52 protein-coding genes are annotated in these 55,550 nt (G+C 72.9%); 17 read left to right on the top strand and 35 right to left on the bottom strand.

Annotation, left to right across the window (positions count from 1 at the left end; translation table 11 throughout):
* On the bottom strand, positions 1–407 hold a 407-nt coding region (locus JT362_RS34175), incomplete at its 3' end, for an ATP-grasp domain-containing protein (protein WP_260196067.1).
* Between the two features lie 102 nt (positions 408–509).
* Positions 510–2,312: a hypothetical protein gene (locus JT362_RS34180; RefSeq protein WP_260196068.1), complete on the bottom strand. Its 1,803-nt coding sequence runs from the start codon at positions 2,310–2,312 to the stop codon at positions 510–512.
* A gap of 1,251 nt (positions 2,313–3,563) precedes the next feature.
* Here JT362_RS34180 and JT362_RS34185 point away from each other — a divergent pair.
* Entirely contained in the window at positions 3,564–4,298 is a 735-nt protein-coding gene (locus JT362_RS34185) for a M23 family metallopeptidase (protein WP_260196069.1), read from the top strand.
* On the opposite strand, the gene JT362_RS34190 is transcribed toward JT362_RS34185, so the two are convergent.
* Positions 4,273–4,521: a hypothetical protein gene (locus tag JT362_RS34190; RefSeq protein WP_260196070.1), complete on the bottom strand. Its 249-nt coding sequence runs from the start codon at positions 4,519–4,521 to the stop codon at positions 4,273–4,275. The genes JT362_RS34185 and JT362_RS34190 overlap by 26 nt on opposite strands.
* Positions 4,522–4,596: 75 nt before the next feature.
* Positions 4,597–6,990 carry a DNA helicase PcrA gene (gene pcrA / locus JT362_RS34195; RefSeq protein WP_260196071.1) on the bottom strand — a complete coding sequence of 798 codons (2,394 nt, stop codon included), beginning with the start codon at positions 6,988–6,990 and terminating at the stop codon, positions 4,597–4,599.
* Between the two features lie 243 nt (positions 6,991–7,233).
* Here pcrA and JT362_RS34200 point away from each other — a divergent pair, with 243 nt between their 5' ends.
* The 7 genes from JT362_RS34200 (at position 7,234) to JT362_RS34230 (ending at position 14,791) form a co-directional block, all read left to right on the top strand.
* Complete coding sequence (locus JT362_RS34200) at positions 7,234–7,521, top strand: chorismate mutase (protein ID WP_260196072.1); 288 nt, start codon at positions 7,234–7,236, stop codon at positions 7,519–7,521.
* 63 nt (positions 7,522–7,584) lie between these two features.
* The gene (locus tag JT362_RS34205) at positions 7,585–7,893 is read left to right on the top strand and encodes a hypothetical protein (protein ID WP_260196073.1); all 309 of its coding nucleotides are present in this window, start codon (positions 7,585–7,587) and stop codon (positions 7,891–7,893) included.
* Between the two features lie 67 nt (positions 7,894–7,960).
* Positions 7,961–8,692, top strand: coding sequence for a PIG-L deacetylase family protein (locus JT362_RS34210; RefSeq protein ID WP_260196074.1), 732 nt, complete (start codon positions 7,961–7,963; stop codon positions 8,690–8,692).
* Between the two features lie 812 nt (positions 8,693–9,504).
* On the top strand, positions 9,505–10,371 hold the full coding sequence (locus JT362_RS34215) for a hypothetical protein (RefSeq protein ID WP_260196075.1): 867 nt from the start codon (positions 9,505–9,507) through the stop codon (positions 10,369–10,371).
* A 139-nt stretch (positions 10,372–10,510) separates the two neighbouring features.
* Positions 10,511–11,371 (top strand): hypothetical protein, encoded by an 861-nt coding sequence (locus tag JT362_RS34220; protein WP_260196076.1) that lies wholly within the window; start codon positions 10,511–10,513, stop codon positions 11,369–11,371.
* A gap of 195 nt (positions 11,372–11,566) precedes the next feature.
* Positions 11,567–12,997, top strand: coding sequence for a serine/threonine-protein kinase (locus JT362_RS34225; RefSeq protein ID WP_260196077.1), 1,431 nt, complete (start codon positions 11,567–11,569; stop codon positions 12,995–12,997).
* A 33-nt stretch (positions 12,998–13,030) separates the two neighbouring features.
* Positions 13,031–14,791, top strand: a complete 1,761-nt coding sequence (locus tag JT362_RS34230; protein ID WP_260196078.1) for a serine/threonine-protein kinase — start codon at positions 13,031–13,033, stop codon at positions 14,789–14,791.
* 1 nt (position 14,792) lies between these two features.
* On the opposite strand, the gene JT362_RS34235 is transcribed toward JT362_RS34230, so the two are convergent.
* Both JT362_RS34235 and JT362_RS34240 read right to left on the bottom strand, forming a co-directional pair.
* Positions 14,793–15,458 (bottom strand): response regulator, encoded by a 666-nt coding sequence (locus JT362_RS34235; RefSeq protein WP_260196079.1) that lies wholly within the window; start codon positions 15,456–15,458, stop codon positions 14,793–14,795.
* A 12-nt stretch (positions 15,459–15,470) separates the two neighbouring features.
* The gene (locus JT362_RS34240) at positions 15,471–16,721 is read right to left on the bottom strand and encodes an ATP-binding protein (RefSeq protein WP_260196124.1); all 1,251 of its coding nucleotides are present in this window, start codon (positions 16,719–16,721) and stop codon (positions 15,471–15,473) included.
* Between the two features lie 151 nt (positions 16,722–16,872).
* On the opposite strand from JT362_RS34240, the gene JT362_RS34245 reads away from it, so the two are divergent.
* Both JT362_RS34245 and JT362_RS34250 read left to right on the top strand, forming a co-directional pair.
* Entirely contained in the window at positions 16,873–18,234 is a 1,362-nt protein-coding gene (locus JT362_RS34245) for a PspC domain-containing protein (protein ID WP_260196081.1), read from the top strand.
* Positions 18,224–18,451 (top strand): hypothetical protein, encoded by a 228-nt coding sequence (locus tag JT362_RS34250; protein ID WP_260196082.1) that lies wholly within the window; start codon positions 18,224–18,226, stop codon positions 18,449–18,451. The genes JT362_RS34245 and JT362_RS34250 overlap by 11 nt, the downstream gene beginning before the upstream one ends.
* A 55-nt stretch (positions 18,452–18,506) precedes the next feature.
* Here the strand turns inward: JT362_RS34250 and guaA are convergent, their stop codons facing one another.
* Positions 18,507–20,060 carry a glutamine-hydrolyzing GMP synthase gene (guaA, locus tag JT362_RS34255; RefSeq protein ID WP_260196083.1) on the bottom strand — a complete coding sequence of 518 codons (1,554 nt, stop codon included), beginning with the start codon at positions 20,058–20,060 and terminating at the stop codon, positions 18,507–18,509.
* A 42-nt stretch (positions 20,061–20,102) separates the two neighbouring features.
* Between guaA and JT362_RS34260 the strand changes: the two genes are divergently transcribed.
* Positions 20,103–21,557, top strand: coding sequence for an aldehyde dehydrogenase family protein (locus JT362_RS34260; RefSeq protein ID WP_260196084.1), 1,455 nt, complete (start codon positions 20,103–20,105; stop codon positions 21,555–21,557).
* 9 nt (positions 21,558–21,566) lie between these two features.
* Here the strand turns inward: JT362_RS34260 and JT362_RS34265 are convergent, their stop codons facing one another.
* Genes JT362_RS34265 through guaB form a run of 6 tightly spaced genes read right to left on the bottom strand, consistent with a single transcriptional unit; the run spans position 21,567 to position 29,467 of the window.
* On the bottom strand, positions 21,567–23,135 hold the full coding sequence (locus JT362_RS34265; RefSeq protein WP_260196085.1) for an FAD-dependent monooxygenase: 1,569 nt from the start codon (positions 23,133–23,135) through the stop codon (positions 21,567–21,569).
* Positions 23,132–24,088 (bottom strand): MBL fold metallo-hydrolase, encoded by a 957-nt coding sequence (locus tag JT362_RS34270; RefSeq protein WP_260196086.1) that lies wholly within the window; start codon positions 24,086–24,088, stop codon positions 23,132–23,134. Before JT362_RS34270 ends, JT362_RS34265 begins: the two co-directional genes overlap by 4 nt.
* Positions 24,089–24,108: 20 nt before the next feature.
* Positions 24,109–25,782, bottom strand: coding sequence for a GMC family oxidoreductase (locus JT362_RS34275; protein WP_260196087.1), 1,674 nt, complete (start codon positions 25,780–25,782; stop codon positions 24,109–24,111).
* Positions 25,783–25,791: 9 nt separating this feature from the next.
* Positions 25,792–26,820, bottom strand: coding sequence for a GNAT family N-acetyltransferase (locus JT362_RS34280; protein ID WP_260196088.1), 1,029 nt, complete (start codon positions 26,818–26,820; stop codon positions 25,792–25,794).
* Positions 26,817–27,950 (bottom strand): GuaB3 family IMP dehydrogenase-related protein, encoded by a 1,134-nt coding sequence (locus JT362_RS34285; RefSeq protein ID WP_260196089.1) that lies wholly within the window; start codon positions 27,948–27,950, stop codon positions 26,817–26,819. The genes JT362_RS34280 and JT362_RS34285 overlap by 4 nt, the downstream gene beginning before the upstream one ends.
* 11 nt (positions 27,951–27,961) lie before the next feature.
* Positions 27,962–29,467, bottom strand: a complete 1,506-nt coding sequence (gene guaB, locus JT362_RS34290) for an IMP dehydrogenase (protein ID WP_375546598.1) — start codon at positions 29,465–29,467, stop codon at positions 27,962–27,964.
* An 86-nt stretch (positions 29,468–29,553) separates the two neighbouring features.
* Between guaB and JT362_RS34295 the strand changes: the two genes are divergently transcribed.
* Positions 29,554–29,961 carry a DUF5319 domain-containing protein gene (locus JT362_RS34295; RefSeq protein WP_375546599.1) on the top strand — a complete coding sequence of 136 codons (408 nt, stop codon included), beginning with the start codon at positions 29,554–29,556 and terminating at the stop codon, positions 29,959–29,961.
* Positions 29,962–30,068: 107 nt separating this feature from the next.
* On the opposite strand, the gene JT362_RS34300 is transcribed toward JT362_RS34295, so the two are convergent.
* The 6 genes from JT362_RS34300 to JT362_RS34325 form a co-directional block, all read right to left on the bottom strand.
* Positions 30,069–30,248: a hypothetical protein gene (locus JT362_RS34300; protein WP_260196091.1), complete on the bottom strand. Its 180-nt coding sequence runs from the start codon at positions 30,246–30,248 to the stop codon at positions 30,069–30,071.
* Between the two features lie 22 nt (positions 30,249–30,270).
* Positions 30,271–31,230 (bottom strand): hypothetical protein, encoded by a 960-nt coding sequence (locus JT362_RS34305; protein ID WP_260196092.1) that lies wholly within the window; start codon positions 31,228–31,230, stop codon positions 30,271–30,273.
* Positions 31,231–31,803, bottom strand: a complete 573-nt coding sequence (locus JT362_RS34310) for a sigma-70 family RNA polymerase sigma factor (protein ID WP_260196093.1) — start codon at positions 31,801–31,803, stop codon at positions 31,231–31,233.
* 325 nt (positions 31,804–32,128) lie between these two features.
* Entirely contained in the window at positions 32,129–32,725 is a 597-nt protein-coding gene (locus JT362_RS34315) for a response regulator transcription factor (RefSeq protein WP_075129007.1), read from the bottom strand.
* A gap of 122 nt (positions 32,726–32,847) precedes the next feature.
* On the bottom strand, positions 32,848–33,738 hold the full coding sequence (locus JT362_RS34320; protein ID WP_260196095.1) for a hypothetical protein: 891 nt from the start codon (positions 33,736–33,738) through the stop codon (positions 32,848–32,850).
* The gene (locus JT362_RS34325) at positions 33,735–34,739 is read right to left on the bottom strand and encodes a MerR family transcriptional regulator (RefSeq protein WP_260196096.1); all 1,005 of its coding nucleotides are present in this window, start codon (positions 34,737–34,739) and stop codon (positions 33,735–33,737) included. Before JT362_RS34325 ends, JT362_RS34320 begins: the two co-directional genes overlap by 4 nt.
* 221 nt (positions 34,740–34,960) lie before the next feature.
* On the opposite strand from JT362_RS34325, the gene JT362_RS34330 reads away from it, so the two are divergent.
* Entirely contained in the window at positions 34,961–35,260 is a 300-nt protein-coding gene (locus JT362_RS34330; protein WP_260196097.1) for a WhiB family transcriptional regulator, read from the top strand.
* 67 nt (positions 35,261–35,327) lie between these two features.
* Here the strand turns inward: JT362_RS34330 and groL are convergent, their stop codons facing one another.
* Together groL and groES are read right to left on the bottom strand one after the other, a co-directional pair.
* A complete protein-coding gene (gene groL, locus JT362_RS34335; RefSeq protein ID WP_260196098.1) occupies positions 35,328–36,965 on the bottom strand; it encodes a chaperonin GroEL in 1,638 nt (545 codons plus the stop codon).
* 79 nt (positions 36,966–37,044) lie between these two features.
* Positions 37,045–37,338 (bottom strand): co-chaperone GroES, encoded by a 294-nt coding sequence (gene groES / locus JT362_RS34340; RefSeq protein ID WP_157529493.1) that lies wholly within the window; start codon positions 37,336–37,338, stop codon positions 37,045–37,047.
* Between the two features lie 259 nt (positions 37,339–37,597).
* On the opposite strand from groES, the gene JT362_RS34345 reads away from it, so the two are divergent.
* A complete protein-coding gene (locus JT362_RS34345) occupies positions 37,598–39,508 on the top strand; it encodes an N-acetylmuramoyl-L-alanine amidase (protein WP_260196127.1) in 1,911 nt (636 codons plus the stop codon).
* Positions 39,509–39,566: 58 nt separating this feature from the next.
* On the opposite strand, the gene JT362_RS34350 is transcribed toward JT362_RS34345, so the two are convergent.
* The 8 genes from JT362_RS34350 to JT362_RS34385 are packed head-to-tail and all read right to left on the bottom strand — an operon-like array spanning position 39,567 to position 45,650.
* A complete protein-coding gene (locus JT362_RS34350) occupies positions 39,567–39,884 on the bottom strand; it encodes a DUF4873 domain-containing protein (protein ID WP_260196100.1) in 318 nt (105 codons plus the stop codon).
* A gap of 10 nt (positions 39,885–39,894) precedes the next feature.
* The gene (locus JT362_RS34355) at positions 39,895–40,794 is read right to left on the bottom strand and encodes a TIGR01777 family oxidoreductase (RefSeq protein WP_260196101.1); all 900 of its coding nucleotides are present in this window, start codon (positions 40,792–40,794) and stop codon (positions 39,895–39,897) included.
* Between the two features lie 33 nt (positions 40,795–40,827).
* The gene (tsaD, locus tag JT362_RS34360; protein ID WP_260196102.1) at positions 40,828–41,871 is read right to left on the bottom strand and encodes a tRNA (adenosine(37)-N6)-threonylcarbamoyltransferase complex transferase subunit TsaD; all 1,044 of its coding nucleotides are present in this window, start codon (positions 41,869–41,871) and stop codon (positions 40,828–40,830) included.
* Positions 41,872–42,345 (bottom strand): ribosomal protein S18-alanine N-acetyltransferase, encoded by a 474-nt coding sequence (gene rimI / locus JT362_RS34365; protein ID WP_260196103.1) that lies wholly within the window; start codon positions 42,343–42,345, stop codon positions 41,872–41,874.
* Positions 42,342–42,977 carry a tRNA (adenosine(37)-N6)-threonylcarbamoyltransferase complex dimerization subunit type 1 TsaB gene (gene tsaB, locus JT362_RS34370; RefSeq protein WP_260196104.1) on the bottom strand — a complete coding sequence of 212 codons (636 nt, stop codon included), beginning with the start codon at positions 42,975–42,977 and terminating at the stop codon, positions 42,342–42,344. Before tsaB ends, rimI begins: the two co-directional genes overlap by 4 nt.
* Positions 42,978–43,009: 32 nt before the next feature.
* Positions 43,010–43,708, bottom strand: a complete 699-nt coding sequence (locus tag JT362_RS34375; RefSeq protein WP_260196105.1) for an HAD family hydrolase — start codon at positions 43,706–43,708, stop codon at positions 43,010–43,012.
* A 10-nt stretch (positions 43,709–43,718) separates the two neighbouring features.
* Entirely contained in the window at positions 43,719–44,606 is an 888-nt protein-coding gene (locus JT362_RS34380; RefSeq protein WP_260196107.1) for a P1 family peptidase, read from the bottom strand.
* A 9-nt stretch (positions 44,607–44,615) separates the two neighbouring features.
* A complete protein-coding gene (locus JT362_RS34385) occupies positions 44,616–45,650 on the bottom strand; it encodes an aldo/keto reductase (protein WP_260196108.1) in 1,035 nt (344 codons plus the stop codon).
* Positions 45,651–45,725: 75 nt separating this feature from the next.
* Here JT362_RS34385 and JT362_RS34390 point away from each other — a divergent pair, with 75 nt between their 5' ends.
* Complete coding sequence (locus JT362_RS34390; protein WP_260196109.1) at positions 45,726–46,325, top strand: TetR/AcrR family transcriptional regulator; 600 nt, start codon at positions 45,726–45,728, stop codon at positions 46,323–46,325.
* Positions 46,322–46,975 (top strand): HAD family hydrolase, encoded by a 654-nt coding sequence (locus JT362_RS34395; protein ID WP_260196111.1) that lies wholly within the window; start codon positions 46,322–46,324, stop codon positions 46,973–46,975. The genes JT362_RS34390 and JT362_RS34395 overlap by 4 nt, the downstream gene beginning before the upstream one ends.
* Positions 46,976–46,996: 21 nt before the next feature.
* Here JT362_RS34395 and tsaE read toward each other — a convergent pair whose 3' ends face one another.
* The 5 genes from tsaE to glmS all read right to left on the bottom strand — a co-directional run bounded on the left by tsaE (position 46,997) and on the right by glmS (position 53,265).
* Positions 46,997–47,473, bottom strand: a complete 477-nt coding sequence (tsaE, locus tag JT362_RS34400; protein WP_260196112.1) for a tRNA (adenosine(37)-N6)-threonylcarbamoyltransferase complex ATPase subunit type 1 TsaE — start codon at positions 47,471–47,473, stop codon at positions 46,997–46,999.
* Complete coding sequence (locus JT362_RS34405; RefSeq protein ID WP_260196113.1) at positions 47,458–48,519, bottom strand: alpha/beta fold hydrolase; 1,062 nt, start codon at positions 48,517–48,519, stop codon at positions 47,458–47,460. Before JT362_RS34405 ends, tsaE begins: the two co-directional genes overlap by 16 nt.
* The gene (gene alr / locus JT362_RS34410) at positions 48,516–49,628 is read right to left on the bottom strand and encodes an alanine racemase (protein WP_260196114.1); all 1,113 of its coding nucleotides are present in this window, start codon (positions 49,626–49,628) and stop codon (positions 48,516–48,518) included. The genes JT362_RS34405 and alr overlap by 4 nt, the downstream gene beginning before the upstream one ends.
* Positions 49,629–49,973: 345 nt before the next feature.
* On the bottom strand, positions 49,974–51,401 hold the full coding sequence (locus tag JT362_RS34415; RefSeq protein ID WP_260196116.1) for an NAD(P)H-hydrate dehydratase: 1,428 nt from the start codon (positions 51,399–51,401) through the stop codon (positions 49,974–49,976).
* A gap of 4 nt (positions 51,402–51,405) precedes the next feature.
* Entirely contained in the window at positions 51,406–53,265 is a 1,860-nt protein-coding gene (gene glmS / locus JT362_RS34420; protein WP_260196118.1) for a glutamine--fructose-6-phosphate transaminase (isomerizing), read from the bottom strand.
* A gap of 64 nt (positions 53,266–53,329) precedes the next feature.
* Here glmS and JT362_RS34425 point away from each other — a divergent pair, with 64 nt between their 5' ends.
* Positions 53,330–54,142 (top strand): dienelactone hydrolase family protein, encoded by an 813-nt coding sequence (locus tag JT362_RS34425; protein WP_260196120.1) that lies wholly within the window; start codon positions 53,330–53,332, stop codon positions 54,140–54,142.
* A gap of 4 nt (positions 54,143–54,146) precedes the next feature.
* Here JT362_RS34425 and JT362_RS34430 read toward each other — a convergent pair whose 3' ends face one another.
* The gene (locus JT362_RS34430; protein ID WP_260196122.1) at positions 54,147–55,178 is read right to left on the bottom strand and encodes a hypothetical protein; all 1,032 of its coding nucleotides are present in this window, start codon (positions 55,176–55,178) and stop codon (positions 54,147–54,149) included.
* Between the last annotated feature and the right edge of the window lie 372 nt (positions 55,179–55,550).

Consider the following 55,550-nt stretch of genomic DNA (forward strand, 5'->3'; position numbering starts at 1 on the left):
AACGCCTCCGGGCGCTCCACCGCGAGCTGCTCGATCTCCACACCACCCTCGGCGGAAGCCATCGCCAGGAACGTCCGATTGGTGCGATCCAACAGGAACGAGAAGTAGTACTCCTCGGCGATGTCCGAGGCCGGGGTCACCAGGACCCGACGCACGGTGTGACCCTTGATGTCCAGGCCCAGGATGTCCTCCGCGCGGGCCTGCGCCTCGGCCGGGTCGGCGGCCAGCTTCACACCGCCCGCCTTGCCCCGGCCGCCGGTCTTGACCTGGGCCTTGACCACGACGGTCTGGCCGAGTTCCTCGGCGATCGCGCGGGCTTGGTCCGGGGTGTCGGCCACGGAGCCCGGCAGCACCGGAACCCCATGAGCCCCAAAGAGGTCCTTCGCCTGGTACTCGTACAGATCCACTACGACGCTCTCCTGATCTACCGCTCGACGACCCGGTTCGGCACGACTGCAGACCCTAGCGACCAGCGTGGACCGCCGGTGCAGGGCGTCCGGTGAGGTCGGTCACCGAGCGCGGTCCTGGTCGGGGGCCGGCCCGGCCGCCGCGATGGCGGCTCCGACGAGGAGAGCGAGGCAGCAGGCGAGCGAGAGCCAGGTGCCGGAGCCGGCCGTGGCGTCCGCGACCCGGCCGGAGGTGAGCGGGAGTTCGAGGGCGTGCACGCCGACGACCGCGGCGGCGCCGAGCAGGAGCGCGGCCGCGCGGGCGGGCCGGGCGAGGGCCGCGACGACCCCGGCGACGACCACCACGACCACGCCGAGCACGAGACCCCAGGAGGCGAACCGGAAGTCGGTCCAGATGCCGGGGGCGACGAAGTTCGGCGCGGTGATCATGGGGAAGCCGAAGGCGCCGACGCTGAACAGGATGGCCGCGGCGACGGGCGCGACGACCGGGAGGTGCGTGGAGCGCTCGGTGAGGTCGACGTCGTCGCGCTCGGCGCTCCCGGCGATCGTGGCGGTGATGGCCGCGGCGGCCGCGAGCACGACCGAGGCGCCCGCGAACCAGGCGCCCGCCCCGGTGCGAATGGTGTCGATCTGGTCGATGCCGGGGTAGGCGGCGAGGCTGCCGGACCCGGTGAACGCGGCGTCGAGCGCGGCGGCGGCGACGACCACGACCGACGCGAGCGAGACGACGAACGCTGGCCGGACGGTGGCGGCCCAGCGGTGGTGCAGGAGCGCGGCGCCGAGAACGCCGACGAGGATGCCGGCGGGCACGAGCTGCCGGTTGGCGTAGGCGGCGGGGTCGTCCGCCCCCTCGACGACGAGCAGCGGCGCGACGGCCCCGACCAGCGCGGCGATACCGGTGAGCACGCCGAGCAGCCCGGTGGCCAGGTGCACCCGGCCGGGCTCGATGGCGAGTTCGCCTCCCGGTTCCTGGTCGGCGGAGACCCGTCCGCGCAGCCCCGCGGCGAGGAGCGCCAGGGCCGCGAGTGCCAGGTAGGGCCCCGCCGTCGGCTCGACCCGCTCGACGACCAGCCCGGCGACGATCTGCGGCACCGTGATCCCGGCGGTGGCGGCGAGGAGCCCGATCACGACGCCGCGCCGCACGGTGGTGGCCGCGTACACGCTCCCGCCGAGCACCGCGGCGACGACGAGGAGCCCGCCGATGCTGGGGAACGTGGAGGCGTCGATGAGGCCCTGGTCGAGCAGGAAGGCGTTGGTGGAGTGGAAGGGCGGCAGCGCGAGCCCGACCACCGCGAGCGGCCCGGCGGCGACCGCCCACCCGAGCGCGCGGCGGCGGGCGCGCACGTCACCGGTGCCGGCGTCGACCTCCAGCCCGTAGGCGGAGTCCGGGGCGGCCCCGGCACGTCCCGCCGCGAGCAGCCCGGCGAGCGCGGCGGCGAGGTGCCCCGCGACCAGTAGCCAGACCCCGTTGGCGTACTCGAGCTCGGTGAGGTCGGCCGGCACGAAGAACTCGGGCCGCGCGGCCCGGAGCGCGTCCCCGACGAACACGAGGTCGGCGACGGCGCGACCCGGTGCGAGGAGGCCGGCGCCGACCAGAACCCCGGCACCGGCGAGCGCCCGCCCGGCGAGAACGAGCCCACCCGCGACGACCGGAACGAGAAAGGCGAGAAGGACGAGCAGAACCGTCGCGTCGTACCCGGCCGGCGGCGAGTCCTGGACGACGCCGACCAGCGCACCGGCGGTGAGGAGGGCGGCAGCGAGCACGGCCACGCCGAGCGCCGCTCGGAGGCGAGCGGGGGCGTCGCCCCAGCCGAGTCGCTCGGCCTCCTCGGCTGCGCGGACGTCGTCGAAGGTGTCACGCCGCCCACCCGAAGGGCCCTGCGGCGATCGAGTCCGCGAAGTCATCGCGGAGAACGCTAGCAAGGCGGAGCGTTTCCTACCCGTTACCCGTCGACGCCACGCCGAGCGGTGCGCCGGACGGTCGGGAATGGGGTTCGTCGGGCGGGGACGCCGGAGCCGGAAAGACGCCGGTTCGGAGGCGTGCGCTGTGCTGTCGCGCTACGCGTCCGCTGCTGGTCCGCTGCGCCCGGCGGGTCCGGCGAGCACGTCCGGCTTCGACCGCTGTCGAGGCCGAGCCACTGGTGACCCGCGCACCGGGCACTATGCGGGTCGCGTCTCGCTGGTCCGCCGTTCGCCGATTTCGCCAGCGGAGACTCGCGCGGGTGGCCACGGAAGGATCTGTGGGTCGGAAACGGGTACTCGCCGATCGCCAGCCGATCGCCAACGGGGGAACTCCCTGGTCCCGAACGTGGGACTCGCACAACGGGAGCGGGGGACTCGCGGGCCCGGACCGACGGACTCCCGCAACGGGAGCGGGAAGCTCGCGGGTCCGGACGGGGGAACTCCCGCGACGAGAGTGGGAACTCGCAGGTCCGGACAGGGGAACTCCCGCGACGAGAGTGGGAACTCGCAGGTCCGGACAGGGGAACTCCCGCGACGAGAGTGGGAACTCGCAGGTCCGGACAGGGGAACTCCCGCGACGAGAGTGGGAACTCGCAGGTCCGGACAGGGGAACTCGCGCAACGGGAGTGGGGGGACTCGCGGGTCCGGGCTGCGGCGTGGATCGGGAGCGGGGCGCTCGCCGGTCGTTGTAGGGCTCGTTGGTTGTGGACGTGGGAGGCGCTGGGGTTCGCGTTCGGAGGCGGTGGCTGGGGGGTGAGGACGGTGGTCCGGAGGGTGTCGAGGCGCTGAGGTTGCGTGCTTGAACAGTTACTTGGGTCACAGTTTGGGGTGGATTGAGCTTCACTTTGGGTCATTTTGGCTGGCTGGAGGGCTGGAGGGTGCCACCCGTTCGGCCCAGCTGGTTCGCGGAAGTTGCCCTGAGCGCTTCCCCTTCGTTACTGTCCCCCGGTCCGTTGTCACGGTCCGGTCACGAATTGGACAGGGTCGGCAACTGCTGACCCAGCCGGGATCCCCCGCCCGGTGTCCACGGACGGCTCGCCCCCAACGAGCCGGACGTTCTGGTCGGACTCCCCGAAGGCGGAAGGGCAGGCCTTGTCTCGACATCGCTCCCCCGGCGATACCTGGGAGTGCGCAGCGCTCGACGAAGCTATGGCCGAGCGCGCATCCAGCAACCGAGTTCGCGGATCACATCGAGTGGCACCACCCTCCTCCGCGCTTCGGGGTCGAGTCGTCGTCGCCGCGGTCGCGCTCGGTGCGATCGCCGCGGCCAGCGCCGGGCAGACGTTGCAGAGTGACGAGTCCTCCGCGGACATCTCGCCCCTCGCCGGCAGCCAGGGCACCCAGAACGCCTCCGCGGCCATGGGTATGGGCGGCAGCGGGAACAGCGCCAACACCGCCTCCCTCGCCGCGCCGGAGATCCTCACGGTCGCCGCCAAGAGCACGGCCGCCGCCCCGCTCGAGGCGCAGAAGATCGCCGCCACCGACACCATCGTGCGCAAGCGCGCCGAGCGGCTCGCCGCCATCGAGCGGGAGCGGAACCGGCCCAAGTTCGTCAAGCCCGCGCTCGGGCGGCTGTCCTCGGGCTACGGCGCCCGGTGGGGCGGGACCCACGAGGGCCTGGACATCGCCAACCACATGGGCACCCCACTGGTGTCCGCCGCCGACGGCGTGGTCATCGAGGCCGGCCCGGCCAGCGGATTCGGGCTCTGGGTGCGGATCGAGCACGCGGACGGCACCGTCACCGTCTACGGGCACATGGACACCATCACGGTCAACGTCGGCGAGTCGGTCAAGGCCGGCGACCAGATCGCCACCATGGGCAGCCGCGGCTACTCCACCGGCCCGCACCTGCACTTCGAGGTCTGGGACCCGAACGGCTACAAGATCAACCCGCTGACCTGGCTCAACGAGCACGGCGTCTACTACTGATCCGCCGCACGAAGTAGGCTTCGGCCACCCGCCAGACCGAGCACGCTCCGCGTCGGCGACAGCCGTGACAGCCGTTGTGCAGTGCCAGCACGGCTCGCCAGGCGGCGACAAGCCGACGGGTCTCGACGGCGATCTTGCTCCGCTCCGGCTCGGCGAGCCGGTCGACCGCGTCGAGGTATCGGCCGACGCCCTCGGCGATGAGCCGGAACAGCAGCTCGTCCACATCTGAATCCCCCTGCCTGGTGGTGACAGGGATCATTTTCGCACAGGTGTTCGATGGCTGCCAGTCGGGTTCGAACTACAGTTTGACCAGCGGAACGCTGCCGATCAGCATCAGTCGGATCGTGCCCGCGGTGCCGAAGTCGATCGTGGCGGTGGCGCGCGGGCCGGCGCCGTCGGTGGCGACGACCGTGCCCAGGCCGTACTTGTCGTGGTTCACCCGGTCGCCGACGTCCAACGACAACGCCGGGGTGTCCTTCCACGCCCGCGCGGGGCCGAAGCCGGTCTGCGGACCGCCGCCGCCCCTGGCCCGGATCGCGTCCGAACGCCGCGAACCCCAGGTCGGCGCGCTGGGTGCGGAACGCTCCGGTTGCACCCGCCGCCAGTCGACCAGCTCCGCCGGGATCTCGTCGAGGAACCGGGACGGCGGGTTGGTCATCGGCTGCCCCCACGCGGACCGCACGATCGCGCGCGACAGGTACAGCCGCCGCTGCGCCCGCGTGATGCCCACGTACGCCAGCCTGCGCTCCTCGGCCAGCTCCACCGGGTCGCCGAGCGCCCGCATGTGCGGGAACACGCCGTCCTCCCAGCCGGTGCAGAACACCACCGGGTACTCCAGGCCCTTCGCGGTGTGCAGGGTCATCAGCGTGACCACCCCAGAGCCGGCCTCCTCGCCGTCCTCGGCTCCCGCGTCACCGTCCGGGATCTGGTCGGCGTCGGCCACCAGCGACACCCGTTCCAGGAACGCGGCCAGCGAACCCGGTTCGATCGCTGGCGGCTCCTCCGGGGCCTCGACGACCTCCTCCACACCGTCGAGGGCGTGCGCGAACTCCCTGGCGACGGTGACCAGCTCGGTCAGGTTCTCCAGCCGGGTGGCGTCCTGCGGGTCGTCGCTGTCCTCCAGTTCGGCGCGGTAGCCGGTGCGCTCCAGCACCGCCTCCAGCACCTCGGCCACCTCGTGGCCCTCGTCGACCATCGTGCGCAGGCCGTCGACCAGCTCGACGAAGCCGGCGATGGCGTTGCGGGAACGCGGGTTGAGCAGCGACACCTTGCCGTCGACGGCGTCGCGCAGGGCCGCGTTGAACGAGATCCGCTCGCGGTCGGCGTGCGCGGACACGCAGGCCTCCGCGCGGTCGCCGATCCCCCGTTTGGGGACGTTGAGCACGCGGCGCAGGCTCACCGTGTCCTCCGGGTTGGCGAGTACCCGCAGGTAGGCGAGGGCGTCGCGGACCTCGCGCCGCTCGTAGAACCGGACGCCGCCGACCACCCGGTAGGGCAGGCCGAGCCGGACGAAGATCTCCTCGAACACCCGGGACTGGTTGTTCGTGCGGTAGAAGACGGCGACGTCCCCGTAGTGGAGGCCGTCGCCGGAATCCATCAGCTTGTCGATCTCGCCGGCGACGAACGCGGCCTCGTCGTGGTCGTTGTCGCCGACGTAGCCGACGATCTTCTCGCCGTCGCCGAGCGCGGTCCACAGCCGCTTGTCGCGCCGGTTCGGGTTGCGCGAGATGACGGCGTTGGCCGCGGTCAGGATGGTCTGGGTGGAGCGGTAGTTCTGCTCCAGCATGATCGTGGTGGCCTGCGGGTAGTCGCGCTCGAACTCGACGATGTTGCGAATGGTCGCGCCGCGGAAGGCGTAGATGGACTGGTCCGCGTCACCCACGACGCAAAGTTCACCCGGTTCTACACCGTTTTCACCCGTTCCAACGAGTTCGCGGACCAGTGTGTACTGCGCGTGGTTGGTGTCCTGGTACTCGTCTACCAGCACGTGCCGGAACCGGCGGCGGTAGTACTCGGCGACGTCCGGGTGCCGCTGCAGCAGCTCGACCGTGCGCATGATCAGGTCGTCGAAGTCGAACGCGTTGGCCAGCTCCAGCCGGCGCTGGTACTCGACGTAGACCTCGGCGGCGCGCCGCTCGAAGTCGTTGGCCGCGGCCTCCTTGGCGTCGGCGGCGACGACCAGCTCGTTCTTGAGGTTGGAGATGTGCCCGGCGAGCCCGCGCGCGGTGTACCGCTTCGGGTCGATGTCCAGGTCGCGGGAGACGAGCGTGATCAGCCGCCGGGTGTCGTCGGCGTCGTAGACCGAGAAGCTGGACTTCATGCCGAGCGTGGTGGCCTCGCGGCGCAGCACCCGCACGCACATGGAGTGGAACGTCGACACCCACATCGCGTTGGCGCGCCTGCCGACCAGCTCGACGACCCGCTCACGCATCTCGGCGGCGGCCTTGTTGGTGAACGTGATCGCCATGACCTGGCCGGGGTGCACGTCGCGTTCGGCGAGCAGGTAGGCGATGCGCCTGGTGAGCACCCTGGTCTTGCCCGAGCCGGCGCCGGCGACCACGAGCAGGGGTGTGCCGGCGTGCTGGACCGCCCGCCGCTGCTGGTCGTTCAGGTCGGCGAGCAGGTCGGCGGACCGCTTGCGGGGCCTGGCCGGAGCGGGGTTCTGGACGGGGATCTCGAACAGCGCACTCATCGCCTGTCAACGTTACCGGCAGGCACCGACAGCGCCGGCGCGGCTGGACACCGATGGGGCGGTGGTGACAGAATCGATCCCGTGCGAAACCGCCACTTCGAGTTTTTCTACGGGATCCGGACTCCGGCTCCCGTCGTGGCGTAGCGCGTACCAAGACCACAACGAAGCCCCGGAGTCCTCGGACCCCGGGGCTTCGGCGCACTGGGGCAGCGGGGCTCCACCGGAGCAGACGAGGATGAGGACATGCCCCAGAACACCGCCGCCGACGACACCGCGGGAGACGCGGCCGAGGTGGAGATCGACAAGCTCCGCGAGGAGATCGACTGGCTCGACGCGGAGATCCTGCGCCTGGTGAAACGCCGCGTCGAGGTGTCCAAGACGATCGGCGCGGCACGGATGGCGGCGGGCGGGCCGCGGATCGTCTACAACCGGGAGATCGACGTGCTGGCCCGGTACCGCGAACTCGGCACCGAGGGCCGCCGGCTGGCGATGGCGCTGCTCAACCTCGGCCGGGGGCCGCTGGGCCGCTAGGCGTCCCCGAATTCAGGGATGTCACCCATCCCGGCGGGGGCGGCGGACGGGCACACTGGAGTCATGTTCAACCTGATCGCCGTCGTCATCGCCATCGCCGCGGTGGTGGCCACCCTGGGTCACGTCGGTTACCTCGCGCTGCTGAACTCGGCGGCGAACAAGCGGGCTGGCGGGACACCGGTCGCCCAGTACGTGCGGTCGCGCTGGCCGGTGGCGGGCGTCACCACGGCCGGCGCGCTGCTCGCCTGGGCGCTGACCGCGGGCGACGCGGCCGTCGTCGACACGCTGGCGATCCTGCTGGCGGCCGGTTCGGGCGGGGTGGCGGCGAAGTCGCTGCAGTCGACGAAGGAGCGGTACCGCACCGGCCAGTAGGCGTCACCCTGTCGAGTGACAGGAGCCTGCGCACGCCAACCGTGCGCGACGGCTTACTGTGGGTCAGGTGAGTACCACGACTCCCCGGGTGGACGTGCGGTCGGCGTTGGTCGTCACCGCGCACCCGGATGACGTGGACTTCGGCGCCGCCGGAACCGTCGCGACGTGGACGGCCGCGGGCATCGAGGTCTCCTACTGCGTCTGCACGTCCGGCGAGGCCAGCGGCGAGGCCGGCCGGGACGCCGCCGAGATGGCGCGTGTCCGGGAGGCGGAGCAGCGCGCGGCCGCCGAGCAGGTGGGTGTGCGCGAGGTGACGTTCCTGGGGTATGCCGACGGCGCGGTGGAGCCGTCGCTCGCGCTGCGGCGTGACATCGCGCGGGTGATCCGGCGGGTGCGGCCGGATCGGGTGTTGACGTGGTCGCCGGAGATCAACTGGTCGTTCATCCCGACCACGCATCCCGATCACCGTGCGGTGGGCGCGGCCACGTTCGCCGCGGTGTATCCCGATGCGCGGAACCCGCACGCGTTCCCGGAGCTGCTGGCCGACGAGGGTTTGGAGCCGTGGTCGGTGCCGGAGCTGTGGCTGGCCGACGGGCCGGTGACGCTGCGCAACCACGCGGTGGACGTGACGGCGTATGCCGACAAGAAGCTGGCGGCGCTGCGGTCGCACGTGTCGCAGGTGGGCGCGGCGGAGGGGCTCGAGGAGAACATCCGGGCGTACCTGGCCGGTACCGCGAGCCGGTACGGCATGGCGGATGGGCGGCTGGCCGAGGACTTCCAGGTGGTCGACACGGGCTGAGAGTGATCGCTTGGTCGCATCGCGTCATGAGCGGGAGGGAGAGTGGTCTCACAGCCATGAGTAGCGGGGGGTGGCCCGGAGCGGGGTCACGTCATGGCAAGCACCGACGCGAGTCGGTGAACGAGGCATGGACGCCGGCGGTGCGCCCGAGCGAGGCGAGCCATGGGCCGACGCACGCGAGGATGGCCGGGGGGTCGGTTGGGTCGTGGGACCGGCCGAGTGACGGTCCACGGCGTCGACGCGGCGGCCGACCGGACCGGCCGAGCGACCAGGTTCCGGTCGACTCAGCACTTGCCAACTCCGTCGCCTCGCCGAGCCCGGTCAACTCCGCCGACCGTTCCGCCGACCGTTCCGCCGACAACGCCGCGCACGGTTCCGTCCATGGTTACGCCAGCAGATCCACCGATAGCCCCCTCGGTGATCCCGTCGACAGCTCCGCCGACCCGGGACACTCTCAGCGCCCCCCGACGTCCGCGCCCACAACCCCACACGCGCGCGCTCGCGCAGACGTGAATGGCAGCCCCCACCCGCTCCGGGGGCACCCCTCAGCGCCAGTCTATCGGGGGGTTGGGGCTGGTGGGCGTGGGTTGGGGGGGTTGTGGACAAGTGGGGGTGCGAGTGTGCGGGGTCGGGTGGGGAGGGGGCTTGGGGACGAGCGGGGGGTGGAGGTCTGGCGGGAGCGGTTGGACGACTTGGACGGGGCTTGGCCGCCGATTGTCGCGGTCGCGGATGACCCGTTGGATCTGCCGCCTCCGCTGCCTCCCTCGCTGGTGGCGGGGCGGCTTTCGGGGCGTGGGGATGACGACGACACGATGCCGCTGGCGCTCGTTCCGTTGCCGCGGGCCGAGGAGGCGGTCGTTTCCGCGCTCGAGACGCCGCCGGGGGGGTTGCGGTCGTTCGATCTCGGGACCGTGCCGGCTTCGGTGACGCCGCCGCGTAGTTGGCGGCGGGCGGCGTGGTTCGCGATCGGGACTTCGGCGGCGGTGGTGTGTGGGCTCGCGGTCGCGGCGGTGCGGCTGGTGGGGGCGCCTTCGGCTACCGACACCATCGACGCGCTGCCCGCCTTTCCTACCGAGCCGTTGGATCTCGAGGAGCTGCCGGCCGAGCACACCGCCGAGAACCCGACGGAGGAACGGGTTTCGCCTTCCAGCGGGAGTGTGGTGCCTACCGGCTCGGAGCGGGAGCGGGAGCGAGAACGGGAGACGCGGACCGGTGAGCCGAGTGGGAACGTGACGACCACCGGCGCCGGCCGGCCGGGTACCACGGGCACCACCACCGGCACCGAAACCGGCACCGGCACCGGCACCAGCGAGACCTCTACGGAGCCGGCCCCTCCTACGCGCACCACGGTGGGCGCGGCACTGCTCATGGCCACCGACACGCAGGAGATGGGCGACCGGACCGAGCAGTACTTCGCGCTGGTGACCGAGGACCCGGAAGCGGCCCACTCCCTCTGTACGGGCACCATGGCACGCGAGGGTCCGGAGGGCATCAAAGCCCGGTACGCGGGGGTCGAACGGGTCGAGGTCCAGCAGATCACCATCGACCGGACCAGGGCGATCACGACCAGCCAGGTGCGACTCGTGCGCGAGGACGGGTCGGCGACGGTGGAGCGGCGGCAGCTCACGTTCACCTGGGGCACCGATCCGCGGATCAGCGATGAAGTGATCACGAACTGACGTCACGGGTTACTCCGTTCGAGTGACAGCGCGGACCGTTGATCGCCCCAATCGGGTGATCCACTCCAATTCGCTGGCGTTCGCGGTATGGACGGGAGTACCTGTTGGCCCTAACGCAACGCACGGAGGCCATCACACAGTGGATCGTCCGACGACCGGGCGGCGTCGTGTCCGCGCCGGCTCGGTTCACGTCACCGAGCTGATCGACAAGCGAGTGCGCCAGAGCGGCGCGCCCGCCTCCTCGGCCACCCCGCGGTCGCTCGGGCCACCGCGGGCGACCGTCCGTGTGCTCGAAACGACCGAACCGGCCACGGACGTGCCGGCGCCCTTTCGACGCCCGCCGTCGCGCGGCTCGCAGCTCGCCAAGCTCGCCGGGCTGGGGGCCGCGACCCTGGTGCTCTGCACCGCGATCGCCGCCGCCACCACGATCAGCCACGAGCGGGCCGGCCAGCACGCCGTCGCCGACCGGCCCGTCCCGCGGATCACCGGCGACCAGGCACTTCTGCCGGACCGGCTCGATCGGACGCTGCCGTCCGCGCCTGCTCCGGCGGTCGACCACCGGCCGACCGGACAGCGGACCGCGCCGGCCGAACATCCCAGGACCCAGCCGTCGGTCACGCCGGTGTCCTCGACGACCGAGGCGCCGGCGTCGGTCGTCGAGGCCAGCGTCGAACCCACCCAGGACCCGGTCGGCGACACGATCTCCGACGTCGCCCTGGTCGAGCGGTTCTACGAGCTGCTGCCGGGCGACCCGGACCGCGCCTTCGGGCTGATCGCCCCCGACCTGCTGAGCACCACGCTTGGCGAGTTCCTCGACTCCTGGGCCAGCGTCACCGGCATCGACGTCGTCGACGTGCGCCGGCAGGCCGCCGGAGTGCTCGCCGAGGTGCGGATGACCCTCGCCGACGGGCACCACCTCAAGATCGAACAGTTGCTCACGGTGGCCGACTCCCCCCGGCGGATCACCGGCGTCCAACTCCTGTCGGCCCAGCGCAACTGAGGACTTATCCGATCAAGTAGCATTTAACGTCGCCGCGCACAGTGTGGTCCCCGTTCGTGTGCACAGCGTGAACGCCTAGCCTGGTGCTGGTCGGCGTACGTGGGCACCGGTTTCTGTGCCCTGCGGTCCAGGTATCCCACATTTTCGGAGTCGGCATGACAACCGATGGCCTGCAGGCAGGGAGGACTCGTCGCGATGACCGATGAGGGTCGCCTCGTAGCCGGGCGCTACCGCCTCGTCCACCGCATCGGCACCGGTGCCATGGGCGTCGTGTGGACGGCGCACGACGAGCGGTTGAACCGAACGGTCGCGGTCAAGAGACTCCTGCTGCAGCCCGGCCTCCCGCCCGACGAGGCGGCCGAGGCCGTCGCCAGGTGCATGCGCGAGGGCCGGATCGCGGCCAAGCTGCACCACCCGAACGCCATCGCCGTCTACGACGTGGTGGACGAGGACGGCGCGCCCTGCCTGATCATGGAGTACCTGCCGTCCAAGAGCCTCGCCATGGTGATGTCCGAGCGCGGCCCACTGTCCCCACGCGAGGTGGCCTGGATCGGCGCGCAGTCCGCCGCCGCGCTGGCCGCCGCGCACGCGGCCGGGATCGTGCACCGGGACGTCAAGCCGGGCAACATCCTGATCGCCGACGACGGCACGGTGAAGATCACCGACTTCGGCATCTCCCGGGCCACCGACGACGTCACCGTCACCAAGACCGGCATGATCGCCGGCACCCCCGCCTACCTGGCCCCGGAGGCCGCGGTCGGCAACGAGCCGACGCCTGGCTCGGACGTGTTCTCCCTCGGCTCCACCCTGTACGCCGCGATCGAGGGCGAGCCCCCGTTCGGGCTCACCGACAACACCCTGCAACTGCTGCACGCGGTCGCCGCCGGGCGGATCAACCCGCCGCGGCAGGCCGGGCCGATGACCAGGGTGCTGACCTGGCTGCTGGCCGCCGACCCAGAGCAGCGGCCGTCCACCGTCCGGGCCAGGGACCTGCTGTCCGCGGTGGCCGCCGGTGAGACGCCGTCCGTGCCGTCGCTGCCCGGCGTTCCGCCCGCGGGTGGCACGGCGACCAGGATGGTGCTGCCGAACAGCGGCTACGGCGACGAACGCCAGGGCACCCGGTACGACGACTACGACGACCGGTACGACGACGAGTACGACGACGGCGCGACCCAGATGGTCGGGGCCGGCACGACCCGTTCGGTGCCCCGCCCCCGGCCGACCGCGCCGCCGCCGAGCCGGTCGCGCAAGCCGCTGGTGTTCGCCGGCGTGCTGCTGGTCGCACTGGTCGCCACCGGCGCCTGGCTGCTCGGCGGCCGCGAGGACCCACCGCCGGCCACGGACAACGACGATCCCGGCCAGGTCACGCAGTCCAGCAGCGTCGTCCCGACGACCACCAGCGAACCGGAGCCGACCACCGAGAACGAGGTGCCCGTCCCCGACGACAACGACGTACCTCCTCCTCCGGAGGACGACGAGACCACCACGACGACAACGACAACGACGACCACCACCACGACGACGACCACCACGACCACCACGACGTCGGATGAGGAGACCACCGACGACGAACCGACCCCGCCGACCGAGCCCACGCTGCCGCCGGGCACGGGGGTCAACCAGTGATCACCGACCAAACGCGAGGGCACGGGGGCGTCGGTGACGGCTGAGGGCGGCCTGGTCGCCGGACGCTACCGGTTGGGTCAGCGGCTGGGCTCCGGCGCGATGGGGATCGTGTGGCAGGCGCACGACGAACGGCTGCACCGGACCGTCGCCATCAAGCAGATGCTGCTGCAGCCCGGGCTGACCGACGCGCAGGCCGAGGAGTCGCGGCGAAGATCGATGCGGGAGGGGCGCATCGCCGCGCGGCTGGCACATCCCAACGCGATCACCGTCTACGACGTCGCCGAACACGACGGCGACCCGTGGCTGATCATGGAGTACCTGCCGTCCAAGAGCCTGGCCACCGTGCTCTCCGAGCGCGGCACGCTGCCGCCGGCGGAAGCGGCGGCGATCGGCGCCCAGGTGGCGTCCGCGCTGGTGGCCGCGCACGCGGCGGGGATCGTGCACCGCGACATCAAGCCGGCCAACGTGCTGCTCGCCGAGGACGGCACGGTCAAGATCACCGACTTCGGGATCTCCCGGGCCACCGGCGACGTCACGGTCACCGCCACCGGCATGCTCGCCGGCACGCCGGCCTACCTCGCACCGGAGGTCGCCAAGGGTGAGAACCCGACGCCGGCCGCGGACGTGTTCAGCCTCGGCTCCACGCTCTACACGGCCGTCGAGGGACACTCCCCGTTCGGGCTGAGCGAGAACACGCTGGCGCTGCTGTACGCGGTCGCCGCCGGGAAGATCACCCCGCCGCGGCAGGCCGGCCCGCTCACCGCCCTGCTGATGCAGCTGCTGCGGGTCGACCCGAACGAACGCCCGTCGCTGACCACCGCCCGGGACGCCCTCGCCGCGGTCGCCGAGGGCCGCCCGGCGCCCACCCTCGCCACGAACATCGCCGGTGCCGGCGCCGCGACCACCGACCGGATCGCCGGCAACCGCCTGCCACCTCCCGGCATGCGCGCCGGTCCGCCGACCCCACCGCGCGCCAGCCAACCTCCGTGGCCGCCGAAGAAGGACTCCACCCGGCTGGACGTCAACCCGTTCGCCGAGCCGGCACCGAGCGGCCCCGGTCCGGTGATGTACCGCGAGCCGGTGCCGTCCGGTCCGAACAGCCGTCCCCGGCCGCCCGCGCCCGCCAACCGGGCCCGTTCGGTGGCGCTGACCGTGCTGGCGATCGTCGCCGCCGCGCTGGTCGGGATCCTGGTGGCGAGCCTGCTCACCAGCGGGGACGACGGCCAGCGGTCCCAGCAGCCGCCCGCCGACCCGACCCTGCCCGCCGAGCGGACGTCCGAGTCGACCGAGGACACGCCGACCGACGCGACCGAGGACACGCCGACCGACACGACCGAGGAAACCACCGACGAGCAGCCCACCGAGGAGACCCCGACCAACGAGGACTACGTCCAGGCGGTCGAGGACTACTACGACCTGCTCCCGGACGACACCGACGCCGCCTGGAAGCTGCTGACCGAGCGGGCGCGGAACAAGTCCACCGGCGGCAAGAAGGGCTACGAGCGGTTCTGGAGCACCATCGACGAGGTCGAGGTGCGCGACGCGTACGCCGCGGGCAACCGGGTCGCCGCCACCCTGCGGTACAAGCGCGAGGACGGCGACAAGTCGACCGAGTCGTACTCGTTCGCGCTGGTCGAGCGCGACGGCGAACTCATGATCGACAACTTCGTGCGCACCGGTGGCGGCGGTGGCGGTGGCGGGGACGACGACCGGGGCAACGGCAACGAGGGCAACGAGGGCCGCGGCAACCGAGGGAACGGCGGGGACGACGACGGGGAAGGCGGCGACGGCTAGCTCAGACCAGTCGCCGGTCCGACGCCCAGCGGGACAGTTCGTACCGGTTGGACAGCTGGGTCTTGCGCAGCACCGACGACACGTGCGTCTCCACCGTCTTCACCGAGATGAACAGCTCGGACGCGATCTCCTTGTACGCGTAACCCCGCGCGAGCAGCCGCAGCACGTCCCGCTCCCGAGGGGTCAGCAGGTCCAGCTCCGGGTCGGAGATCGGCGCCGCCCCCGGCCGGTCGGCGAACGCGTCCAGCACGAACCCGGCCAGCCGCGGCGAGAACACCGCGTCCCCCTCCGACACCCGTACCACGGCCCGCACCAGCTCGTGGCTGGAGATCGTCTTCGTCACGTACCCGCGCGCGCCCGCCCGGATCACCGCGATGACGTCCTCCGCCGCGTCGGACACCGACAGCGCGAGGAACACCGTCTCCGGGTTCTCCGGCCGCGCCCGGCGCAGCACCTCCGCACCGCCCCCGTCCGGCATGTGCACGTCGAGCAGCACCACGTCCGGCTTGCGGTGCCCGATCCCGGCCACCGCCTCCCCGACGGTCCCGGCCTCGCCGACCACCTCGACCTCGTCGGTGATCGAGTCCAGCTCCGCGCGCACCCCGGCCCGGAACAACCCGTGGTCGTCCACCAGGAACACCCGGACCGGACCCTTCTCGCTGGTCACGACACACCCCTCCTAAGCGCTGACGGTCTCGCGCGGCATGTGCAGCTGCACCTCGGTGCCCTCTCCGGGCGCCGTGCGCAGCCGCAGCTCCCCGCCGTTGCGCTCCATCCTGCCCCGGATGGAGTCGGCGAGGCCATGCCGGTCCCCGGGAACCGCCGCCGGGTCGAACCCCTTCCCCCGGTCCCGCACGAAGATGGTCACCTGCTCGGGCTCGACCTCGGCGTACACGCTGACCTCGGAGACCTCCGCGTGCTTGGCCGCGTTCACCACCGCCTCCCGCGCGGCGAACACCAGGCCGGTCAGCCGCTCGTCCAGCTCGCAGTCGCCGACGACGACCTGCTGCACCTGGATCGCGAACGTGTCCTCCACCTCGCCGCACGACTGCGCGACCGACTCGGCGAACGTCATCCGGTCGGCGGCGTCCACCTTGTCGCCCGACCGGCCGTAGCCGGACGGCCCGTACAGCCAGCCGCGCAGCTGCCGCTCCTGCCCCCTGGCCAGCCGCAGCACCTCGCGCGGCGCCTCGGCCTGCTTCTGGATCAGCGCGAGCGTCTGCAGCACCGAGTCGTGCAGGTGCGCGGCGATCTCCGCGCGCTCCTCGGAACGGATGCGCTCCCGGCGCTCCTCGCCGAGGTCACGCACCAGCCGCAGCCAGAACGGCACGGTCAGCACCGCCACCCCGATCAGCGCGGCCAGCACGGACAGCAGCGCGAACTGCATCTGGTCCAGGTCGACGCTGCGCACCAGGAACAACGTGATCCCGGTGATCACCAGCGCCGCGCCGGACAGCACCCGCACCAGCGCACCGCGCCCGCCCTCACCGAGCACCAGTGACGACGCCCGGCGCCGGGTCGACTGGTCGGCCTCCTGCCACACCAGCGCGACACCGACCAGGGTGACGCCGATGCCGCCGGCGACCCAGCCGTTGAAGGTGTTGGACAGCGTGCCGATACCGATCGCGAGGCCGATGCCGAGTGCGAGCAGCCCCCTGGCCTGCTGCCGTTCCTTGCGCGACACCTCCGCGGTCCGCACGTCCCGCTTGGCCTGCGGCACGAACACCCACAGCATGCCGTAGGCGAGCACGCCGGCGCCGCCGAACGCGGCGAACAGCGCGAACGTCAGCCGCACCCACAGCACCTTGACGTCGAGGTGGTCGGCGACGCCGCCGGCCACCCCGGCCACCGCGCGCCCGGACCGCCGGCGACGCATCTTCACCGCGTCGTCGGCCGGATCCGTCACGGCCCTCGACGCCGCGCGCTCGATGTCCGCGTCCCTCACCTTCACCACCACGAACCCATCGTCACACGTCCGGCACGCCGCATCATCGGGGAAATACCCGGATGCCCGTTCTCGGGGTCGAACTCAGGGGTCGTCCCCGATGTGCGGACGCCGCCGGCGGGGGATGCTCGACATCGTGAGTGGGAACCGGACGAAATCGCACCTCGGCGCCATGCACGGCGACGTCGAGGACATGGCCAAGGACTTCTGGGCCACGCGGCCGAGGCGGCCGAGGCGTGGTCGAAAGATCGCCGGCGTCGCGGCCGGAGTCGCGAACCGCTACCGGATCGACCCGACGCTGGTGCGGGTCGCGCTCGTGGTGGCCGCGATCTACGGCGGCGCCGGCATCGTGGCGTACCTGCTGGGCTGGCTGTTCCTGCCCGAGCAGGACGACGAGGTGTCGCCGTTCGAGTCGATGATCGGCCGGGGCCGGTCGTCGACGTCGACGGGCTTCACCCTGCTGCTGTGCCTGGCGTTCTTCCCGACGTTCAGCTGGTTCTTCAACGGGTTCGCGCCCGGCTACCTGAGCCTGCTGGTCGTCGCCGGGCTGCTGTACCTGCTGCACCGCAAGCGCGGGCACCTGGACGCCGAGCAGCCGGCACCGGTCGCGGACATGCCCGTGCCCGAGATGCCGACCATGCCGGTGCCCCCGACACCTCCGACGCCTCCGGCACCTCCGACGCCCCCGACGCCCCCGACGGCCCAACCGGCGGCGCGCGCCGAGGCACGGGCGGACGCGCCGGTCGAGCCCGAGGCGGAGCGGGCTCCGGAACCGGAGCCGACGCCGGAGGAGCGGATGACGCCGCCCGCGTGGGACCCGCTCGGCGCGGCCCCGTTCGCCTGGGACCTGCCGGACCCGACGCCGCCGCTGGAGCCCGAGGACGAGCCGGAGCCGCCGGTGCCGGCCCGCAAGTCCCGGATCGGGCTGCTGACCGTGGGGATCGCGCTGATCGCGGCCGCCGGCATGGGGATGGCGAACCTCGACCCGACCATCATCGTCGGCGTAGCGCTCGCCGTGCTCGGACTCGGCATGGTGTTCGGCTCGTTCCTGCGGAGCGGGCGCGGGCTGATCGGGCTGGCCGTGCCGCTGTCGGTGATCGGTATCGGGATGACCACGGTCGCGTCGGACGGCTGGAACGGTGTCGGCGAACTCAACCTCCGGCCGACCACGGAGTCGCAGGTGCCGTCGGAGTTCAGCCGCTCGGTGGGCTCCGTCCACCTCGACCTGACCGACCTGCCGGCGACCGCCGAGGTGGACACCAACCTCCACCTGGGGGCGGGCGACGTGACGGTGCTGCTGCCGGAGACGGCCGACGTGGACCTGGTCTGCCAGGCCGACATCGGCACGATCGACTGCCTCGGGCAGACCTGGGACGGAGTCAACGGCGGGGAACCGCACGCCATCGAGAACGACGGCCCGGACGGGCGAGGAGGTCTGAAGGTGGATCTCGAGATCGAGGTCGGTACCGGGGACCTGGAGGTGCGTCGTGTCCCGTGAGCGAACCGAGTCGGAGCGGACCGAGCCCCGGCGCAAGCTGGACGTGTTCACCCTGCTGGCCGGCCTGGCCACGCTGTTCGTGTCGAGCTACGTGCTGACCGACGGCCAGATCTGGCTGCCGACGACCGACCCGCGCTGGCTGCTCACCGGCGGCGCGCTGCTGGTCGGCGTGCTGCTGCTGATCTCGTCGCTGCGCGGCGGCCGCCGCAAGCGGTAGCGAACGGTCTCCCACTCGAGGGTGGTCTCCCGGCACCGGGGGGCCACCCTCGCACTCATTCCCACTCGATCGTGCCCGGGGGCTTGGACGTCACGTCGAGCACCACGCGGTTCACGTCCCGGACCTCGTTGGTGATGCGGGTGGAGATCCGCTCCAGGACGTCGTAGGGCAGCCGGGTCCAGTCCGCGGTCATGGCGTCCTCGCTGGACACCGGGCGCAGCACCACCGGGTGCCCGTAGGTGCGGAAGTCGCCCTGCACGCCGACGCTGTGCACGTCGGCCAGCAGCACCACCGGGCACTGCCAGATGTCGCGGTCCAGGCCGGCGGCGGTCAGCTCCTCGCGGGCGATCGAGTCGGCCGCGCGCAGGATCTCCAGGCGGGCCGAGGTGACCGCGCCGATGATCCGGATGCCGAGACCGGGGCCGGGGAACGGCTGGCGGTGCACGATCGTCTCCGGCAGCCCCAGTTCCAGGCCGACCCGGCGGACCTCGTCCTTGAACAGCTCGCGCAGCGGCTCCACCAGCTCGAAGGCCAGGTCCTCGGGCAGGCCGCCGACGTTGTGGTGGCTCTTGATGTTGGCCGCGCCGGTGCCGCCGCCGGACTCCACCACGTCCGGGTAGAGCGTGCCCTGCACCAGGAACCGGTAGTCGCCCTGGGCCTTGAGGTCGCGCTCGGCCTGCTCGAACACGCGGATGAACTCCCGGCCGATGATCTTGCGCTTCTGCTCCGGCTCGGTGACGCCGTCCAGCGCGGCGAGGAACCGGTCGGCGGCGTCCACGGTCACCAGGTTGACCCCGGTGGCCGCGACGAAGTCCCGCTCCACCTGGCCGCGCTCACCGGCCCGCAGCAGCCCGTGGTCGACGAACACGCAGGTCAGCCGATCGCCGATGGCCCGCTGCACCAGAGCGGCCGCGACGGCGGAGTCCACCCCGCCGGACAGGCCGCAGATCGCCCGCCCGTCGCCGACCTGCTCGCGGATCCTGGCCACCTGCTCGTCCACGATCGACGCGATCGTCCAGGACGGCCGCAGGCCCGCGACGTCGTGCAGGAACCGGCGCAGCACCTCCTGCCCGTGCGGCGAGTGCGCGACCTCCGGGTGGTACTGCACACCGGCGAACCGCCGCTCGACGTCCTCGAACGCGGCGACCGGCGCGCCGTCGGAGCCGCCGGTGACGGTGAAGCCGGCCGGGGCCTTGGTGACGCTGTCGCCGTGGCTCATCCACACCGGGTGCCGGTGCGGCAGGTCGGCGTGCAGGACGCCGCCGTCGGCCGACAGCTCGGTGCGCCCGAACTCGCGGGAGCCGGTGTGCTCGACGGTGCCGCCGAGCGCGCGGGCCATCGCCTGGAAGCCGTAGCAGATGCCGAACACCGGCACGCCCGCGTCGAACAGCGCCGGGTCGACCTCGGGGGCGCCCTCGGCGTAGACCGACGACGGGCCGCCGGAGAGCACGATCGCCTGCGGGTCGCGGGCCAGCAGCGCCTCGACGCTCTCGGTGTGCGGCACGACCTCCGAGTACACCTGCGCCTCGCGCACCCGGCGGGCGATGAGCTGCGCGTACTGCGCGCCGTAGTCGACGACGAGGACGGGACGGTGGTGGTTCTGCGTCACTCGGGAAGCATGTCACGGGCCCTCGGTCCTACGGTGGAGGGCATGGACGAGACAGACCCGCACCTGCCGACCCCGCGGGCCGCGTGGATCGCCGGTCGGGCCGAGCAGAGCGACCGGACGCTGGCGGTGCACCACCCGTTCGACGGCGACGAGATCGCCTCGGTGTGCGTGCCGTCGGCCGACCAGGTGGAGCGTGCGGTGGACGCGGCGGCGTCGGTCGCCAGGGAGTTCCGCGGCACGCCGGCGCACGTACGGGCGGCCGCGCTGGACCACGTGTCGCGGCGGTTGGCGGAGCGCGCGGACGAGGTCGCGGAGACGATCACCGCGGAGAACGGGAAACCACTCAAATGGGCGACCGTGGAGGTCACCCGGGCGGTGGCCACGTTCCGGTTCGCGGCCGAGGAGGCCAGGCGGTTCTCCGGCGACCTGCAACGGCTGGACACCGACCCGAGCGCCGAGGGCAGGCTGGCGGTGACCCGGCGGGTGCCGCGCGGGCCGGTGCTGGGCATCGCGCCGTTCAACTTCCCGCTGAACCTGGTCGCGCACAAGGTCGCGCCGGCGATCGCGGTCGGCGCGCCGATCGTGGTCAAGCCGGCGCCGAGGACGCCGCTGTCCGCGCTGCTGCTGGGTGAGCTGCTGACCGAGACCGATCTGCCGGCGGGCGCGTTCTCGGTGCTGGCGGTCGGCAACGAGGAGACCGCGGCCCTGGTCCGGGATCCCCGGCTGCCGGTGGTGTCGTTCACCGGATCGGGTCCGGTCGGCTGGTCCCTGATGGACAGCGCGCCGCGCAAGCAGGTGGTGCTGGAGCTGGGCGGGAACGGCGCCGCGGTGGTCTGCGCCGACTGGCCGGACCTGGACTTCGCCGCGAAGCGGATCGCCACGTTCGGCAACTACCAGGCCGGGCAGTCGTGCATCGCGGTGCAGCGGGTGCTGGTGGACCGGGCGGTGGCCGACGAGTTCGTGCCGAAGCTGGTGGACGCGGTGGCGAACCTGCGCACCGGCGACCCGCACGACCCGGAGGTGGAGGTCGGACCGCTGGTCGACGAGGCAGCCGCGGAGCGCGTCGAGTCGTGGGTGGCCGAGGCGGTGTCGGCCGGCGCGACGGTGCTGGTCGGCGGCAAGCGGGACGGCGCGAGCGTGGCGCCGACCGTGTTGGCCGACGTGCCGCGGGAGGCGAAGGCGTGGCGTGAGGAGGTCTTCGGGCCGGTGCTGGCGGTGTCGGTCACCGACGGGCTGGACGACGCGTTCGCGCAGGTCAACGACTCCGTGTACGGGTTGCAGGCCGGGGTGTTCACCCGGGACGTCGGGGTGGCGTTCCGGGCGCGGGCGGAGCTGGACGTGGGTGGCGTGATCGTCGGCGACGTGCCGTCGTTCCGGGCCGACCAGATGCCCTACGGCGGGGTGAAGGGCTCGGGCTTCGGCCGCGAGGGCGTGCGCAGTGCGATGAACGACCTGACCGAGGAACGCGTCATGGTGCTCACCGGCCTGGAACTGTGACCGCGCCGATCACGGCGGTACCCAGCCGGTCGCGCGGCGCAGGATCTCGGTCACCGCTGGTGCGGCCGGGCCGTGTTCCGGCTCGTGCAGGACGCCCGCGATGTGCCCGTCGGGGCGGACGACCACGATCGAGCGGGGTCGCAGGCGCAGCGCGGTCACGAGCTCGTCGTCCTCCTCCTGGTCCAGTGGCACGGGCTCGTTCACCAGCTCGTGCTCCCAGCGGTCGGCCGGCCGCCACGAGCACCAGTACGTGAGCACGACGAAGCGCGGGCCGACCAGCTCCCGCAGCCGCATCCCCCAGGACAGGTGCCCGTCCGGGCAGAGCACGCCGCCCACGGGTGGCCGGGCCGCGCCGGGGTCGCGGGGGAAGGTCGCGTAGGCGTGCAAGTCGGTGAACGTGGTGAGCGGTGAGTCGAGGTACCAGAACGGCTCGGCCAGCCGGCCGGAGTCGATCTCCTCGGGAGCCGCCTCGTCGTCGGCCGCGCGGGTGAGCACGTCGAGCCGGTGCGCCCGTTCGGCGTCGGTACCCGGCACGAGGAAGCGCATGGTGTCGCCGGTGACCCGCAGGTTCTCGTCGGCCGCCGCGCCGCGCTCGAGGTCGTAGGACTCGAGCAGCAGCGGCCCGGCGGTGCCGGCGCGGTCGAGCGCGATCTTCCAGACCGCGTTGTCGGCGTCGGCGATGCCGGAGTTGAGCCCGCGCGCCCCGAACGGGCTCATCACATGCGCGGCGTCGCCGGCGAGCAGCACCCGGCCGACCCGCATCCGTGGCGCGCGGCGCTGGTGGAAGCGGTAGACCGACAACCAGACGATGTCGTGGTCGACGTCGCCGACGACGGCCCGGATCCGCCGGTCGAGCCCGCCGTCGGCGCGTTCGGCGTCGAGGTCGAAGTCGTCGGGGACCTGCCAGTCGATCCGGTGCACGCCCTGCGGTTGCGGGTGCAGCAGCACCTGCCGCCCGGGATTCCACGGCGGGTCGAAGTAGAACCGCCGCTCCGGCACGGCGAAGCCCAGGTCCGCGCGGATGTCGGCGATGAGGAACTTGTCCGGAAAGGACACTCCGTCGAACGGGAGACCGAGCGCCGCGCGGACCGCCGAACGCTGCCCGTCCGCTCCGACCAGATGCGAGCCGCGCACGTCTCCGTCCACTGTGGACACAGTAACGCCGTCGTCGTCCTGGGTGACGCCGGTGACCTCCTGGCCCCACCACAGCGTCACCAGCGGCTCGCGGGAGATCCGCTCCTCGAGCAGCAGCTCCAGCACCGACTGCGGGGTGTTGACGAACGGCGGGAAAGCGCTGTCCCCGTGCTCCGGGAAGGTGATCTCGAGGATCTGCCGGTCGCGGTAGTAGGTGCGGCCGCGGGTCCAGGTGACCCCGACCTCGGCGACCCGCGCGCCGAGCCCGACGCGTTCCAGGATGTCGAGCACGTCGCGCTGCACGCAGATCGACCGCGACCCGACCGCGACCCGCCGCGGCTGCGCCTCGAGCACGATGCTCGGCACCTCGTACCGGGCGAGCAGCAGCGCGGTGACCATTCCCACCGGCCCGGCCCCGGCGACGATCACGGGCTTCGGTCTCACCCTCGCAACTCCGCCCACACCGCGCGGTCCCGCTCGGCGGTCCAGACCCGCGGCCAGTCGATCCCGTCCAGCTCGTCCCAGTAGCGCTGGACGTTGAACGGCAGGCAGTGCTCGAAGATCGGCCAGCCGCCGAACTCGGGTGCCAACGCGGCGTGCGCGGCCGCGAACGCCTCCGCGAGGGTGCCCGACGCGGCGTGCACCTCGCCGACCGTCCGGCACAGCTCGTCGAGGAAGTGCCGGCTCTGCGCGACGGCCGCGCGTACGGCGTCCTCGCCCCGCACCACCGCGCCCCGACCGCCGACGAGGGTGCGGGCGCCGAACGCGGCGACGGTGTCGAGGGTGGCGGTGGCCCAGTCCCGGTGGAACGCGTCGCCGGTGTAGAGGGCGGCCTTGGCCTCCACCAGGTCCCCGGCGAACAGGATCCGCTCGCGCGGCAACCAGGCGACGATGTCACCGGCGGTGTGGCCGCGACCGCAGTACCGAAGGACCAGCTCCCGGTCGCCGCCGAGCGGGATCGTCAGCCGGTCGGAGAACGTGAGCGTGGGCCAGGTCAGGCCGGGGATCGAGGCCGGCTCCTCGAACAGGCGCGGCATCCTGGCCAGCTCGGAGTCCCAGTCGGCGCGCCCGCGCTCGGCGATCAATGTCCTGGTCGTCTCGTGGGTGACGATCTCGGCCGCGCCGAACGCGGCGGCCCCGAGCACCCGGACGGCGTGGTAGTGGCTGAGCACGAGGTAGCGGACGGGCTTGTCGGTCCGCTCCCGCAGCCGCTCCAGCCACCGCCGCGCGGCGACCGGAGTGGCCCGCGCCTCGAAGCAGACGAGGAAGTCCTCGCCCTCGACCGCCCCGACGTTCGGATCACCCTCGGCGGTGAGGGCGTACACCCCGTCCGCCAGCTCGGTGAACGTCTCCGCCTTCGCCTCGAGGTCCCCGCTGGACGCGAACTCCTTCGCCACACGCCTACCCTGCCACGCGGTCAGCCGCGATGGGAGGCGAGTGCGGCCGGGGCGGTGGCGGGAACCGCCGGGGACGCCGGCGGCACCGGGGCCAGGCGCCGGTAGGGCGCGCCCGGCTCCGGGCGGGGGTCGGGGTCGCCCTTGTTCGGCCACAGGGCGAAGGCGCGCTCGGCCTGGGCGGTGATCGTCAGGGACGGGTTGACGCCGAGGTTCGCGGAGATGGCGGAGCCGTCGACGACCGAGAGGCCGGGGTAGTTGTGCACCCGGTGGTACGCGTCGAGCACGCCGTCCTCCGGCGTCTCGCCGATGGGGCAGCCGCCGATGAAGTGGGCGGTCAGCGGGATGTTGAAGATCTCGCCCCAGGTACCGCCGGCCATGCCGTCGATGTGCTTGGCGGCCAACTGGTTCGCCTCGTGGCCGGCCGGGATGAACGTGGGGTTCGGCTCGCCGTGGCCCTGCCGCGAGGTGTACCGGCGGCGGCCGAACACGCCACGCCGGGTGTACGTGGTGATCGAGTTGTCCAGGCTCTGCATCACCAGCAGGATCACGGTGCGCTCGCTCCAGCGGTGCACCCGCAGCAGCCGCGCGCTCTGGACCGGGTGCCTGGCCAGGAACCGGAGCGCCTGGAGCCAGCGCGGCACGGACGCGGCGCCGTCGGTCGCGATCGTCTGCAGCAGGCCCATCGCGTTGCTGCCCCGGCCGTACCGGACCGGCTCGATGTGGGTGGACTCGTCCGGGTGGATCGACGAGGTGATCGCGACGCCGCGGGAGAAGTCCCGCGCCGGATCGACCGTGGTGCGCGCGGCGCCGATGATGGCCTCGGAGTTCGTCCTGGTCAGCTCGCCCAGCCGGGGCGAAAGGCCGGGCAGGACGCCGGTGTCGCGCATCGTGTGCAGCAGGCGCTGGGTGCCCCAGGTGCCGGCGGCGAGCACGACCTGGCCGGCGCTGACCGTCGCGCGGGCACGGCGCCCGGTGCGGCGGAGGTCGACGTCGAAACCGCCGCCGTCGCGGGGGCGGACGGCGGTCACCGTGGTCAGCGGAACGACCTTCGCGCCGACCTGCTCCGCCAGGTACAGGTAGTTCTTGACCAGCGTGTTCTTCGCGCCGACCCGGCACCCGGTCATGCACGAGCCGCACTCGGTGCACCCGGTCCGCGCGGGGCCCGCGCCGCCGAAGTACGGGTCCGGCGCCGCGACCCCCGGCCGGCCGAAGTACACGCCGACCGGGGTCGGGTGGTAGGAGTCCGGCACGCCCATGTCGGCCGCGACCTTGCGCATCACCTCGTCGGCCGGGGTCGTGGTCGGGTTGGTGACCACGCCGAACATCGCCGACGCCTGGTCGTAGTGCGGCGCGAGCTCGGCCTCCCAGTCGGTGATGTGCGCCCACTGCCGGTCGGCGTAGAACTGCCGGAGCGGGCGGTACAGGGTGTTCGCGTACACCAGCGAGCCGCCGCCGACGCCGGAGCCGGCCAGGATCATCACGTCCTTGAGCAGGTGGATGCGCTGAATGCCGTAGCAGCCAAGTCTCGGCGCCCACAGGTACCGGCGCAGGTCCCACGACGTCTTCGCGAACTCGTCGTCGGCGAAGCGGCGGCCGGCCTCGACCACCGCGACGCGGTAGCCCTTCTCGGTCAGCCGCAGCGCCGCGACGCTGCCTCCGAAACCCGAACCGACCACTACCACGTCGTAGTCCATACCGGGAGGCTACTCGTCAGTACGTAGTTTTCCGTAGTGCACCAGATCACGTCGGACGCCCTCGCGCAGCTGGGCCCCGCGCAGGATCCCTTCCCGGGTGAAGCCGGCCCGCGCGAGCGCCTTCTGCTCGCCGACGTTGTCCACGTCCGTGCTGGCCTCGACCCGGTCCAGCTCGGTGGTGGCGAACAGGTACTCGGCCAGCAGCCGCTGCGCGATCGAACCGACCCCGCGCCCGCGCTCCTCTGGCAGCAGCCCGATGCCGATGTTCCACGCCGAGCAGCCGACCGTGCCGCCGTAGTCCACGGCGTGCCAGCTGACCCCGCCGAGCAGCCGCCCGGAGGCGGCGTCCAGCACACTGAGCACCGAGCTGCGCGCCGGCCCGGTGATCATCGGCCGGTCGTCCCGGTCGACCTCGAACGGCCCGGCGGCGTCGACGTAGAACTTCTCCCGCTCGCCGATCACCGGCGGTGCCAGCGCCACCCCGTCCCTGGCGATGACGATCTCCCGATCGGCGCCGGGCGCCGGCGGCGGCACGAGGTCGGTGCGCAACAGGCCGAACAGCATCATGTCCCGCCGCACGCCGCCACGCAGCTGGGCGCCGCGGACGACGCCCTCGGCCCGGAACCCGCTCTTGCCGAGCGCCCGCTGGGACCGCACGTTGGCCAGGTCGGCGCTCGCCTCGATCCGGTCCAGGTCGGTGGTGGCGAACAGGTGCTCGACCAGCAGCCGCAACGCCTGCACGCCGACCCCGCGCCCCCGCGCCGCCGGCAACAGGACGATGCCCACGTTCCAGGCCCCGCACGGCCTGGTCCGGCCGTAGCCGACCGCGTGCCAGCTGACCTCGCCGACCAGCTCCCCGGCACTCAGGTCCACCACGGCCAGCCGGTACACCTCGGCGTTGTGCAACCGCTCCCGGTCATCGGGGTCGACGTCGTACGCGCCGTCCCCCCGCTGCTCGAGCCACTCCCGATCGCCGTCGAGCACCTCGGCCAGCGCCACCCGCTCCCCGGCGGCCACCACCTCGCGCCGCACGATCACACCCGCACCGTCAGGCCGACCTTCTGGAACTCCTTGAGGTCGGAGTACCCGGTCTTGGCCATCGCCCGGCGCAGGGCTCCGAAGAGGTTGATCAGGCCGTCGGCGTCGGAGGACGGGCCGAACAGCAGGGTGCGGAGGTCGACGATCTCCTCGTCGTCGGCGACCGGCGCCACCCGGCTGCGCGGGAGCGACGGGTGCGCGGCGGCCGCGGTCCAGTACAGGCCCCGGCCGGGGGCCTCCTCCGCCAGCGCCAGCGGCGCGCCGAGCATCACGGCGTCGGCACCGCACGCGATGGACTTCGCGATGTCACCCGAGCTGTGCACGCCACCGTCGGCGAGCACGTGCACGTACCGGCCGCCGGTCTCGTCGAGGTAGTCGCGGCGCGCGGCGGCGGCGTCGACGATCGCGGTGGCCATCGGCACGCCGATGCCGAGCACGCTGTCGGTCGTGGTCACCGGGCCGGAGCCGTAGCCGACGATCACCCCGGCCGCGCCGGTGCGCATCAGGTGCATCGCCGTGCGGTAGTCGTGCACGCCGCCCGCGATCACCGGCACGTCCAGCTCGGCGATGAAGTTCTTCAGGTTCAGCGGCTCGCCGCCGCGCGCCACGTGCTCGGCGGAGACGATCGTGCCCTGTACGACCAGGATCTCCACGCCCGCGGCCAGCAGGTCGGGGGTCAGCTCGGCGGCGCGCTGCGGACTGACCCGCGCGGCCGCGGTGACCCCGGACTCGGTGACCTTCTTGATCGCCTCGGCCACCAGCTCGGTGCGGATCGGGGCGGCGTGCAGTTCCTGGAGGACCCTGGTCAGCGCGGTCAGGTCGGCGTCCTCGGCGGCCGCGTGCACCCGGGCGAGCGCCTCGTCGACGTTCGCGTGCCGTGCCCACAGGCCCTCGGCGTTGAGCACGCCCAACCCGCCCAGCTCACCGACCGAGACCGCCGTGGCCGGGGAGACCACGGCGTCGGTCGGATGGGTGACCAGCGGGATGTCGAACCGGTAGGCGTCGATCTGCCACCCCGTCGACACGTCGCCGGACGAGCGGGTGCGCCGGGACGGCACGATCTCCACCTCGTCCAGCCCGAAGGCACGCCGGGCCGTCCGGCCCATGCCGATCTCGACAAGATCCCGCACTGGGTGTCCTTTCAGCGGGTGGTGTAGTTGGGCGCCTCGACGGTCATCGTCACGTCGTGCGGGTGGGACTCCTTGAGGCCGGCCGCGGTGATCCGGACCAGCTGGGCCTGCTGCAGCTCGGAGACCGTGTTCGAGCCGGTGTAGCCCATGCCGGAACGCAGGCCGCCGACGAGCTGGTGCACCACCTGGGACAGCGGGCCGCGGAACGGGATCCGCCCTTCCACGCCCTCCGGCACCAGCTTGTCCTCGCTGAGCACGTCGTCCTGGAAGTAGCGGTCCTTCGAGTACGACTTGGCGTTGCCGCGCGACTGCATGGCCGCGAGCGAGCCCATGCCTCGGTAGGTCTTGAACTGCTTGCCGTTGACCAGGATCACCTCGCCCGGCGCCTCGGCGGTGCCGGCGAGCAGGCTGCCGAGCATGACCGCGGACGCGCCGGCGGCGATGGCCTTGGCGATGTCGCCGGAGTACTGGATGCCGCCGTCGCCGATGACCGGGACGCCGGCCGGGCGGGCGGCCAGGTCGGCCTGGTAGATCGCGGTGATCTGCGGCACACCGACGCCGGCGACCACCCGCGTGGTGCAGATCGAGCCGGGACCGACGCCGACCTTCACCCCGTCCGCGCCGGCGTCGACCATCGCCTGCGCGCCCGCGCGGGTGGCGACGTTGCCGCCGACCACGTCGACGGCGTCGCCCAGCTCGGTCTTGAGCTTGGCGACCATGTCGATCACGCCGCGGGAGTGGCCGTGCGCGGTGTCCACCATGAGCACGTCGACGCCCGCGTCGACCAGGGTCATCGCGCGCTTGTAGGCGTCGTCGCCGACGCCGACGGCGGCACCGCAGATGAGCCGGCCGTCGGTGTCCTTGGTGGCGTTGGGGAACTGCTCGGTCTTGACGAAGTCCTTGACGGTGATCAGCCCGCGCAGCTTGCCGGCGTTGTCGACGATCGGCAGCTTCTCGACCTTGTGCCGGCGGAGCAGGCCGAGCGCGGCGTCCGCGGACACCCCGACCTGCGCGGTGACCAGCGGACCCTTGGTCATCACCTCGCTGGCCGGCTTGGTGTGGTCGACCTCGAACCGCATGTCGCGGTTGGTGATGATGCCGACCAGGGTGCCCTGCGCGTCGGTCACCGGGACGCCGGAGATGCGGTAGCGGGCGCAGAGCGCGTCCACCTCGGCCAGCGTCGCGCTGGGCAGGCAGGTGATCGGGTCGGTGACCATGCCGGCCTCCGAGCGCTTCACCGTCTCGGCCTGGCGCGCCTGTTCCTCGATGGAGAGGTTGCGTTGCAGGATCCCGATGCCGCCCTGGCGGGCCATGGCGATGGCCATGCGGGCCTCGGTGACGGTGTCCATGGCCGCGGACACCAACGGGATGCCGAGTGTGACGTGGCGGGTCAGCCGCGTGCTGGTGTCGACCTCACTCGGCACGACGTCGGACTGCGACGGTTGGAGCAGCACGTCGTCGAAGGTCAGCCCGAGCGTGGCGAACTTGGCCGGGATTCCCTCAGCGGTGGTCATCATGGCCCTTCTTCTCGCCGGTTTCCGCAGGCGGCGGCACGTCGGTCCATGGTATCCGGCCCACCCGACGCCCCGGCCCGGTACCGTGCGTGGTCGTGAGGGACGACGCACTGCCGCCAGACCCGTTCGCCGGCGACCCGAACGACCCCGCCCGGGCGCTCGACGAGGAGGAGGTCACCGAGGAGGAGCCCGTCACCGCGCAGGAGCGGGCGGAACTGTTGGCCGACCTGCGGGATCTGGCCGTGTACCAGGCGCTGTTGGAGCAGCGCGCGGTCCGGGGCGTGGTGGTGGACTGTGCCGAGTGCCAGGAGCCGCACTACCACGACTGGGCGCTGCTGCGCGCGTCGCTGGAGCAACTGCTCGACGACGGCCGGATGCGCCCGCACGAGCCGGCGTTCGACCCGGACCCGGCGGCCTACGTCTCCTGGGAGTACTGCCGCGGCTTCACCGACGGCGTGACGGCCAACGCCAAACCCGCCCTCACCCGCCAACCCTGACCCACCCCGAACGTACGACTCGCGCACCGGGAACGTACGACTCGCGGGGGTCGCGAGTCGTACGTTCCCGTCCGGCGAGTCGTACGTTCCCGTTCGGGGTCGGTGGGTCAGGGGTGTTCGCTGGCGGGGTGGTGGACGTGCCAGCCGTCGGCGCGCGGGCAGCGTTCGGCGGTGAGGCGGCCGGTGGACTCCTTGACCAGGGCCTTGGCCGCCTCCTCGACGAGCAGGGCCCGTCCGCCGCACTCGGTGCAGCGTGGGGCCTGGCTGTACACGTGACCCGCGATCATGCCCGGCAGCGTACCGATCCGGTCAGGGCGTGATGGTCTGCGGGACGTTCGCGGGGGCGTCGTTCACCGGCGGAGCACCGCCCTCGACACCACCCTCGATGTTGCCCGGGGTGCCCTCGCTCGAGCCGGGATCCGGGGAGTCGCTGCGCGGAGGCGACGTGGTGGTGGTCGTGGTGGTGGTCGGCGAGGTCGGGTCCGACTGGTCCGGGTCCTCGTCCGGCGGCGTGGACTCCGACGACTCGCCGGTACCCGGGTTGGTGCCGGTGCCACTGCCGGGATTGGTGCCGTCGGTGCCGCTGCCCTGGCCGGGCGCGGTGGTCGGGTTCGGCGACGGCGGCGAGGACGCCTCGCCGGACGGGTTGCCGGGCAGCTGCGCCATCAGCGACGCGTGCTGCTCCTCCAGACCCTGCTTGCCGTCCTCGCTGGACACGGTCGGGAGCACGGCGTGCGCGTCGTCCAGCTTGGACTTGGCCTCGTCGAGCCGGCCCGCGGACAGCGCGGCCTCCGCGTCACGGAGGTCGGCGCGCACCGCCTGGGCGGCCTCGACCGAGCGGGCGTGGTCGGCGTAGAGCACCTTGGTCAGCGCCCACAGCGGGTCGCCCGGCCCGGCCCCCTGGGCCAGCAGGCCGACACCGGCGAAGGCGATGGCGAGCACGGCGGCCGCGGCGGCCACCGGGACGAGCAGGCGGGGCCGGCGTCTGCGCCGCACCCGTGCCGCGTGCACGGTGACGGTGGCGAGCTTGTGGTCGACCAGTTCCTCGACGGGCTCGGCCTCGACGTCCCGGCGCCAGGCCAGCAGCAGCGCGCTCAACTGGTCGTCCGGCAGGCCGTCCTGGCCGTCCGGATCGTCCAGGTTCGCGCCGCCGAGGCGGTCCAGGTACTCGTCGTCGGCGTGCACCAGTGACAGGTCGAAGTCGAAATCGGTGTCCGGGTCGAGAGTCGGGTCCTCGTTCGGCGAGCCGGGTTCGTTCCGATCGTTCATTCAGACCACCTCCTCCGCGGACAACGTCTTGCGCAACCGGGCCAGCGCGCGGTGCTGCGCCACCCGGACGGCTCCCGGCGTCGAGCCGACCGCCTCCGCGGTCTCCTCGGCCGACAGCCCGACCACCACCCGCAGCAGCACGATGTCGCGCTGCTTGTCGGGCAGCACCTCCAGCAGCTCCCGCATGCGGCGGCTCAGGTCCTGCTGCATGGCGCGCTGCTCCGGCCCGGCGTCGGTCTCCGGTTCATCCGGTACGTCGGCCACGGGCTCGGATCGGTTACGCCCCGCCGCGCGGTGGGCGTCCGCCACCTTGTGCGCGGCGATGCCGTACACGAAGGCCAGGAACGGGCGTCCCTGGTCGCGGTAGCTGGGCAATGCCGTTAGCACCGCGAGACACACCTCCTGTGCGACGTCGTCTGCCGAAGCGAACGAACGCTCCTGCCTGCCTACCCGCGCGCGGCAGTACCGCACGACCAGAGGCCGGATGGACGCGAGCACCCGGTCAATGGCGCGTGGATCGCCCTCGACGGCAGCGCCAACTGAAGCGTCCAGTCCGTCCCCCAATGTGGTCATCGCAGCGAGCAGCCTCAGTGTTACGTGCAGGTACGGTCAGTCGAACGTCACACCCCACGCGAGGTGTCAGCGTCCCTCAGGCAGGTGTCACCCACCGTACCGCGCGACGCAAAGGAGTCCGATTTACGCCGGTAGAGCGCACGTCGCCGTGTCTCTGCGTGATCGTCCTAGGCCGAACGGGGGAGGCCGCGCGCGAAAGAACCGGGGGGGACCAAGGAGTGAACGGTAACGACGCGCTGGCCCGCGAGCGGGGCCGAACGCGCTGAACGACGCCCTCCCCGCATGGCGTGCGGGTGGCGTCGTCCGGATCGCCGGGTGATGTGATTCAGGAGACGAGGCCGCGCCGGAAGCCGTGCGCCACGGCCTGCGCGCGGTCGCGGACGCCGAGCTTGCGGAACAGCCGGCGGGCGTGCGTCTTCACCGTGTCCTCGGACAGGTAGAGCTCGCGGCCGATCTGGCCGTTGCTCTTGCCCATCGCCATCCCGCGGAGCACCTGGAGCTCGCGGTCGGTGAGTTGGACACCCGGGTCGGACGGTTGCCGGGGCGCGGGCACCGAGGTGCTCGCCAGCGTGTGCGCGAGAGCGGCCACCAGCTCCGGACGGGACGCGTCCCACCGGAGGTACCCCCGGGCCCCGCCGGCGATCGCGGCCGCGATGCTGCTGGCGTCGTCCGGGGCGCCGAACACGATCACGTTGGCCTGCGGATTCGCCGAGACCAGACGCCTGGTCGCCTCGACCCCGGTCGGCACCGCGCGTTGGGTGCCGACGAGGACGACGTCGACCGGAGCCCGGGAGAATCTGGCGAGCAGCTCGTCACCGTGTGCTACACAGTCGATGCGACTAACCCCTGGAACCGCGGACATGACACGGGTCAAACCCTCCCGCACCCCACGGCGGTCGTCGCAAATCAAGACCGTCGTCACGGGGACTCCTTCCTGCAGCCGAGTGACGTACTACTCCCCTATCGGACGCTTCGGGGGGAACCTTGACACGATCTGGTGGTAATTCTTCCGACCAGTTCGCCCAGATGTCCGTACCCGCCCCGTCACCCGGTTGGGCCAGTGAGCCGGGGCACCCACGGGGAGCGCTCGGCGAGCCGGCGACCGACCGGATCGGTCCGGTGAACCACGCTCCGTAAGGCTAGGGCGGCGCACCGACGAAACCGGTCCGCGTCGGTCGGCACCAGTTCCGTGAGGATCATCGCCGCGGGCCACACGAGCGTGAGCAGTCCCAGGTCGGCGGCGTCGTCGAGGGCGGGCGAGACCAGCGCCACGGCCCGCGTCCGGTCCCCGTTCGCCCCCAGCGCCGCCCCCAGGACCAGGGCGGACTTCACCCGGTGCCGGACCGAGCCGGACCACGCGGCCAGCTCGGCGGCCGGCTCCGCGTGCCGGACCGCGTCGCCCGGCCGGCCGGCCACCAGCTCGGTCTCGGCGCGCACCCAGCCGGTGCGGATCGCGGCGCGCCAGCCCGCGTCGGCCGGGACGGCGGCGACCAGCCGGCGGGCCGCACCCGGCCGGCCGAGCCCGACGGCGTCGGCGGCGAGCCCGAGCAGGACGTCGGCCCTGGCCTCACCCGTACGGCCGAACGACGAGCCGGGCCGGTTCTCGTCCGCCCGGCCGCGCGGGGCGTCCGAACGGGCGTCACCCACCCGGAGCAGGCTGGCGAGGCCGGCGGCGTCGTGCCGTCTGGCCTCCGCGTGGCCGCCGAGCTGGCGGCGGTGCGAGGCCAGGGTGGCGGCGGCGAGCGCGGCGAGGACCGGGTCGGGGTGCCGGCGCAGCTCGTCGAGCAACGTGGCCGCGCGGGCGTACCAGCCCTGGGCGCCGAGGACCACCGCGGCGAGCCAGCGCTCGCGCGGATCGGTGGGCACGGCGCGCACGGCGAGGTCGGGCCGGTCCCCGAAGGCGGCGGCGTGAAGGTCCGCGGGCAGGGAGGTCACCGGGCGGCGCCGACGAGCGTGGCGATCCGGTCCGCCGCGTCGCCGACGTCCTCGGCGCGGTCCACCCGGTCGGGCAGGTCGGTGGTGAACCAGCCGGGGCCGCAGGCGAACAGCCGGACCCGTTGCCTGGTGCGCGGCACCCGCTCGAACAGCTCCGCGCCGGCGGACCCGGGCAGCTGCGACCAGACGGCGACCGCGGCGGGCCCGGTGCGGCGCACGGCGGCGGCGAGCGCGTCGGCGGGCAGCGCGGCGCCGAGCATCTGGGTGCCGACCCCGCCGTCGGCGAGCGCGGCGCGCAGTACGTACAGGGGCAGGGCGTGCCGCTCCTCGGGGGCGCAGCACAGCAGCACCGGACGCGGGTTGCGCGGCGCGGTCACCGCCGGGGTCGCGCCGATCACCGCGGCGAGGGTGCACTCGTGCACCAGGTGCTCGACCTCGACGCTCTCGCCGGACTGGGCGCAGCGGGTGGCGAGCGCGGTCAGCACGGGCCGGAGCACGTCGTCCCAGACGGCGACGACGCCGAGGCCGCGGATGCTGTCGGCGATCAGCTGCTGGGTGGCGACGGCGTCCATGGCCATCGCCGCGCGGCCGAGCCCGAGCACGGCGGCGGACCGGGCGCCGGCGGCTCGCAACAGGTCCGACTCGCGCGGGACCGGCACCGACTCGGCGGGGGGTTCCGGCTCGTGGTCCGTGGCGCGCAGGGCGTACTCGGCGGCCTCCGCCGGGCTGGATCCGCGCAGCAGCGCCTGCTGCATGAGTTCGAGCCGGGCGATGTCGGCCGGGGCGTAGCGGCGGTGCCGGCCGGTGGTGTGTTCCCGGGGGCCGATGCCGTAGCGGCGGTCCCAGGTGCGCAGGGTGGCCGGTGCGATTCCGAGCCGGCGGGCGACGGCGGCGACCGGCAGGGTCGGCTCCTCGATCCGCTCCCGCTCCATCGACACCGCACGATCCGGTTCGTCACTCGGCCCGAGCAGCGAGACCCCACCGTGCGATCGATCGCCCACCGATGCCTCCTTCACGTCCGCCTCCCATCGTCGGGTGATCCACACGGTCCGGCAACTGGATCGGTGAACACTCTCCGTCCACTTAGTTCACCGATCGGCTGAAATGCCTGGCCAAAGAGTCGATCACCCTTGAACAAGCATTGGCGCGGTTCTAGCGTTGGTCCCGCTGCACCGAATGGAGTAGCCGGCAGTAGACGGATCCGGCTAGGGAGGCGGTCACGATGGCGGACACTCGAAGGCTCCCCGGTCCCAACGCGGATGTGTGGGACTGGCAGCTCGACGGTTCCTGCCGCGGCATGGACAGCGCGTTCTTCTTCCACCCCGACGGCGAACGGGGCCCGGCCAGAGCCCGTCGGGAGGCCAGAGCGAAGGCGATCTGCCAGGCGTGCCCCGTCCTGGAACTGTGCCGCAAGCACGCGCTGGCGGTGCACGAGCCGTACGGCATCTGGGGTGGGCTCTCCGAGGGCGAGCGGGAGGCGATCATCAAGCTGGAGAAGCGCACCCTGGCCGTGGCGAACTGACCCACGACGACAAAAGGACGCCTCCGCCGCGGCGGAGGCGTCCTTTTCTCTGTGTCTTCTCTGTGTCTCAGAAACCGGGCCCGTGACCGTGCCCGTGGCCGTGGCCCTGACCGGCGGCCTCCGGCTCCTCCTCCGGCTTGTCCACGACCGACGCCTCGGTGGTGAGCACCATGCGGGCGATGGACGCGGCGTTGGTGACCGCCGAGCGGGTGACCTTCACCGGGTCACCGATGCCGGCGGCGACCAGGTCGCCGTAGGTCAGCGTGGCCGCGTTGAAACCGTGGCCCCACTCCATCTCCGCCGCCTTGGACACGACGACGGCGCCCTCGAGGCCAGCGTTGGCCGCGATCCAGTGCAGCGGCGCGCTGAGCGCCTCCCGCACCAACCGGACACCGGTGGCGACGTCCCCGGACTGCGCCTCGGCCAGCGCGGCCAGCTCGGCGCCGACGTGCACCAGCGCGGTGCCGCCGCCCGGGACGATCCCCTCCTCGACGGCGGCCTTGGCCGCGGCCACCGCGTCCTCGATGCGGTGCTTGCGCTCGGCCAGCTCGGTCTCGGTGGCCGCGCCGACCCGGATGACCGCGACGCCGCCGGCCAGCTTCGCCAGCCGCTCGGACAGCTTCTCCCGGTCCCAGTCGGAGTCGGTCGCCTCGATCTCGCGGCGGATCTGCTCCGAGCGGGCGTCCACGTCGGCCTTCGAGCCACCGCCGTCGACGATCGTGGTGTCGTCCTTGGTGATCACGGCGCGGCGGGCGGTGCCCAGCACGTCCAGGTCGACCTCGGACAGCTTCATGCCGGTGTCGGTGGACACCACGCTGGCGCCGGTGACGACCGCGAGGTCGTCCAGGAACGCCTTGCGCCGGTCGCCGAAGAACGGCGCCTTGACCGCGACCGCGCGGATCGTCTTGCGCACGGAGTTGACGACCAGGGTGGACAGCGCCTCCCCGTCGACGTCCTCGGCGACGATCAGCACCGGCTTACCGGCCTGGGCGACCTTCTCCAGGATCGGCAGCAGGTCGTTGAGGGAGGAGATCTTCTCCCGGTGCAGCAGGACGTAGGTGTCCTCCAGCACGGCCTCCTGCGCCTCCGGGTCGGTGGCGAAGTAGGCGGAGAGGTAGCCCTTGTCGAACTGGACGCCCTCGGTGATGACGAGGTCGGTGGCCATCGTGGAGGACTCCTCCACGGTGATCACGCCGTCCTCGCCGACCTTCTCGATGGCCTCGCCGACCAGCGCGCCGATCGAGGTGTCGCGGGAGGCGACGGCGGCGACCTGGGCGACGTTGTCCCGGCCCTTGACCGGGGTGGCCTTGCCGCGCAGCGCGTCGACGACCGCGTCGGCGGCGAGCTGGATGCCCGCGCCGAGCGCGGACGGGTTGGCGCCGGCGGCGACGTTGCGCATGCCGACCCGGACCATGGCCTGCGCGAGCACGGTGGCCGTGGTGGTGCCGTCACCGGCGATGTCGTTGGTCTTGGTGGCGACGTTCTTGGCGAACTGGGCGCCGAGGTTCTCGAACGGGTCCTCGAGCTCGACCTCGCGGGCGATGGTGACGCCGTCGTTGGTGACGGTCGGACCACCGAACTTCTTGGCGAGGACGACGTGTCGGCCACGAGGGCCGAGCGACACCTTGACGGCGTCGGCGAGCTTGTTCACCCCGCGCTCGAGCGCCCGACGAGCGTCCTCGTCGAAGCTGATCTGCTTGGGCATGTCCTACCTTTCTCGAACCCACAGCGCCCCGGCAGCCCCTTGGGGCCACCGGGGCGCTGTGGGTTGTGTAAGCCAGGCGTCAGTTGACGACGGCCAGCACGTCGCGGGCGGAGAGGATGAGGTACTCCTCGCCGTTGTACTTCACCTCGGTGCCGCCGTACTTGGAGTAGATGACGACGTCGCCGACCGATACGTCCAGCGGGACGCGGTTGCCGTTGTCGTCGATCCGGCCCGGGCCGACGGCCAGCACCTTGCCCTCCTGGGGCTTTTCCTTGGCCGTGTCCGGGATGACAAGGCCGGACGCCGTCGTGGCCTCGGCCTCGCTCGCCTGGACAACGATCTTGTCCTCGAGCGGCTTGATGTTCACGCTCACCGCGGTGACCTCCACGGGTCGACTCGATTGCGTTGGCAGTTACCTTGTTGCTGCGGCTCCTGCCACCCCGCCGTCGCGGGTGTCGGGGCGGTGTCGGCCGTACATCTGGCACTCTACCCAGGCGACTGCTAACGGTGCAACGAGGGCTCCACCTGCGGTCAAGTGCTCACCAAGTCCGCTGATTGGGCGCGAACAATTGACGCGGCGGGCCGGTGGTACCAGAGTGATCCTGTTGCAGAGCCCGTCCTGGGAGGACGCCATGCGCCGGTCGTCAGCGATCATCGTTGCTGTTGCCACCGCTTCGGTGGCCGTCGGGGCCGTCAACGCGACGGCCGAGTCGCCGCCGGCGGACCGGCAGGGGCAGTACGCGGCGGCTGCCGAGGAGTTCGGCGTGCCGGCGAGCGTCCTGCTCGGCGTCTCGTACCTGGAGTCCAGGTGGAACGTCAACGCGGGCACGCCCAGCACCAGCGCCGGGTACGGGCCGATGCACCTCACCGACGTCGCCGCCGCCAACACCGGTGGAACGCACCACGACGACGGCACCGAGGACCCGCGCGGCGACACCGCCCGCCCGACGCTGCGACCGGAGCCCGGTGAGCTGGACCTGTCGTCGCCGACCCTGCGCACGGTCGAGCTGGCCGCCGACCTGACCGGGGTCGACGAGGCGACGCTGCGCACCGACGTCCGGCAGAACATCCGCGGCGGGGCCGCCCTGCTCGCCCACCACCAGCGGGAGCTCGGCGTCGACTCCGACCGCCCGGCCGACTGGTACGGCGCGGTCGCCAGGTACTCCGGCGCCACCGACACCGCCACCGCGGCGAACTTCGCCGACGAGGTCTTCGCCACGATCGCGGAAGGCGCCGAGCGGGTCACCGACGACGGCCAGCGGATGCGGCTGGCCGCCCGGGCCGTCGACCCGAACACCGGGCAGCTGGCTCGGCTCGGGCTGCGGCAGACCGACGAGGACGAGGCCGAGTGCCCGCGCGGGCTGGGCTGCGAGTGGCTGCCGGCGCCGTACGAGGAGTTCGAGGGCGGCTACGGCAACCACGACAAGGCGAACCGGCCGGAGTCGCAGAAGATCGAGTACATCGTCATCCACGACACCGAGGCGACCTGGGACACCACGCTGGACCTGGTTCAGGACCCGACGTACGTGAGCTGGCAGTACAGCCTGCGGTCCGCCGACGGGCACATCGCCCAGCACGTGAAGGCCAAGGACGTGGCCTGGCAGGCCGGCAACTGGTACGTCAACTCGAAGTCGATCGGCCTGGAGCACGAGGGCTTCGCCGCGCAGGGCACCTGGTACACGGAGGCGATGTACCGGAGCTCGGCCAAGCTGGTGCGGTACCTCGCGGCCAAGCACCGGATCCCGTTGGACCGGGCGCACATCATCGGCCACGACAACGTGCCGGGCACGGTCCCGTCGACGGTGCGCGGGATGCACTGGGATCCGGGCCCGTACTGGGACTGGGCGCACTACTTCGACCTGCTCGGCAAGCCGTTCCGCGGGGTGGGGACGCCGCGGGCGGGCCTGGTCACGATCAACCCGGACTTCGACACGAACCGGCCGGCGTTCACCGGCTGCGAGGTCGAGGGCGAGCCGTGCCCGTCCCGCGGGTCGACGTCGGTGATCCTGCGCACCGAGCCGCGGTCGGACGCGCCGCTGCTGACCGACATCGGGCTGCACCCGGACGGTTCGCCGGGCACGATGCACATCTCCGACCACTCGAGCCGGGTGGAGACCGGTCAGCAGTACGCGATCGCGGACCGGCGGGGCGACTGGACGGCGATCTGGTACCTGGGGCAGAAGGGCTGGTTCCACAACCCCCGGCACGCGCCGACCGCGGAGTGGTCGATCGGGTTGACGGCGACGCCGAAGCGGGGCCGGGAGTCGGTTCCGGTGTACGGGCGGGCGTATCCCGAGGCGTCGGCGTACCCGGAGCACATCACGCCGCAGGAGATCGTGCCGCTGCAGTACACGCTGCCGGCCGGGCAGGAGTACGCGGTCGGACTGGTGACCGGGTCGGAGTACTACTGGGCGGTGAGCTACGACGCCGGCAACCACACGGTGGTACGGGGGAAGACGAAGTACGTGCAGGTCCAGTTCGGCCACCGGGTCGCCTACGTCAAGCTGGCCGACGTGGACCTGCGGCCGTCGGTGTCGCGGTAGAACCCCGGCTACGACGGGAACGTACGACTCGCGCAACGGGAACGTACGACTCGCGGGGTTAGTGCTGCTCGACCTCGGCGAGGGTCGTGGGGATGGGGAACGGGGGGTGGGTGGTGCCGGTGATCCGGTAGCGCCCCCACGGGTCGGGGTCGCTGAGCGTGGCGTCGGCCTCGGCGTGCGGGGTGCGGATCACCGCCCTGCCCTTGCGGGAGTCGAGCAACGCCGTCAGCTCCTCGTTCGGCTGGACGCGCCCGTACCAGTGGTACTTGCCGTCGATCGGCTCGAAGTGGCCGGTCAACGTGACCGTGACCGGCAGCTCCGTCGCGTCGACCACCAACGTCGCCGGGCCCTCGTAGCCGTCCTCGTCATGCTCCATGGCGGGTATGTTACCGCAAGTAATAGGTATCCAGGAGGTCCCGGAACGCCGCCTCCAACGTCGCGTGCCGGAAGGTGAACCCGGAAGCCAGCAGCCGCTCCGGCACGGCCCTGGTACTCGCCAGCACGATCTGCTCGGCGACCTCCACCCCGAACATCCGCCTGGTCAACCCCCTGGTCAACGCCAGGAACCTCGGCCGACCGAGCACAGCAGCCAGGATGTCCGCGTACTCCCGGTTCGCCACCGGATGCGGCGCGACCACGTTCACCGGACCGGCCAGGGTCGGCGTGACCAGCACGTGGGACACCGCGCGCACCACGTCCGGCAGCGACACCCAGCTCACCCACTGACCCCCGGCACCCGCCCGGATCCCCAGCCCCCGCCGGAACCGCGGCAGCAGGTACGCCAGCGCCCCACCCTCGGCCGACTGCACGATCCCCAGCCGCAGGTGCACCACCCGCAGCCCGGCCCGGTCGGCGACCGCCGCGGCCTCCTCCGCCTCCCGGTGCACCGACGCCAGGAACCCCTCACCCGGCCCGCTCGCCTCGGTCAGCACCTCCTCGCCCCGGTCGCCGTAGTAGCCGACCGACGACGCGCACAGCAGCGTCCTCGGCCCGTCCTCCATGGCGGCGAGCGCGGACGCCAGCGCACCCGTCCCGCCCACCCTGGACTCGCGGATGGACTCCTTGTGGTGCTCGGTCCAGCGCCCGTGCACCGGCTCGCCGACCAGGTGCACGACCGCCTGCACGCCGGCCAGCCCCTCGGTGTCCAGCTCCGGGTACCACAGCACCTCGTCCGGCGCGCTCGGCCGGCGTTGCACCAGCCGGACCACGCGGTCGCCCGCATCCCGCAGGTGGTGTATCAGGGCGTGGCCGATGAGGCCGGTGGAACCGGTGACCGCGACGTGCACGCGGCGAGCCTACGGGTAGACGTGACGAACCTCTCAGACGGACACCGTGCCGACCGGCAGCGCGGGGTCCGCGGACAGGTCCAGCGCGGACGGCCGGGTGCCGGCGGCCACCAGGTGCGCGCCGAGCGCGGCGATCATCGCGCCGTTGTCGGTGCACAGCCGGGGCCGGGGCACCCGCAGCTCGATGCCGGCCTCGGCGCACCGCTGCGCGGCCAGCCCGGACAGCCGGGAGTTCGCCGCCACCCCACCGGAGAGCACCATCGTGCCGATTCCCAGCTCGTTCGCGGCACGCACGGCCTTGGCGGTCAGCACGTCGGCGACCGCCTCCTGGAACGACGCCGCCACGTCCTCGACCGGCACGGGGAGCCCGTCGCGCTCGCGGTGCTCCACCCAGCGCGCGACCGCGGTCTTCAGCCCGGAGAAGGAGAAGTCGAACGGTGCGTCCCGCGGGCCGGTGAGCCCGCGCGGGAACCGGATGGCCTCCGGGTCGCCCTTCGCGGCCGCCTTGTCGATCGGCGGGCCGCCGGGGTAGGGCAGGCCGAGGATCCGCGCCACCTTGTCGTAGGCCTCGCCGGCCGCGTCGTCGATGGTGGAGCCGACCTCGGTGATCTTGCCGGCCAGGTCGTCGACCCGCAGCAGCTGGGTGTGCCCGCCGGAGACCAGCAGCGCCAGGCACGGCGAGGGCAGCAGCCCGTGCTGCAGGGTGTCGGCGGCGACGTGGCCCGGCAGGTGGTTGACGCCGTAGAGCGGCACGTTCAGCGCGGCCGCGTACGCCTTGGCCGCGGACACCCCGACCAGCAGCGCGCCGGCGAGCCCTGGCCCGCAGGTCACCGCGACCGCGTCCAGGTCGCCCAGTTCGACCCCGGCCTTCGTCACCGCGCGGGTCACCGTCGGCACCATGGCCTCGAGGTGCGCGCGGCTGGCGACCTCGGGGACCACGCCGCCGAACCGGGCGTGCAGCTCGACGCTGGACGCCACCTCGTCGGCGAGCAGCTCGATCCGCCCGTCGGGGTGCAGCTTCGCGATGCCGGCGCCGGTCTCGTCGCACGAGCTCTCGATGCCGAGGACCAGACTCATTCAGGCTTCCTCCCTGACCCGTGCCGGCCGGGCCATGGTGAACGCGTCCGCGCCGGAGGGCTGGTAGTACCCGCGCCGGCGGCCGATGGTGGTGAACCCGTGCGTCCGGTACAGGCCGATGGCCGGGGCGTTGTCGGTGCGCACCTCGAGGTAGACGGGCGCGTGCCACTCGTCGGCGACCGCGAGCAGACCCTCGAGCAGGGCGCGGCCGACCCCCCTGCCCTGCCAGGCGGGGTCGACGCCGATGGTGTGCACGCTGGCCTCGGCGTCGAGCCGCGAGCCGACGATGGAGATGCCGGCGTAGCCGACGAGCGAGCCGTCCTCGGCGTAGGCGCCGAGGTAGTGGTTGCCGTGGTCGAGCTCGGCGCGCAGGGTGGACTCGTTCCACGGGTCGTCGCCGGCGAACAGCTGCCGTTCCAGCTCCGCGACCCGCGACAGGTCGGCGCGGTCGAGGGGGGCGAGCCGGACGGTCACGGCGTGGTCACCCGCTTGCGCGTGCCGGGGACGGTGGCGTCCGGGCGGCGCAGGTACATCGGCACCAGTGGGCGGGCCGGCCGGTCGAGCTGTCCGGTGGCCGCGCGGACCAGGCCGGCGGGGCTGGGGTGCTCGACGCCGGTGTGCGGCATGGTCAGCACGTCGCCGTAGAGGGTGGTGCCGGCGCGGGCCGGCGCGGCCGGGAGGGTCGCCGGCGGGCCGACGGCGGGGCTGGTGACGCGGGCGCCGTCGTCGTAGGTCGCCCAGTACAGCTCCTTGCGGCGCGCGTCGGTGGTGACCAGCAGGGGCCCTTCGGTGCCGGCGGCGATGGCGTCCAGGGTGCAGACCGGGTGCACCGGGATGCCGAGCGCGTGACCGAGGGCGGCGGCGGTGGCCATGCCGGCGCGCAGGCCGGTGAACGGGCCGGGCCCGATGCCGCAGACGATCGCGTCGACGTCGGCGAGTGTGCGGCCGGTGTCGGCGAGCGCGGCGAGGAGGTGCGGGGTCAGCAGCTCGCCGTGCGCGCGGGCGTCGACGGTGACCCGCTCGGCGAGCACCTCGAGGTCACCGTTCAGGGTGACCACTCCGGCGGTGACCGCGGGGGTGGCGGTGTCGAGGGCGAGAACCAGCACGGCACCCAAGCCTAGCCGGGCGTCCGCGCGGGTCAGCGCCAGCGGTCGAGTACCGAGGGCAGGTCGGACAGCCGTCGCAGGACCGCGTCCGGCTCGACGTCCACCGGCACCCGCTGGTCGGCCGGGAGGTCGCTGTGCGGGACCAGCACCGCGCGCATCCCGACGCCCTTGGCACCGCTGATGTCGTCGTAGGGGCGGTCGCCGACGTAGACGCAGTCGGCCGGGTCGTCGACGCCGACCGCGGCCATCGCGGTCAGGAACGCCGACGGGTGCGGCTTGGTGTACTCCAGGTCGCTGCTCCACACGGTGGCGTGGAACAGGTCGAGCACGCCGTCGCGGCGCAGCACCTCCTCGTGCCAGGCGGCGGGCCACGGCGTCGAGGACAGCACGCCGATTCGCAGCCCCTGTTCGCGCAGCGCGGTGACCAGCGGGGCGACCTCGGGGTCGGTGTGCGTGGCGTGCTCCCAGTAGGCCCGGTACGCGGTGAACCCGTCCAGGTGCTCGACGGCACTCGCGGCGGCGAGCACCTGGGCGATGGTGAACGCGCGGTGCTCGTCGCGGACGAGCCGCCAGGCGGCCTCCTCGGCGGCGAGGATCGCGGCGGCGACGGTGGCGGCCCGCTCGGCGTCGCCCGGGTGGACGGCGTCGGCGTAGCTGCGCCACGCGGCTCGCTGGTCGACGGGCAGCCAGGGGGTGAGCGTGCCACCCCAGTCGAAGATCACCGCGCGCATGGCCTCCAGCCTAAGGCCGGGGCGCGAGTGCTTTTCCGGTGCGACCGAGGCGCCCGGTGGTCGTGGTGGCGGCGAACAGCGAGTTGAGCACGGCGTCCTCGGTGGCGTCCAGGGCGGCCTCGAACAGCGGGCTGAGCTCGGCGTCGGGGACCGGCTCGCCCCGGGTGGTGGCGAACGCGATGCCGTAGTCGCCGCTGCCGCCCGCGTAGGCGGCGCCGACCCGGCCGAGCGCGAACACCAGCCGGCGGGCGAGCCGGCCGAGCTGGCGGGCGTCGAGCGGCAGGTCGGTGGCGGCGACGATCACGCAGGAGCCGTGCTCGGGTGTCGGGTCGGGGCTGGGCCACCGGCGCAGGGTGCCGCCGAAGTTGGCCTGCACCAGGACGCCGAGGGTGTGCCCGCCGAGCCGGCGGGACGCGGTGCCGATGCCGGCCTTGTACCCGAGCGCGACGGTCCCGGTGCCGGCGCCGACGCAGCCCTGCTCGACCGGCCCCGGCGCGGCGGCGGCGATCGCGTCGAGGACGTGGGCCTCGGTGACCGGCCGGGCACGGATGTCGGACAGGTACCCGTCGTTGCACTCGCCGACGACCGGGTTGAACGTGGTGACGTCGGTGTTCTCCGGTTGGGCGAGCATCCAGGTGACCAGCGCGTCGGCGGCGCGGAAGGCGGAGAGCGTGCCGGTCAGCACGATCGGCGACTCGAGCTGACCGAGTTCGGCGAGCTGGGTGGCGCCGACCAGCTTGCCGAACCCGTTGCCGACGAAGAGCCCGGCCGGCACCGGCCGGTGTGGCCCGATGCCGGCGGGGACGATCGCGGTGACGCCGGTGTGGATGTCGGGTGGCCGACGAACCGTGGTGTGCCCGACGAGGACGCCCGGCACGTCGGTGATCGCGTTGTGCATGCGGTCTTCCTACGCCGCCGGCGGGTTGACGCGCGCGAAGCCCTCCTGGGTGCGGTACGGGTAGTACGGGTACGGCGCCGGCACCGTGCTCGCCGCGTCCAGCCGGGCGACCTGGTCGGGCTCCAGCGACCAGCCCACCGCGCCGAGGTTGTCCAGCAGCTGTGCCTCGTCGCGCGCGCCGACCAGCACCGACGCCACCGTCGGCCGGCGCAGCAGCCAGTTCAGGGCGAGCTGCGGCGCCGTGCGCCCGGTCTCCTCGGCCAGCTCGTCCAGCACGTCGACCACCCGGTACAGCAGCTCGTCGGGCACCGGCGGGCCGAACGCGGCGGTGCGGTGCAGGCGGCTGCCCTCGGGCAACGGCCGCCCGCGCCGGATCCGGCCGGTGAGACGCCCCCAGCCGAGCGGGCTCCACACCACCGCACCGACGCCCTGGTCGGCGGCGACCGGCATCAGCTCCCACTCGTAGTCCCGGCCGACCAGCGAGTAGTACACCTGGTGGGCGACGTAGCGCGGGTAGCCGTAGCGCTCCGCGACGGCGAGGGACTTCATCAGCTGCCAGCCGGCGAAGTTGGACACGCCGACGTAGCGCACCTTCCCCGCGCGCACCAGGTCGTCCAGGGTGGACAGCACCTCCTCGACGGGAGTGCCGGCGTCGAAGGCGTGCAGCTGCAGCAGGTCGACGTGCTCGACGTCGAGCCGGCGCAGGGCGGCCTCGGTCGCGCTGACCAGCCGCGCGCGGGACGAGCCGGCGTCGTTCGGCCCGTCACCGGTCGGCAGGCCGAGCTTGGTCGAGATCAGCGCCCGGTCGCGGCGGCCGCGGATGGCCGCGCCGAGCACCTCCTCGGACGCGCCGTCGGAGTAGACGTCGGCGGTGTCGAACAGCGTCACCCCGGCGTCCAGGCAGAGGTCGACGATGCGGCGTGCCTGCCGGGCGTCGGTGTCGCCCCACGCGCCGAACAGCTCACCCCGGCCGCCGAAGGTGCCGGCGCCGAAACCCAGCGCTGGCACGGTCAGCCCGGACGCGCCCAACCTGCGGTACTCCATCGTTCCTCCCCTAACGGTTCTACGGTTCCGTTAAGCTAGCATGGACTCGCTCGCTAATGGAACTGGAGTCCCGTTATGACCGCGAACCGGCCAGGTGGCCGCACGGCCCGGGTACGCGCGGCGGTGCTGCGCGCCGCCGGGGACGTGCTGGCCGAGCAGGGGTTCGGGCACCTCGACCTGGCCGACGTCGCCCGCCGGGCGGTGGTCGGCAAGACGACCGTCTACCGGCGCTGGGGCACCGTCGCGGGGCTCGTCGCCGACCTGCTCGCCGAGATGGCCGAGGAGTCGCTGCCGCGCACCGAGACCGGCTCGCTGCTCGGCGACCTCACCGCCAACGCCCGCCTGGTCCGCGACACCCTCGCCGACCCGCGCCAGGGCGCGCTGTTCAAGGCCGTCATCGCGGCGGCGACCGGCGACGAGCACACCGCGCGGGCGTTGCACCGCTTCTACGAGGTCCGGGTCGCCGAGTGGGCCCCGTGCGTCCGCCAGGCGATCGAGCGCGGCGAGGTCCCCGCCGGCACCGACCCGCACGAGGTCGTCCGCGCGGTCTCGGCGCCGCTGTACTACCGGCTGCTCACCACCGCCGGCCCGCTCGACGAGGCCGCCGCCGACCGGGCAGCGCGGGCGGCGGTCGCGGCGGCGGTCGCGGGGGCGTACGTAGGGTGGGAACCATGATCCAGGGTGTTCTGTTCGACTACTCCGGCACGCTGTTCCGCCTCGAGCCCGGCCCGGAGTGGCTGGCCGACGAGCCGAGGCGGGACGAGCTGTTCGCGCTGCTGACCGCGTCGACCCGGTCGGCGGAGCACCTGCCGGCGGAGCTCGCCGACGACTGGGCGCGCCGGGACCTCGACCCGGAGACGCACCGCGCGGTGTACCTGGCGGCGCTGACCACCAGCGACATCCCGGTCGCGCCGGACGTGGCGGAGGTGCTGTACGAGCGGATGACCGATCCGAGCGCGTGGCAGCCCTACCCGGACACGCTGCCGGCGCTGCGGCGGTTGCGGGCGGCCGGGGTGCGGGTGGCGGTGGTGAGCAACATCGCCTGGGACATCCGGGAGGTGTTCGCCCTGCACGGCGCGGCGGACCTGGTGGACGAGTACGTCCTGTCCTACGAGGAGGGCGTGATGAAGCCGGATCCGAAGATCTTCACGGTCGCCTGCCAGCGGCTCGGCGTCGACCCGGCGCGAACGCTGATGGTCGGCGACAGCGAGGACGCCGACGGCGGCGCGGTGTCGGTCGGCATGGATTTCGCCCTGGTGGAGCCGTCGCCGACGGACGAGCGGCCGAGCGCGCTGCTGGAGGCACTCGACGCGCGAGGCCGGTGAGCCTCGCTGACGGTGAGGTGCTCAGCGCGTGAGGGCGGTGAGCCGGTCGGTCCAGGTGCCGTGCGGGTCGAGTTCGGCGAGCCGGGCGTCGTCCTCGCGGCGGGTCAGCCGGATCAGCAGGTGGTCGGCGGAGAGCCGCTCGCCGGTGCCCTCGCCCCACTCGATGACCATGGCGGCGTCGACCAGCGAGGTGTCCAGGTCGAGGTCGTCCATCTCGTCGAGGCCGCCGAGCCGGTAGGCGTCCACGTGCACCAGTGGGATCCCGCGCCCATCCGGTGCCGGCCGGTGCTCGCGGGCGATGATGAACGTGGGCGAGCTGACCCGGCCCAGCACGCCGAGCCCGGCGGCGATCCCCTTGGCCAGCACGGTCTTCCCGGCGCCGAGCGGGCCGGCGAGCAGCACCAGGTCGCCGGGCTCGAGCAGCGCGCCGATCCGCCTGCCGAAGTCGAGCGTGTCCTGCTCGGTGGGGAGCTCGACCGCAGTCACCTGCGCCACCATTTCCTGTCCTTCCCGTAGGCGCACCGCTGCGCCAGCATCACCAGGTGGTCGTTGACCAGCTGCGGCTGTTCGAACATGACCATGTGCCCCGCGCCGCGCACCCGCACCAGCTCGGCGTCCGGCAGCTCGACGGCCATCCGCTCGGCGTGCGAGAACGCGGTCATCCGGTCGGCGTCGCCGGAGAGCACCAGCACGTGGGTGTGCTTGAGCCCGGCGAGCGCGGCGTAGCGGTTGTGCGTGCCGAGGGTGTCGACGAAGTCGGCGAGCACCCGGACCGGGGTGGCGTCGAGCAGTTCGAGCAGGAAGTCGACCAGCGCGGGGCTGACGTCGCGGGAGCCGAACGCGAGGGAGCGGACCGCGCTGCGGGTGAGCTGCCCGCCGGCGGCGCGGACGAGTTCGACCATGCCGGGCTGCCAGTCGGCGAGCCGGCCGAGGCCGCGGGTCAGCGGGTTGTAGCGGGACAGCAGCGGCCGCGGCAACCCGCTCTTGCCGATCTCCCCGGCCGAGGTGCCGACGAACGCGACACCGCAGACCCGGTCGGCGAACAGCTCCGGACGCTGCTCGGCCAGGGCCATGATCGTCATCCCGCCCATGGAGTGTCCGACGAGGACGACGGGCCCGGCTGCGGTCTTGTCCAACACCTCGCCGAGGTCGCGCCCGAGCTGGTCGATGGTGCTGGAGGCCTCGGTGGCGCGGCCGGAGTCGCCGTGGCTGCGGTGGTCGTAGAGGACCTGGCGGACGCGCGGCTCGGTGAGCCGGGCGAGGGCCTTGCGCTGGAAGTGCCAGGAGCGGCGGGAGAGCGCGAACCCGTGCACGAACACCACGGTCAGCTCTGGCCGGCCGCCGTCCGCCGGGTCCACCTCCTCGACGGCCAGCTCGATCCCGTCGTCGGCGATGACGGTGTCGGTGCGGTCCGGCCGCAGCCGCCCGAGCGGCTCACCGGGCTCCCGGTCGTACCTGCGGCGGGACACGGCGAACGCGGTGCCCGCCGCGGCGAGCCCGATCGCGGTACCGATGATCGTGCCGACCTTGCGGGAGACGGTCACCGCGCGTCCCGGTAGGTACGGACGATGCGGGGCCGGTACATCCCGGTGACGATCTCGTAGTCGATGGTCCCGATCGTGTTCGCCCATTCGGTGGCCGTCGGCTCACCCCGCGTGCCGTCCCCGAACAGCACGACCTCCTCGCCGACCGGGACGCGGTCGTCCCCGCAGTCCACGACGAGCTGGTCCATGCAGACCCGCCCGACGACCGGCCGCCGCCGCCCAGCGAGGAGGACGTCCATCCGCCCGGAGAGCAGCCGCGGCACCCCGTCGGCGTACCCGACCGGAACCAACGCGAGATTCGTGTCCCGGTCGGCCGTCCAGGTCTGCCCGTAGGACACCGACTCCCCCGCCGCGATCCGCTTGGTGAGCGCGACCGAGGAGCGAAAGGTCATCGCCGGCCGCAGGTCCTGCGCGTAGGGCAGCGGGTTCAGCCCGTACATCGCGATCCCGACCCGTACGAGGTCGAAGTGCAGGTCGGGCCGGTCCAGCGTGGCCGCCGAGTTCGCCAGGTGCCGCACGGGCGTGCCCGCCGCCGCGCAGGCCTCCCGGAACCTCCGCGCCTGCAGGTCCACCGAAGGATGCCCCGGCTCATCCGCGCAGGCGAGGTGGGACCACACGCCCACCAGCTCGACCTCCGGCGCGCCCGCAGCGGCCGCCACCAACTCCGCCCACTCGTTAGGGGGACACCCGTTCCGGGACAACCCCGTGTCGATCTTCAAATGCACCCTGGCCCGCGCGCCGGCCGCCCGCGCCCCCTCGACGATCGCCCCCAACTCGCGGCTGCTGGAAACCGACAGGTCGATCCCCGCCGCGACACCAGGCGCGAAGTCGGTGTCGATGGTGTCGAGCCAGCTCAGCACCGGTACGTCGATGCCAGCGTCCCGGAGCGCGAGCGCCTCCCCGAGCGAACAGACCCCGAGCCAGGCGGCCCCGGCCTCGACAGCGGCCCGAGCGACCGGCACGGCCCCGTGCCCGTACCCATCGGCCTTGACAACGGCCATCGTCGCGGCCCCGGACGCGCCCGCCCGCGCCACGAGCAGCGAGACATTGTGCCGAACAGCCCCAAGATCAACGACGACCTCGGCCCGAGGCAGGTTCCCATCAGCCATAACGCGCTTCATGCTCCCACAGCGCAGGGAGCACCCCCGCGCCCAGCCGCGCCCAAATCCATCGGCCCCAAACCCAGCCGCGCCCAGACCCAGCCGCGCTCAAACCCAGCCGCCCCTCGACCCGGTGCGATAGCAAACACCCGCCCTCAGACGTCCCCACCGCGCGCAAGGGGGACCCCTGAGTTCCACACTACCGCCGAGCACCGACGATCCCGGTCGATGAGCACCAGGCCTGTGGACAACTCGGCCCCCGATCCAGGCTGTGGACAACTACCCGGGCTCGCTACCGCCCCGCGGGCACGATCGCTTCATGACCCGCCAGCACACCGTCCACCGACGCTCCCCCTACCGACCCGCCGCCACGACCGCCTCGCGTACCGCGCCCGGAATGGCGTCCACGACCACCGACGCCGATGTCGGCGCACCCCCCGCGGCCAGCACACCCGCACGCACATGCACCCAACTCGCACACCCCACCGCCAGCAGCGGGTCCCCACCCGCCGCCAGCGCCGCCCCGACCAGCCCCGTCAGCACGTCCCCCGACCCCGCCGTCGCCAGCCACGACGAGGCGGCCGGGCTCACCAGCGTCCGCCCGTCCGGCTCCGCGATCACCGTCGCGTTCCCCTTCAACAGCACCAGCACGCCCAGGCGCGAGGCCAACGCCCGCGCCGCCGCCACCCGATCCACCCCGAGCGAGATCCCCAACGGCTCGGCCAGCCGCGCGAACTCCCGGTCATGCGGCGTCAGCACCACGACCTGGTCCGGATCCCGGCGGTCCCACAGCTCCGGGTACCGCGCCAGCAGCGTGATCCCGTCCGCGTCGACACACGTCGGCACCCCGGCACCGAGCACCGCCCCGAGCACATCACGGCTCACCTGGCCGGTACCCAGACCGGGCCCCGCCACCCACGCCTGCACCCGCCCCGCGTCCGCCACCGACCCCGTCGCGACCACCTCCGGCCAGCGCGAGCGCACCTCGTCGGCCGCCCAGCCGGCGTACCGCACCATCCCGGACGTCGCCCGCACCGCCGCGCCCGTCGTCAGCACCGCCGCACCCGGATACGTCGCCGAGCCGGCCGCGACCCCCGTCACTCCCTGGGTGTACTTGTCGTCCGCCGGCCCGGGCAGCCGCCACGCGCGCCCCACGTCCGCCGCCTCCAGCACCCGCAGGTTCGGATCCGGCAGGTCCAGCCCCAGGTCAACCACCCGCACGTCACCCGATCGGGCGGACAGCACGTGCACCGGCTTGCGCGCGCCGAACGTCACCGTCACCGCCGCGTCCACCGCCGCACCCGGCGCGTCGCCGGTGTCCGGGTCGACCCCGCTGGGCAGGTCGACGGCCAGCACCGGAGCCGCGAGCCGCGACACCCAGTCCGCGGCCTCGGCACGCAGCGGACCCCGCGCGGACAGACCGACGATGCCGTCGATCACCAGGTCCGCCCGGTCGGCGATCCCCACCCGACCACCGGACCGGCGCAACGCCGCCAGCCCCTCCACGTGTGCGCGATCCGGCGCCAGCAACACGGCGGTCACCGCGACACCCCGACGCCGCAGGAAGTGCCCGGCCCACAACGCGTCGCCGCCGTTGTTGCCCGAGCCGACCAGCAGCACGACCCGCCGCCCGCGCACCCCGCCGGTCCGCTCGCGCAGCACCTCGGCCGCCGCGACGGCCACGCCGAACGCCGCCCGGCGCATCAGCGCCCCGGCCGGCGTGCGCGCGAGCGCCTCGTCCTCGGCGGCCCTGACCTGCCCGACCGTCCACACGCCGTACACGCCGCTACTCCACCGTGACCGACTTCGCCAGGTTCCGCGGCTTGTCCACGTCGTAGCCGCGCGTCCTGGCGATCTCGGCGGCCAGCACCTGCAGCGGCACCGTCGACACCAGCGGCTGCATCAGCGTCGGCACCGCCGGCACCTCCACCAGCTCGTCGGCGAACGGGCGCACGGTCTCGTCGCCCTCCTCGGCGATCACGATCGTCCGCGCGCCGCGCGCCTGGATCTCGGAGATGTTCGACAGCAGCTTCTGGTGCAGCACCGCCCGCCCCTTCGGCGACGGCATCACCACCACCACCGGCAGGCCCTCCTCGATCAGCGCGATCGGGCCGTGCTTGAGCTCACCCGCCGCGAAGCCCTCGGCGTGCATGTACGCGAGCTCCTTGAGCTTGAGCGCGCCCTCCAACGCCACCGGGTAGCCGACGTGCCGGCCGAGGAACAGCACCGCCTTCGCCTCGGCCAGCGAGCGGCCGAGCGACCGGACCTTCTCGACCGTGCCGAGCACCCGCGCGACCGCGTCCGGCATCGCACACAGCCCGTCGTACTCGCGGGCGACCTCGTCCGGGTACTTGGTGCCCCGTGCCTGCGCGAGGGCCAGCCCGACCAGGTAGATCGCCGCGATCTGGGCCAGGAACGTCTTGGTCGACGCCACCCCGACCTCCGGGCCGGCGTGGGTGTAGAGCACGGCGTCGGACTCGCGCGGGATCTGCGCGCCGTTGGTGTTGCAGACCGCGAGCACCCTGGCCTTCTGCTCGCGCGCGTGCCGCACGGCCTCCAGCGTGTCGGCGGTCTCCCCGGACTGCGACACGGCCACGACCAGGGTGTCCCGGTCGAGCACCGGGTCCCGGTAGCGGAACTCCGAGGCCAGCTCGACCTCGACCGGCAGCCGGGTCCAGTGCTCGATCGCGTACTTGGCGACCAGGCCGGAGTGGTACGCGGTCCCGCACGCCACCACGAACACCTTGTCCACGTCCCGCAGGTCCTGGTCGGATATCCGCTGCTCGTCGAGGATGATCCGGCCGTCACCGAAGTGGCCGCGCAGCGTGTCGGCCAGCGCCGTCGGCTGCTCCTCGATCTCCTTGAGCATGAAGTACTCGTGGCCGCCCTTCTCGGCGGCCGAGAGATCCCAGTCGACCCGGAACGGCCGGGTGTCGACGTCCTCGCCGGCGAAGTCGGTGACCCGGTAGCCATCGCGGGTGATCGTCACCACCTGGTCCTGGCCCAGCTCCACGGCGTCGCGGGTGTGCTCGATGAACGCGGCGACGTCGGAGGCGACGAACGTCTCTCCCTCGCCGAGTCCCACCACCAGCGGCGACGACCGGCGGGCGGCGACGATCAGGTCCGGCTGGTCCACGTGCGTGACGACCAGCGTGAACGCGCCGTCGAGCCGGCGGCAGACCGCACGGACGCTGGCCGGCAGGTCACCCGCGGTGTCACCCGCGTCGTAGGCGTGCGCGACCAGGTGGGCGGCGGTCTCGGTGTCGGTGTCGCTGGTGAACTCGACCCCGCCCGCCTCCAGCTCGGCGCGCAGCGCGGCGAAGTTCTCGATGATCCCGTTGTGCACCACGGCGACCCGGTTGGTCACGTCGCGGTGCGGGTGGGAGTTCCGGTCGACCGGCGGGCCGTGCGTGGCCCAGCGGGTGTGCCCCATGCCGGCGGTACCGGCGAACCCGTCACGGCCGACCTCGTCGAGCCGGGCCTCCAGGTTGGTCAGCCGCCCGGCCTTCCGCTCGACCGCGAGCCCCTGACCAGCGAGGACGGCGACGCCCGCCGAGTCGTACCCACGGTACTCGAGCCGCCGCAGGCCGCCCAGGACGACCTCGAGCGCGGGGCGATGCCCTACGTATCCCACGATTCCGCACACTCGTCAGAGCGTAACGAGGCCGGGCGGCGGCGGCCCGCCCCGGATCTCGATAGGGTCACCGTTCATGGCGACCAGGCTGGCGAGCAAGGCGAAGCACCTCGTCGAGGAGCTGTCGCACCAGGGGCCGCACCGGGTACTGCGCGGCGACCTCGCCCTGGTGGGGCTGCCGGGCGTGGTGCACACACCGGCCGAGGGGCTGGGGCTGCCGGCGGTGGCGTTCGCACACGGGTGGCTGCAGCCACCGGTGCGGTACCGGGGGCTGTTGCGGCACCTGGCGTCGTGGGGGTTCGTGGTGGCCGCGCCCGGGACGCAGCTCGGTCCGCTGGCGTCCCACCGCCTGTTCGCGGCCGACCTGCGGACGGCGCTGGACGTGTGCACCGGCGTGCGGCTCGGCGACGGTTCGGTGAGCGTGGACGCCGGGAAGCTCGGGCTGGCCGGACACTCGGTGGGTGGGGGCTGCGCGGTCCTGGCCGCGGCCGAGGACTCCCGGGTGCGCGCGGTGGCGACCATGGCCGCCACCCAGACCAAGCCGTTCGCGACCGACGCGGCGAGCCGGTGCGGGATGCCGTCGCTGCACCTCGCGGCGGGCAAGGACCTGGTGGCGCCCGCGGTCGGCCACGCGAGCCTGATCGCCTCCAACTGGGCGGGCGAGGCCGGCCTTCGGACCCTGCCGAAGGCGACGCACATGGGCTTCACCGAGGGACGACACTGGTCGAACCTGCTGCTCCCCGGCAAGGCGGAGTACGCCACCCAGCGCGTCGCACGTGTCCTGCTGACCGCGTTCTTCCTGGTCCACCTGGCCGGCAACCGCCGCTACGCCCCGGTCCTCGACGCCGACGTCAAGGGCACCGTCATCGAGACCGCCCAGGCGGCCTGACCGCCTACTTCTTCGGCGGCTTCTCCCCGGGATCGCGGCCGACGACGCCGCTGAAGTTGGCCGCGGGGTCCTGGTCGTCGAACAGCTGGCCGGTGGTGCGCCACTTGCTCTGCCGGGTCTGGTCGCCGCCACCCTGACCGCCGCCCGCGCCCATGCCCATCGGCATCCCGCCCATCGCGCCGGGCTGGCCGCCGCCCCCACCGGCACCGCCGCCGGAAGCCGAGGCCGCCGCCGGGCGCTGCTCTGGTCCGCCGTCGGGAGCCTGGGAGCCGGTCATCGCACCCGGAGCGCCGCCGCCGGGGGCGGCACCCGACGTGCCGGGGGTCTCGGCACCGCCGAACGAGCCACCGCCACCACCAACACCACCGCCGCCGCCGAACGAGCCACCGCCGCCGCCAGCGCCGCCTCCGCCGCCACCGGCCAGGGATTCCGCGCCGGAGCCGAAGCTGGACGGCGGGGTCACCTCCGGGAGCGGGGTGTCGGCGCCGGGCAGATCGGAGTCCGGGCCGAAGTCCATGTCGTAGGTCTCGGGCGTGCCGTCGTCGACGGTCATCTTCAGGCGGTCGGTCGGGCCGGGGACCTGCTCCAGCGTGATCGCCGCGTCGCCGTCCTGGATCACCGCCTTGCCGTTCTCGGCCTGGATGACGCCGTCCTCGGGCACCTCACCCGGCTCGGCGGTCCAGTCGACCACGTACTCCGACGGTTCGCCCTTGCCGTCGTCGACGGTGACCGTGCTGCGGCCGCGGACGTCGGGCTGCCCGACGGTGATCGTCCGGTTGCCGTCGCGGATGGTCACCTCCTTGCCGGCGCCCGGCATGCCGGCACCGGGAAGGGACGCTCCGGGCAGTTGACCGCCGGGAAGACCGGACAGGCCGGTGTCCCCCAACGAGGAACCGGGTGGCACCAAGCCGGGTCCGGAGAACTGCGGGCTCGTCGAACCGGACGGACCGCCCACGCTGGACGGCACGGTCGGCACGTCCGCGGAGGACATGTCGGTGGACGAAGGGTCGGGCATGCTCGGCGGCGGGGTGCTCACCGGCGGCATCGAGGGACCGCCGGGTCCACCGGGACCACTCGGACCACCGGGGCTCCCCGGCCCGGTCGGGCCTGGGCCGGTCGGGCCGGGGCCAGTCGGACCCGGCTGCTGCGGCGGCAAAGCCTCACCAAACTTGTTCTCGTACTCCCCCAAATACGAATTCAACTCCTCATAAAACCTGTTCACCGCCTCCGCGGCGTCATCACACGTCTGCGTGAAAGTCTCATACAAAGAATCATGCAAATCAACATTGAACGAATCACGAATCCACGCCTTGCACTCCCGCCGCACATACTCCTTGTTCTCATCATTCAAATCACAGTCATCCGAACGAATCCGCCCCTCCAAATCCGTCCCACACTGCGAATCCAC

Source organism: Actinophytocola gossypii (assembly GCF_025165815.1).
Taxonomy (GTDB): Bacteria; Actinomycetota; Actinomycetes; order Mycobacteriales; family Pseudonocardiaceae; genus Actinophytocola; species Actinophytocola gossypii.

Coding starts and splice junctions, on each gene's coding strand:
- JT362_RS34385 (WP_260196108.1), bottom strand. CDS start 45,650: ATGGAGTACCGCAGGTTGGGCGCGTCCGGGCTGACCGTGCCAGCGCTG.
- JT362_RS34330 (WP_260196097.1), top strand. CDS start 34,961: ATGGCGGACACTCGAAGGCTCCCCGGTCCCAACGCGGATGTGTGGGAC.
- tsaD (WP_260196102.1), bottom strand. CDS start 41,871: ATGAGTCTGGTCCTCGGCATCGAGAGCTCGTGCGACGAGACCGGCGCC.
- JT362_RS34425 (WP_260196120.1), top strand. CDS start 53,330: ATGGCGACCAGGCTGGCGAGCAAGGCGAAGCACCTCGTCGAGGAGCTG.
- JT362_RS34380 (WP_260196107.1), bottom strand. CDS start 44,606: ATGCACAACGCGATCACCGACGTGCCGGGCGTCCTCGTCGGGCACACC.
- JT362_RS34260 (WP_260196084.1), top strand. CDS start 20,103: ATGGACGAGACAGACCCGCACCTGCCGACCCCGCGGGCCGCGTGGATC.
- JT362_RS34375 (WP_260196105.1), bottom strand. CDS start 43,708: ATGCGCGCGGTGATCTTCGACTGGGGTGGCACGCTCACCCCCTGGCTG.
- JT362_RS34275 (WP_260196087.1), bottom strand. CDS start 25,782: ATGGACTACGACGTGGTAGTGGTCGGTTCGGGTTTCGGAGGCAGCGTC.
- JT362_RS34225 (WP_260196077.1), top strand. CDS start 11,567: ATGACCGATGAGGGTCGCCTCGTAGCCGGGCGCTACCGCCTCGTCCAC.
- alr (WP_260196114.1), bottom strand. CDS start 49,628: ATGGCTGATGGGAACCTGCCTCGGGCCGAGGTCGTCGTTGATCTTGGG.
- JT362_RS34215 (WP_260196075.1), top strand. CDS start 9,505: ATGCCGCTGGCGCTCGTTCCGTTGCCGCGGGCCGAGGAGGCGGTCGTT.
- JT362_RS34205 (WP_260196073.1), top strand. CDS start 7,585: ATGTTCAACCTGATCGCCGTCGTCATCGCCATCGCCGCGGTGGTGGCC.
- JT362_RS34180 (WP_260196068.1), bottom strand. CDS start 2,312: ATGACTTCGCGGACTCGATCGCCGCAGGGCCCTTCGGGTGGGCGGCGT.
- groL (WP_260196098.1), bottom strand. CDS start 36,965: ATGCCCAAGCAGATCAGCTTCGACGAGGACGCTCGTCGGGCGCTCGAG.
- guaB (WP_375546598.1), bottom strand. CDS start 29,467: ATGATGACCACCGCTGAGGGAATCCCGGCCAAGTTCGCCACGCTCGGG.
- JT362_RS34200 (WP_260196072.1), top strand. CDS start 7,234: ATGCCCCAGAACACCGCCGCCGACGACACCGCGGGAGACGCGGCCGAG.
- JT362_RS34345 (WP_260196127.1), top strand. CDS start 37,598: ATGCGCCGGTCGTCAGCGATCATCGTTGCTGTTGCCACCGCTTCGGTG.
- tsaE (WP_260196112.1), bottom strand. CDS start 47,473: ATGGTGGCGCAGGTGACTGCGGTCGAGCTCCCCACCGAGCAGGACACG.
- JT362_RS34305 (WP_260196092.1), bottom strand. CDS start 31,230: ATGAACGATCGGAACGAACCCGGCTCGCCGAACGAGGACCCGACTCTC.
- pcrA (WP_260196071.1), bottom strand. CDS start 6,990: ATGAGTGCGCTGTTCGAGATCCCCGTCCAGAACCCCGCTCCGGCCAGG.
- JT362_RS34390 (WP_260196109.1), top strand. CDS start 45,726: ATGACCGCGAACCGGCCAGGTGGCCGCACGGCCCGGGTACGCGCGGCG.
- JT362_RS34350 (WP_260196100.1), bottom strand. CDS start 39,884: ATGGAGCATGACGAGGACGGCTACGAGGGCCCGGCGACGTTGGTGGTC.
- JT362_RS34395 (WP_260196111.1), top strand. CDS start 46,322: ATGATCCAGGGTGTTCTGTTCGACTACTCCGGCACGCTGTTCCGCCTC.
- JT362_RS34310 (WP_260196093.1), bottom strand. CDS start 31,803: ATGACCACATTGGGGGACGGACTGGACGCTTCAGTTGGCGCTGCCGTC.
- JT362_RS34300 (WP_260196091.1), bottom strand. CDS start 30,248: ATGATCGCGGGTCACGTGTACAGCCAGGCCCCACGCTGCACCGAGTGC.